52 protein-coding genes and 1 pseudogene (2 of these 53 running past the window's edge) are annotated in these 57058 nt (G+C 70.1%); 26 read left to right on the top strand and 27 right to left on the bottom strand.

What is annotated here, in order from left to right; genetic code table 11:
- Positions 1-624: the 3' portion of a S8 family serine peptidase gene (locus ACIA1L_RS15005; protein WP_396073256.1), read on the top strand. 468 nt of this gene lie to the left of the window's left edge; the window shows 624 of its 1092 coding nt (coding positions 469-1092); its start codon lies off the left edge, out of view; its stop codon occupies positions 622-624.
- Between the two features lie 265 nt (positions 625-889).
- On the opposite strand, the gene ACIA1L_RS15000 is transcribed toward ACIA1L_RS15005, so the two are convergent.
- From ACIA1L_RS15000 to iolC, 12 genes are all read right to left on the bottom strand, one after another.
- On the bottom strand, positions 890-1453 hold the full coding sequence (locus ACIA1L_RS15000) for an HAD domain-containing protein (protein ID WP_396073255.1): 564 nt from the start codon (positions 1451-1453) through the stop codon (positions 890-892).
- A 128-nt stretch (positions 1454-1581) separates the two neighbouring features.
- Entirely contained in the window at positions 1582-2442 is an 861-nt protein-coding gene (locus ACIA1L_RS14995; protein WP_396073254.1) for a sugar phosphate isomerase/epimerase family protein, read from the bottom strand.
- The gene (locus tag ACIA1L_RS14990) at positions 2439-3452 is read right to left on the bottom strand and encodes a Gfo/Idh/MocA family oxidoreductase (protein ID WP_396073253.1); all 1014 of its coding nucleotides are present in this window, start codon (positions 3450-3452) and stop codon (positions 2439-2441) included. Before ACIA1L_RS14990 ends, ACIA1L_RS14995 begins: the two co-directional genes overlap by 4 nt.
- A gap of 184 nt (positions 3453-3636) precedes the next feature.
- Positions 3637-4452 (bottom strand): ATP-binding cassette domain-containing protein, encoded by an 816-nt coding sequence (locus ACIA1L_RS14985; protein ID WP_396073252.1) that lies wholly within the window; start codon positions 4450-4452, stop codon positions 3637-3639.
- A 3-nt stretch (positions 4453-4455) separates the two neighbouring features.
- Complete coding sequence (locus tag ACIA1L_RS14980) at positions 4456-5508, bottom strand: ABC transporter permease (protein ID WP_396073251.1); 1053 nt, start codon at positions 5506-5508, stop codon at positions 4456-4458.
- Positions 5509-5565: 57 nt separating this feature from the next.
- The gene (locus ACIA1L_RS14975; RefSeq protein ID WP_396073250.1) at positions 5566-6549 is read right to left on the bottom strand and encodes a substrate-binding domain-containing protein; all 984 of its coding nucleotides are present in this window, start codon (positions 6547-6549) and stop codon (positions 5566-5568) included.
- Positions 6546-7469 carry a TIM barrel protein gene (locus ACIA1L_RS14970; RefSeq protein ID WP_396073249.1) on the bottom strand — a complete coding sequence of 308 codons (924 nt, stop codon included), beginning with the start codon at positions 7467-7469 and terminating at the stop codon, positions 6546-6548. The genes ACIA1L_RS14975 and ACIA1L_RS14970 overlap by 4 nt, the downstream gene beginning before the upstream one ends.
- 10 nt (positions 7470-7479) lie before the next feature.
- A complete protein-coding gene (locus ACIA1L_RS14965) occupies positions 7480-8976 on the bottom strand; it encodes a CoA-acylating methylmalonate-semialdehyde dehydrogenase (protein ID WP_396073248.1) in 1497 nt (498 codons plus the stop codon).
- Between the two features lie 14 nt (positions 8977-8990).
- Positions 8991-10844: a 3D-(3,5/4)-trihydroxycyclohexane-1,2-dione acylhydrolase (decyclizing) gene (iolD, locus tag ACIA1L_RS14960; RefSeq protein ID WP_396073247.1), complete on the bottom strand. Its 1854-nt coding sequence runs from the start codon at positions 10842-10844 to the stop codon at positions 8991-8993.
- Entirely contained in the window at positions 10841-11719 is an 879-nt protein-coding gene (gene iolB, locus ACIA1L_RS14955) for a 5-deoxy-glucuronate isomerase (protein ID WP_396073246.1), read from the bottom strand. Before iolB ends, iolD begins: the two co-directional genes overlap by 4 nt.
- On the bottom strand, positions 11716-12585 hold the full coding sequence (locus ACIA1L_RS14950) for an aldolase (RefSeq protein ID WP_396073245.1): 870 nt from the start codon (positions 12583-12585) through the stop codon (positions 11716-11718). The genes iolB and ACIA1L_RS14950 overlap by 4 nt, the downstream gene beginning before the upstream one ends.
- On the bottom strand, positions 12578-13531 hold the full coding sequence (gene iolC / locus ACIA1L_RS14945) for a 5-dehydro-2-deoxygluconokinase (protein WP_396073244.1): 954 nt from the start codon (positions 13529-13531) through the stop codon (positions 12578-12580). Before iolC ends, ACIA1L_RS14950 begins: the two co-directional genes overlap by 8 nt.
- 215 nt (positions 13532-13746) lie before the next feature.
- On the opposite strand from iolC, the gene ACIA1L_RS14940 reads away from it, so the two are divergent.
- Complete coding sequence (locus tag ACIA1L_RS14940) at positions 13747-14511, top strand: GntR family transcriptional regulator (protein WP_396073243.1); 765 nt, start codon at positions 13747-13749, stop codon at positions 14509-14511.
- 56 nt (positions 14512-14567) lie between these two features.
- Here ACIA1L_RS14940 and ACIA1L_RS14935 read toward each other — a convergent pair whose 3' ends face one another.
- The 3 genes from ACIA1L_RS14935 to ACIA1L_RS14925 form a co-directional block, all read right to left on the bottom strand.
- Positions 14568-15149: a GNAT family N-acetyltransferase gene (locus ACIA1L_RS14935; RefSeq protein ID WP_396073242.1), complete on the bottom strand. Its 582-nt coding sequence runs from the start codon at positions 15147-15149 to the stop codon at positions 14568-14570.
- Positions 15150-15201: 52 nt separating this feature from the next.
- A complete protein-coding gene (locus ACIA1L_RS14930; protein ID WP_396073618.1) occupies positions 15202-16602 on the bottom strand; it encodes an APC family permease in 1401 nt (466 codons plus the stop codon).
- Between the two features lie 136 nt (positions 16603-16738).
- Positions 16739-17386, bottom strand: coding sequence for a GPP34 family phosphoprotein (locus ACIA1L_RS14925; protein ID WP_396073241.1), 648 nt, complete (start codon positions 17384-17386; stop codon positions 16739-16741).
- A gap of 248 nt (positions 17387-17634) precedes the next feature.
- Between ACIA1L_RS14925 and ACIA1L_RS14920 the strand changes: the two genes are divergently transcribed.
- The 4 genes from ACIA1L_RS14920 (at position 17635) to ACIA1L_RS14905 (ending at position 22045) form a co-directional block, all read left to right on the top strand.
- A complete protein-coding gene (locus ACIA1L_RS14920; protein ID WP_396073240.1) occupies positions 17635-18885 on the top strand; it encodes a DUF1800 family protein in 1251 nt (416 codons plus the stop codon).
- Positions 18886-18898: 13 nt separating this feature from the next.
- Positions 18899-20110 (top strand): DUF1501 domain-containing protein, encoded by a 1212-nt coding sequence (locus ACIA1L_RS14915; protein ID WP_396073239.1) that lies wholly within the window; start codon positions 18899-18901, stop codon positions 20108-20110.
- Between the two features lie 64 nt (positions 20111-20174).
- Positions 20175-20942: a dioxygenase gene (locus ACIA1L_RS14910; protein WP_396073238.1), complete on the top strand. Its 768-nt coding sequence runs from the start codon at positions 20175-20177 to the stop codon at positions 20940-20942.
- A 95-nt stretch (positions 20943-21037) separates the two neighbouring features.
- Complete coding sequence (locus ACIA1L_RS14905) at positions 21038-22045, top strand: TerC/Alx family metal homeostasis membrane protein (protein ID WP_396073237.1); 1008 nt, start codon at positions 21038-21040, stop codon at positions 22043-22045.
- 64 nt (positions 22046-22109) lie between these two features.
- Here the strand turns inward: ACIA1L_RS14905 and ACIA1L_RS14900 are convergent, their stop codons facing one another.
- Complete coding sequence (locus tag ACIA1L_RS14900) at positions 22110-22355, bottom strand: hypothetical protein (protein ID WP_396073236.1); 246 nt, start codon at positions 22353-22355, stop codon at positions 22110-22112.
- 210 nt (positions 22356-22565) lie between these two features.
- A complete protein-coding gene (locus ACIA1L_RS14895; protein WP_396073235.1) occupies positions 22566-23018 on the bottom strand; it encodes a hypothetical protein in 453 nt (150 codons plus the stop codon).
- Between the two features lie 209 nt (positions 23019-23227).
- Here ACIA1L_RS14895 and pgi point away from each other — a divergent pair, with 209 nt between their 5' ends.
- The 5 genes and pseudogenes from pgi to ACIA1L_RS14870 all read left to right on the top strand — a co-directional run bounded on the left by pgi (position 23228) and on the right by ACIA1L_RS14870 (position 28454).
- On the top strand, positions 23228-24859 hold the full coding sequence (gene pgi / locus ACIA1L_RS14890; RefSeq protein ID WP_396073234.1) for a glucose-6-phosphate isomerase: 1632 nt from the start codon (positions 23228-23230) through the stop codon (positions 24857-24859).
- Positions 24860-24950: 91 nt separating this feature from the next.
- Positions 24951-26012, top strand: a pseudogene (locus tag ACIA1L_RS14885) (winged helix DNA-binding domain-containing protein).
- A gap of 111 nt (positions 26013-26123) precedes the next feature.
- A complete protein-coding gene (locus ACIA1L_RS14880; protein WP_396073232.1) occupies positions 26124-27251 on the top strand; it encodes an LLM class flavin-dependent oxidoreductase in 1128 nt (375 codons plus the stop codon).
- Positions 27248-27859 (top strand): FMN reductase, encoded by a 612-nt coding sequence (locus ACIA1L_RS14875; RefSeq protein ID WP_396073231.1) that lies wholly within the window; start codon positions 27248-27250, stop codon positions 27857-27859. The genes ACIA1L_RS14880 and ACIA1L_RS14875 overlap by 4 nt, the downstream gene beginning before the upstream one ends.
- Positions 27860-27884: 25 nt before the next feature.
- On the top strand, positions 27885-28454 hold the full coding sequence (locus ACIA1L_RS14870) for a histidine phosphatase family protein (protein ID WP_396073230.1): 570 nt from the start codon (positions 27885-27887) through the stop codon (positions 28452-28454).
- Positions 28455-28472: 18 nt separating this feature from the next.
- Here the strand turns inward: ACIA1L_RS14870 and ACIA1L_RS14865 are convergent, their stop codons facing one another.
- From ACIA1L_RS14865 to ACIA1L_RS14855, 3 genes are read right to left on the bottom strand one after another with little or no spacing between them, the layout of a single operon-like run.
- The gene (locus tag ACIA1L_RS14865) at positions 28473-28931 is read right to left on the bottom strand and encodes a hypothetical protein (RefSeq protein ID WP_396073229.1); all 459 of its coding nucleotides are present in this window, start codon (positions 28929-28931) and stop codon (positions 28473-28475) included.
- Positions 28932-28990: 59 nt separating this feature from the next.
- Positions 28991-29659: a GNAT family N-acetyltransferase gene (locus ACIA1L_RS14860; RefSeq protein WP_396073228.1), complete on the bottom strand. Its 669-nt coding sequence runs from the start codon at positions 29657-29659 to the stop codon at positions 28991-28993.
- A gap of 32 nt (positions 29660-29691) precedes the next feature.
- Positions 29692-31350 carry an FAD-binding dehydrogenase gene (locus tag ACIA1L_RS14855; protein WP_396073227.1) on the bottom strand — a complete coding sequence of 553 codons (1659 nt, stop codon included), beginning with the start codon at positions 31348-31350 and terminating at the stop codon, positions 29692-29694.
- An 82-nt stretch (positions 31351-31432) separates the two neighbouring features.
- Between ACIA1L_RS14855 and ACIA1L_RS14850 the strand changes: the two genes are divergently transcribed.
- Complete coding sequence (locus ACIA1L_RS14850; protein WP_396073617.1) at positions 31433-32566, top strand: PucR family transcriptional regulator; 1134 nt, start codon at positions 31433-31435, stop codon at positions 32564-32566.
- Here ACIA1L_RS14850 and ACIA1L_RS14845 read toward each other — a convergent pair.
- From ACIA1L_RS14845 to ACIA1L_RS14835, 3 genes are all read right to left on the bottom strand, one after another.
- Positions 32538-35249: a putative bifunctional diguanylate cyclase/phosphodiesterase gene (locus ACIA1L_RS14845; RefSeq protein ID WP_396073226.1), complete on the bottom strand. Its 2712-nt coding sequence runs from the start codon at positions 35247-35249 to the stop codon at positions 32538-32540. The genes ACIA1L_RS14850 and ACIA1L_RS14845 overlap by 29 nt on opposite strands.
- Positions 35250-35338: 89 nt before the next feature.
- On the bottom strand, positions 35339-36538 hold the full coding sequence (locus ACIA1L_RS14840; protein WP_396073225.1) for an MFS transporter: 1200 nt from the start codon (positions 36536-36538) through the stop codon (positions 35339-35341).
- 107 nt (positions 36539-36645) lie between these two features.
- Positions 36646-38301, bottom strand: a complete 1656-nt coding sequence (locus tag ACIA1L_RS14835; RefSeq protein WP_396073224.1) for a DNRLRE domain-containing protein — start codon at positions 38299-38301, stop codon at positions 36646-36648.
- A 183-nt stretch (positions 38302-38484) separates the two neighbouring features.
- Here ACIA1L_RS14835 and ACIA1L_RS14830 point away from each other — a divergent pair, with 183 nt between their 5' ends.
- Positions 38485-39666, top strand: a complete 1182-nt coding sequence (locus ACIA1L_RS14830; protein ID WP_396073223.1) for a dipeptidase — start codon at positions 38485-38487, stop codon at positions 39664-39666.
- Here the strand turns inward: ACIA1L_RS14830 and ACIA1L_RS14825 are convergent.
- A complete protein-coding gene (locus tag ACIA1L_RS14825; protein WP_396073222.1) occupies positions 39656-40567 on the bottom strand; it encodes an AEC family transporter in 912 nt (303 codons plus the stop codon). The genes ACIA1L_RS14830 and ACIA1L_RS14825 overlap by 11 nt on opposite strands.
- Before the next feature lie 109 nt (positions 40568-40676).
- On the opposite strand from ACIA1L_RS14825, the gene ACIA1L_RS14820 reads away from it, so the two are divergent.
- The 6 genes from ACIA1L_RS14820 to ACIA1L_RS14795 are packed head-to-tail and all read left to right on the top strand — an operon-like array spanning position 40677 to position 45189.
- The gene (locus ACIA1L_RS14820; RefSeq protein WP_396073221.1) at positions 40677-40979 is read left to right on the top strand and encodes an urease subunit gamma; all 303 of its coding nucleotides are present in this window, start codon (positions 40677-40679) and stop codon (positions 40977-40979) included.
- The gene (locus ACIA1L_RS14815; protein ID WP_396073220.1) at positions 40976-41356 is read left to right on the top strand and encodes an urease subunit beta; all 381 of its coding nucleotides are present in this window, start codon (positions 40976-40978) and stop codon (positions 41354-41356) included. Before ACIA1L_RS14820 ends, ACIA1L_RS14815 begins: the two co-directional genes overlap by 4 nt.
- A complete protein-coding gene (locus tag ACIA1L_RS14810; RefSeq protein WP_396073219.1) occupies positions 41353-43071 on the top strand; it encodes an urease subunit alpha in 1719 nt (572 codons plus the stop codon). Before ACIA1L_RS14815 ends, ACIA1L_RS14810 begins: the two co-directional genes overlap by 4 nt.
- 10 nt (positions 43072-43081) lie before the next feature.
- Complete coding sequence (locus tag ACIA1L_RS14805; protein WP_396073218.1) at positions 43082-43726, top strand: urease accessory protein UreF; 645 nt, start codon at positions 43082-43084, stop codon at positions 43724-43726.
- Positions 43716-44441, top strand: a complete 726-nt coding sequence (gene ureG / locus ACIA1L_RS14800) for an urease accessory protein UreG (protein WP_396073217.1) — start codon at positions 43716-43718, stop codon at positions 44439-44441. Before ACIA1L_RS14805 ends, ureG begins: the two co-directional genes overlap by 11 nt.
- A gap of 4 nt (positions 44442-44445) precedes the next feature.
- Positions 44446-45189 (top strand): urease accessory protein UreD, encoded by a 744-nt coding sequence (locus ACIA1L_RS14795; protein ID WP_396073216.1) that lies wholly within the window; start codon positions 44446-44448, stop codon positions 45187-45189.
- On the opposite strand, the gene ACIA1L_RS14790 is transcribed toward ACIA1L_RS14795, so the two are convergent.
- A complete protein-coding gene (locus ACIA1L_RS14790) occupies positions 45182-45877 on the bottom strand; it encodes a response regulator (RefSeq protein ID WP_396073215.1) in 696 nt (231 codons plus the stop codon). The genes ACIA1L_RS14795 and ACIA1L_RS14790 overlap by 8 nt on opposite strands.
- 97 nt (positions 45878-45974) lie before the next feature.
- The gene (locus tag ACIA1L_RS14785; protein WP_396073214.1) at positions 45975-47216 is read right to left on the bottom strand and encodes a sensor histidine kinase; all 1242 of its coding nucleotides are present in this window, start codon (positions 47214-47216) and stop codon (positions 45975-45977) included.
- Positions 47217-47347: 131 nt separating this feature from the next.
- On the opposite strand from ACIA1L_RS14785, the gene ACIA1L_RS14780 reads away from it, so the two are divergent.
- The 4 genes from ACIA1L_RS14780 (at position 47348) to ACIA1L_RS14765 (ending at position 51524) form a co-directional block, all read left to right on the top strand.
- Complete coding sequence (locus tag ACIA1L_RS14780) at positions 47348-48247, top strand: ABC transporter ATP-binding protein (protein WP_396073213.1); 900 nt, start codon at positions 47348-47350, stop codon at positions 48245-48247.
- Positions 48244-49050, top strand: coding sequence for an ABC transporter permease (locus ACIA1L_RS14775; protein ID WP_396073212.1), 807 nt, complete (start codon positions 48244-48246; stop codon positions 49048-49050). The genes ACIA1L_RS14780 and ACIA1L_RS14775 overlap by 4 nt, the downstream gene beginning before the upstream one ends.
- 76 nt (positions 49051-49126) lie before the next feature.
- On the top strand, positions 49127-49393 hold the full coding sequence (locus ACIA1L_RS14770) for a hypothetical protein (protein ID WP_396073211.1): 267 nt from the start codon (positions 49127-49129) through the stop codon (positions 49391-49393).
- 46 nt (positions 49394-49439) lie between these two features.
- Positions 49440-51524 (top strand): peptidase M6 immune inhibitor A, encoded by a 2085-nt coding sequence (locus tag ACIA1L_RS14765; protein WP_396073210.1) that lies wholly within the window; start codon positions 49440-49442, stop codon positions 51522-51524.
- Between the two features lie 108 nt (positions 51525-51632).
- On the opposite strand, the gene ACIA1L_RS14760 is transcribed toward ACIA1L_RS14765, so the two are convergent.
- Positions 51633-52334 (bottom strand): cyclase family protein, encoded by a 702-nt coding sequence (locus tag ACIA1L_RS14760; protein ID WP_396073209.1) that lies wholly within the window; start codon positions 52332-52334, stop codon positions 51633-51635.
- A 66-nt stretch (positions 52335-52400) separates the two neighbouring features.
- On the opposite strand from ACIA1L_RS14760, the gene ACIA1L_RS14755 reads away from it, so the two are divergent.
- From ACIA1L_RS14755 to ACIA1L_RS14745, 3 genes are all read left to right on the top strand, one after another.
- Complete coding sequence (locus ACIA1L_RS14755) at positions 52401-53027, top strand: MerR family transcriptional regulator (RefSeq protein ID WP_396073208.1); 627 nt, start codon at positions 52401-52403, stop codon at positions 53025-53027.
- On the top strand, positions 53024-55408 hold the full coding sequence (locus ACIA1L_RS14750) for a VIT domain-containing protein (protein ID WP_396073207.1): 2385 nt from the start codon (positions 53024-53026) through the stop codon (positions 55406-55408). Before ACIA1L_RS14755 ends, ACIA1L_RS14750 begins: the two co-directional genes overlap by 4 nt.
- Before the next feature lie 108 nt (positions 55409-55516).
- Positions 55517-57058 carry the 5' portion of a phosphodiester glycosidase family protein gene (locus tag ACIA1L_RS14745; RefSeq protein ID WP_396073206.1) on the top strand. The gene runs 225 nt beyond the window's last position, so the window shows 1542 of its 1767 coding nt (coding positions 1-1542); the start codon lies at positions 55517-55519; the stop codon falls past the right edge of the window.

The raw sequence follows: 57058 nt of genomic DNA, 5'->3' as shown, positions 1-57058 counted from the left end.
GCTGATGCGGTGGCGGCAGCGCAGGCGGCGGACCTCGTCCTCGTTGCCGCTTCGGGCAACGCTCCGGATGACAAGACCATCGGTTATCCGGCTTCATACCCAGGCGTGATCACAGTCGGGGCTGTCGACCGCAAAGGCAACCATGCCGACTACTCACTGAGCGGTGAGCAGATCATGTTGACTGCGCCGGGCACGGACATCACGTCGACAGATATCAAGCGTAATAACGCCAGCGGCTACAGCGCAGGGCCGGGCACCAGCAATTCTGCAGCGATTGTCTCAGGCGCGGTGGCATTGGTGCGCGCGAAGTATCCACAGTTGACCGCCGCTCAGGTGGTGGAGCGGATCACGTCGACGGCCACGGACAAGGGGCCGAAGGGGCGCGATCCCGAGTACGGCTACGGCGTCATCGACGTCATGGCCGCGCTGACAGCCCCGCTGGAAGAAGCACCGGCGCCGGCAACCGCCGCACCCGTGCCGCCGGGTTCCGGTGCCGACGCTCCCTCGGATAAGGACGGGTTGCCGACGGCGGCCCTCGCCGCGATCGGTGGCGGCGCGCTCCTGCTAGTCGGCACCCTGGCTGTCCTCGTCGTGTTGATCAGGCGGCGCCGGATAGCGACTTAGATCGTCTCAACGGGCGTCAGGTATCGGCTTGGCGCGGGATTCGCTTCGACGTCAGGCTCAGCGAAGTGCCGGTCTGCCCTTCGCCGGGAGTGCGCTATCGGGACGACCGAGTGCAGCCGGAAATCCAGCGCAGCCTTGAGTCGCGCGGGAGGGACGGCTGCGGCCCTCCCGCGAGGGCTCACCTGACGGCGGACGAGGTGGCGATAGCATGCCGCTGATGCAGCCTCCTGACGGCTTCTGCCGAAACGGCCGGTGGTCAGCGTGACTACTGCGGACGGATACTGCTCAGCCATCGGTGCATTGTGGTGAAGTCGGATTCGGCGAGGGCCGTCAGCGGGTCGACGCGATGCACCAAAGCCGGCGCAGGATAGCCGTTGCGCACCCACCGCTGGTCAGCCCCTGTCGCCTCATCGTCGAGCCAGATGAAGGGGCGACCGGCCGCCCAGTTCATCAGATGTTGCGTCTTCCAGTGCACATCAGGAGGCAGCGAATCCTCGCCTGGCACCGACAACGGCTCGGGGAATCCGACGACGGGCAACTTTGGAAGGCCGAGTCGCGGAGAGATGACGGCGTTGGCGTCCGACATCCAGGTCGTCGCCCAGACGAGGGCGCAGCCGAGGTTGAGCAGCCTGCGTCCATCAGCCGGGTCGAGTCGATCGAGGAGCGGGTTGCCGGATTCGGGACACGGATCGGCAGGGCTGGTGCCGAAGGTGTGGCTAGCCGGCCGGGCACGGAAGGGAATGAGCGTCCCGTCCACATCGAGGAACACCAGTACGGCGTCGATTGCATAACCTGCTGCGCTGGCTGAGCATGGTGAGCCGTTGATCATCGCGGCGAATGTACCGCACACGCGGCGGGTCGGGGCGACAATTCGGCGAGTGGCGACTGGGCCGCCCTGGAGCATTCGGGGAGTCGAGCCGCGCGTCGACGGAACGACCGAAGTAAGTCAGCTCGGTTTCAGCCGAAGTGTTTCTGCACGTACTGGGTGACCTGGGCGAGGTTGTGTCGGCAGCTTTCTTCCGCTCGTTCTTCCCACGCGAACACGCAGACCGTAGCGATCCCGTCGAATTCGACTTCGTGCAGCGTACGGAAGAACAGGTCCCAGTCCACCTCGCCCTGACCGATGTCGAGGTGTTGGTGCACTCGGGCCGCTGATCCGGGTGGGTTCACGATGTAGCGCAAGCCGGACGAGCCGCGGTGGTCGAAGGAGTCGGCGAGGTGGACCTGGGTGAGCAGCGGCCCGGCGTGGCGCATGATCGCAGCCAGGTCGCCGCCTTGGTGGAAGGTGTGGGGGGCGCAGTAGAGGAAGGAGACGAGGTCGGAGTTGATGCCGCGGACCAGGTTGATGCCGGCGATGCCGTCTTCGACGAAGTCGTCGGGGTGGGGTTCGAGGACGAGGCGGATGCCTTCGCGGTCGAAGATGGGCAGGAGTTCTTCGAGGGAACGCCAGAATTGGGCTTCGCTGGCGTGGGCAGCCTCGGGCCGGCCGTTGAACTCGGAGTTCATCACGGGGACGCCCAGGTCGATAGTGATTTCGATGGCTCGCTTCCAGTACCGCACCGCGGCCTGGCGTTCGTCCTCGTCGGGGCCTGACCACTTGTAGAGGGGCAGGACCGAGGCGATCTCGACCTCGGCGGCGGCCAGCGAACGTTTGAAGGCCTTGACGGTGGCACTGTCGGCGCGGGGGTGGACGAAGAACGGCAGGAAGTCGTCGCGGGGGGACAGTTCGATGTGGTGGTAGCCGAGGTTGGCGACGGTGCGGGGCAGGTCGAGCAGGGGCACTTTGCGGAGCATGTACGGGTCGAGGGCGATCTTCATGACACCACCTCGTAGAGTGCGGGCCGCGGCATCAGCGAGACCTCGACCCGCTGGCCGGTGCGCAGGGCCGTGACGCCTGCGTCGGAGACCACTGCGGCGGCATAGCCGTCCCAGGCGCTGGGGCCGAGCGGGGGTCCGCCCGCGGCGATTGAGTCGATCCATTCTTGGATTTCGACGTCGTAGGCTTGCAGGAACCGTTGTCGCCAGTCGGTGGGGATCGGGACGGCGAGTGTGCCGTCGGAGCGGACTGTGACGGGGCTGAGGTCGCCGAGGGCTGCGGTGCCGTTCTCGCCGATGACTTCGCCGCGGATGTCGTACCCGTAGCGGATGTTGACCGAGATCTCGACGTCGATGAGGGCGCCGCCGGCCAGTTCCAGCAGGAAGAACAGCGGGTCTTGCAGGGTGTCGCCGTTGCGGCTTTTCTTGGGTACGAGGACCTGGACTGCCGTGACCTCTTCGCCGAACAGCCAGCGCACCATGTCGATTTCGTGGACTGCCGTGTCCGTGATGGCGCTTTCTTTTTCGTAGTAGGCGGGCACGCTGGGGTTGCGGTGGGCGCAGTGCATCATCAGGGGCGTACCGATGGTGCCGCTGCTGACCACCGCTTTGAGTGCGCGGTAGGCGGCGTCGTACCGTCGCATGTAGCCGACCTGGACCAGCCGGCGACCGTGCGCGACCTCCGCTTGGACGATTCGGCGGCAGGCTTCTTCCGTGGTGGCGAGGGGTTTTTCGCAGAAGACTTGCTTGCCGGCGGCGATGGCGGCGAGGACATACTGCTCGTGGGTGGGGCCCCAGGAGCAGATGGCGACGGCGTCGACGCCAGGGTCGGCGATCAGTTCCTCGCCGCTGCCGTGCACGACTGTGCCGGGCAGCCGGTCGGCGACGTTCTTGGCGGCCTCGACGTCGACGTCCGTGACGGCGGTGACGGCGACCCCGGCCAGGACCCGGGTCATCCGCCGAATATGGTCCCGGCCGATCATGCCGGTGCCGATGACTCCGACCTTGAGCATGCGCACGATTTCCTTTCGGGAGGCGACGCGGGAACGACGCAGAACGCGGCGCGGAAACGACACACAACGCGGCGCGGAAACGACACAGAACGCGGCGCGGGACGCCACAGAGCACGGCGCACAGCAGGACAGAGCATGCGAATGGGCCGGGTGCGCAGCGGGTGGGCCGTGCTGCAGGGATGGCTCAGCGGCCGAGTTCGTGGGAGAGCTCGGCCAGTTCGTCGCCGCCGGCCATCTGTGCGGTGAGTTCGTCGAGGCTCACCTGTTTGCGGGTTTTGTCGAGGACGGTGCCGCCGAGCTTGAGGATGATGAAGTGGTCGCCGACCAGGTAGGCGTGGTGCGGGTTGTGGGTGATGAAGACGACGCCGAGGCCGGCGTCGCGGGCCGCGGCGACGTATTTGAGGACCACGCCGGATTGTTTGACGCCGAGGGCGGCGGTCGGTTCGTCGAGGATGAGGACGCGGGCGCCGAAGTAGACGGCGCGGGCGATGGCGACGCATTGGCGTTGGCCGCCGGAGAGGGTGCCGATGGGCTGGTCGATGTCTTTGACGATGATGCCCATTTTGCGGAGTTCCTCGTCGGCGATCCGTTTCATGTCGCGGATTTTGAGGCCGGCGAGCGGGATGCGGGCCGCGGTGAGTTCGGAGCCGAGGAAGAAGTTGCGCCACACCTCCATGAGGGGCACGACGGCGAGGTCCTGGTAGACGGTGGCGATGCCGTGGTCGAGGGCTTCGCGCGGGGAGGCGGAGGTCAGTTCTTGGCCGTTGACGCGCAGGGTGCCTTCGTTGTGCGGGTGCAGGCCGGACATGATTTTGATCAGGGTGGATTTGCCGGCGCCGTTGTCGCCGAGGACGCAGGTGACCTCGCCGGCGTTGACCCGCAGGCTGATGCCGCGCAGGGCGCGGATGGCGCCGTACGACTTGCCGACGTCGGCCATCTCGATCAGCGGCTCGCCCTTTTCCAGTCCGCTGTCGGCGTGGTGTGCGAGGGTGTCGGTCATGGCTCAGCCCACCTTGATCATCGACATGCGTTTGATGTAGAGGTTCACCAGGACGGCAAGCAGCAGCATGATGCCGAGGAAGGCGCGGAACCAGTTGGGGTCCCACCCTGCGTAGACGATGCCGAGGCTGGTCATGCCGAAGATGAAGGCGCCGATGGCGACGCCGATCGCGTTGCCGAAGCCGCCGGTGAGCAGTGTGCCGCCGACGACCGCGGCGATGATGTAGAGGAACTCGTTGCCGACGCCGTTGCCGGCTTGCAGGGTGTTGAAGCGGTAGAGCGTGTGCATGCCGATGAACCAGCCGAGGAACGAGACGGCCATGAACAGGCCGATCTTGGTCTTGACGACGGGGACGCCGACCGCGCGGGCGCTGTCCGGGGCGCCGCCGACGGCGAAGGTCCAGTTGCCGATGCGGGTCCGCTGCAGGATCCAGGCGGCGAGCGCGACGAAGAAGGCCCACCAGATGACCGTGATCCACACGGTGACCGGGCCGATCTTGAAGCTGGACGCGAAGATCTTGTTCAGCGACCCGAATCCGTCGATCTGGCTGATGTCGGCGCTGGACACCGAGCCGGTGACGAGCTTGGTGAGGCCCAGGTTGGCGCCTTGCAGGATGAAGAACGTGCCCAGCGTGATGAGGAAGCTGGGGATGCCGGTCTTCATCACCAGGTAGCCGTTGAGGAAGCCGACGAGCAGGCAGAACGCCAGCGAGAGCAGCGCGCCGATCCACAGGTTGACGCCGAAATACCAGCAGAACATCGAGTTGACCAGGCCGGCCGAGGTGGTGATGACGCCCGCGGAGAGGTCGAACTCGCCGCCGATCATGAGCAGGCCCACCGCGACGGCGACGATGCCGATGGTGGACGACTGGTAGAGGACGGTGAAGAACGATTCGGCGGACCGGAAGGCCGGGGCGGCGGAGAGGAAGAAGACGAAGATGAGTACGGCGGCAACCAGCGCACCCACCTCGGGGCGGGCGAGCAGTCGTTGGGACAGGCTGCGGGTTATTCGCGACGGCACCTCCACGGGTGGCGCCGCCTGCACGCTGTGGCTCATGGCAGGGACTCCGTTCGAATCTTCCGCGGGGGCCGTGGCGGCGGCCCCGCGGACCGGTCAGCGCGTGTTGTTCTTGGTGAAGGGCAGGATGGTGGCGATGTTGTTCTTGTCGACGAAGGACGGGCCCGTGAGCACAGCCTTGCCGCCGCCGATGTCGTTGCCGTTCTTCAGGTAGAGGTAGAGCGAGGTCACGGCCAGGTAGCCCTGCACGTACGGCTGCTGGTCGATGGAGAACTCGATCTTGCCGTCCTGGATGTTCTGCGCGGTCTCGGCGTTGAGGTCGAAGGTGACCAGCTTCGCCGCGCTGCCGGAGGCGTCCTTCGCTTTGAGGGCGTCCTGGGCGATCGGCGCACCGAGCGTGATGATGTAGTCGATCGACTTGTCCTGGGACAGCTTGGCCTGCAGGGTCGACACCACGGACGCGTCGTCGGCGCCGTTGACCTGGATGTTCTCGGTGCCCGGGACGGCACTCTTCACACCAGCGCAGCGGGCTTCCAGGGCGACCGATCCGGCCGCCTGGATCACGCAGAGCGGGTGCTTGGCGCCGGCCTGACCGATCCGCTGTCCGGCCGACTGTCCGGCCAGGTTCTCGTCGGAGCCGAAGTACATCAGCGCGCCGAGCTGCTGGTACTGGTCGATGCCGGAGTTGAGGCCGACCACCGGGATCTTCGCGTCGGTGGCCGCCTTCACCGCGCCGGCAAGAGCGTTCGGGGTGACCAGCGTGGTCGCTATGCCGCTGACCTTGGAGTCGACGGCGTTCTGGATCAGCACGGCCTGCTTGTCGGCGGCCGGATCGTTGGAGTACTTCAGGGTGACGCCCTGGTCCTTGGCCGCCTGCTCGGCCCCCGCCTTGATCTTGTCCCAGAAGGTGTCACCGGGTGTCTCGTGGGTGACGAACGCGATGGTGTAACCGGAGCTGCCCGGCGCGTTGGCGCCGCCGCCCGTGGTGCTGTCGGTCTGCTCCCGGCCGCCGCCGCTGCAAGCGGTCAGCCCGAGGGCCACCACCGCAGTGAGCGCGAGCAAGGATCTGCGCGGGGTCATCTGTTCGACCTTTCCTCGAAGGTGGAGACGGAGTTCAGGTAGGCGCGGGTCCGGGTGGCGACCGGCAGTGGCACGTCGAAGTCGACCGGGTACATGTCCTGCTCGACGACCACGAACAGGTCCGCCTGCAGCTCACCGAGGGCTTCGAGCACTGAAGGCACATCCGGTGCTCCGGCGGGCGGCTCGACGCTCGCGCCCTGTGCCACGGCCTGGCCGAATGCCAGATCCTCCTTAACGGCGCGGGCGGCGATCGCCGGATCCATCTGCTTGATGTGGACGTAGCCGATCCGGTCCGGGTACTTGCGGATGACCGCCGGGACGTCGGCGCCCCGGTAGGCGAGATGCCCGGTGTCGAGGCACAGCGACACGAAGCGCGGGTCGGTGTCGGCGAGGAAGCGCTCGGTCTGCTCCTGGGTTTCCACGTGGTAGTCGGCGTGCGGGTGGAAACGCAGCTTGAGGCCGTACTCCTCGGCGAGCATCCGGCCGAGGGTGTTGCTGTTTTCCACCAGGGCTCGCCAGCGTTCGGGGCTCAGTTCGGCGGGCTCGTGGTAGGCGCCGGTGACGTCGTCGCGGTAGCCGGGCACCGGCACGAAGATCAAATTCTCGGCGCCGAGCGCCTGGGTCAAGGCCGCGACCCGGCGGGTCTCGGCGACCACTGCCGCGAAGTCCTTGTGGGGGCCGCCGGCGCCGGCGACAGTGCCGCCGGCACAGACGAGGTCACGCTTGGCGAGCTCGTCGCGCAGCTGGCCCGGGTCGGTCGGCAGATATCCGTACGGGCCCAGCTCCAGCCAGCGGTAGCCGGCACCGGACAGCTCGTCGAGGAACCGCGCCCAGGGCGTCTGCCGGGGATCGTCGGCGTACCAGACGCCCCACGAGTCGGGGCAGCTGCCCAGTTTCAGTCGGCGGATCGAGGTGGTCATCGCAACAGTCCTAACTGGAAGTGGGGAAGTGCAGGGAGGCACCGTGTGCGGCCTCGACGTGGGGCCAGCGGGAGGTGACGACCTTGCCGCGGGTGTAGAAGGAGACGCCTTCGGGGCCGTGCACGTGCTTGTCGCCGAAGAGCGAGTCCTTCCACCCGCCGAAGGAGTAGTAGGCCATTGGCACCGGGATCGGCACGTTGACGCCGATCATCCCGACCTGCACCTCGCGCTGGAAGCGCCGCGCGGCCTCGCCGCTGGAGGTGAAGATGGCCGTGCCGTTGCCGTACGGGTTGGCGTTGATCAGCGCGATCGCGGCCGCCACGGTGTCGGTGCGGACCACGGACAGCACCGGACCGAAGATCTCCTCGGTGTAGACGTCCATGCCGGTGCCGACCTGGTCGATGACGGTGGGGCCGACGAAGAAGCCGCGCTCGTTGCCGGGTACGGAATGGCCCCGGCCGTCGACGAGGATCTTCGCGCCTTGCTGTTCGCCCGTGTCGATGAGGTCCTCGATGCGGTCCTTGGCCGCGTGCGTGACGACCGGTCCCATGTCGCTCTTCGGGTCTCGGCCGGGACCGACGACCACCTCGGTGGCCTTTCGGGTGATGAGGTCGAGCAGGGGGTCGCCCGCACCGCCGACGGCGACCGCCGCGGAGATGGCCATGCAGCGTTCTCCGGCCGAGCCGAACGCGGCGGCGGTCAGATGGTTGGCGGCGTATTCCAGGTCGGCGTCGGGCAGGATCACCGCGTGGTTCTTGGCGCCGCCGAGCGCCTGGACCCGCTTGCCGGTGACCGTGGCGCGTTGGTGGATGTAGCGGGCGATCGGCGTCGAGCCGACGAACGAGATGGCGGCGACGTCGGGATGGTCGAGCAGCGCGTCGACCGCCACCTTGTCGCCGTGCACGACGTTGAAGACGCCGTCGGGCAGCCCGGCTTGGCGCCACAGCTCGGCGACGAAGTTCGCCGCGGAGGGGTCACGCTCGCTGGGCTTGAGCACGAAGGTGTTGCCGCAGGCGATGGCGACCGGGTACATCCACATCGGCACCATGACCGGGAAGTTGAACGGGGTGATTCCGGCGCACACGCCGAGCGGCTCACGGAAGCTGAACACGTCGACGCCGGTGGAGGCCTGATCGGAGTACTCGCCTTTGAGCAGCTGGGGGATGCCGCAGGCGAACTCGACCACTTCCAGGCCGCGCTGCACCTCCCCGGCGGCGTCGCTGAGGACCTTGCCGTGCTCGTCGGAGACGAGCTCGGCCAGCCGGCCGACGTGCGCGTTCACCAGCTCGCGGAAATTGAACATGATCTTCGTACGGGCGCTGAGCGACGCCTGGCTCCACGGCCCGAACGCCGCGCGCGCCGCAGCGACCGCGTCATCGACGTCGGCCCGCTCGGCCAGCACCACCTCGTGCTGCCGCTGTCCGGTCGCGGGATTGAACACCGCGCTGGTCCGGACGGCGGCGCCGGGGTGGCGACGGCCGCCGATCCAGTGCTCGATGGTTGCCACTTCGCAGGTCCCTTCTAAAGGTACGGCCGCTGGCCGCGCCGGGCAGCCTCGTAGGTGTCGCGGGCGGCGCGCGTACTGTCCAGGGTGGACACCTTGGCGACGGGGACGTCCCACCAGGACTCCGAGGACGGCACCGGAGACAGCGGGTCAGTTTCGATGTGCACGACGGTGAGCCGGTCCGCCTCGCGCGCCCGTTTCAGCCCCTCGGTGACGTCGGCGATCGTGCGGCACCGAATCACCGCGGCCCCGAGGCTTTCCGCGTTGGCCGCCAGGTCGACGGGCAGGTGCCCGCCGTCGTAGTCGTTGTCGGCGCCCCGATAGCGGTAGCTGGTCCCGAAGCGCTGCGAGCCGAGCGACTCCGACAGCGCACCGATGGACGCGAAGCCGTGGTTCTGCACCAGCACCACGACGAGCTTGATGCCCTCGGCCACGGCGGTGACGATCTCCTGCGCCATCATCAGGTACGAGCCGTCGCCGACCAAGGCGTACACCTCGCGCGACGGGTCGGCCAGCTTGATCCCGAGCGCCCCGGCGATCTCGAAGCCCATGCAGGAGTAGCCGTACTCGACCTGATATTGCTTCGGGTCGCGGGCGCGCCACAGCAGCTGCAGGTCGCCGGGCATGCTGCCGGCCGCCTGCACCACCACGTCGCGCTCGCCGCAGATGTCGTTGACCGCGCCGATCACTTCACTCTGCGCGGGTCGCGGCCCATGTCCGAGGTGGTACGCCCGGTCGACCCGTGCCTGCCATGCGGCCACGTCCCCGGCAAAATCCAGCGCGAAACTCGTGCCGTCCAGCGCCGCGGTCAGTGCGGCCAACCCCGCTTGGGCGTCCGCCACCAGCGCGACGGCGGACTGCTTGTGGGCGTCGAAGGCCGCGACGTTGAGGTTGACGAACCGGACGTCCGGGTTGGCGAACGCGGTCCGCGAAGCCGTGGTGAAGTCGCTGTAGCGGGTGCCGACGCCGATGATCACGTCGGCTTCGCGGGCGAGCCGGTTGGCGACCGGTGTGCCGGTCGACCCCACACCGCCGACCGAGTTCGGATGATCCCAGCTCACCGCGCCCTTGCCCGCGTGGGTGTCGGCGACCGGAATGCCGGTGGCCCGGGCGAACGCGTCCAGTTCGGCGGAAGCCTCGGCGTAGACCGCTCCCCCGCCGGCGATCAGCAGCGGACGTTCGGCGCGGCGAATCACCTCGGCGGCCCGGGCCACCGCGGCGGGTTCCGGCACCGGCCGGGCCACGTGCCACACGCGCTTCGCGAACAGCGCATCCGGGAAGTCGTACGCCTCGGCTTGCACGTCCTGGGGCAGGCAGAGGGTGACCGCGCCGGTCTCGGCGGGGTCGAACAGCACCCGCATCGCGGCCAGCAGCGCGGACGGCAGTTGCTCGGGCCGCCACACCCGGTCGAAGAAGCGCGAGAGCGGGCGGAAGGCATCGTTGACCGACACGTCGTAGGTTCGCGGATCTTCCAGCTCCTGCAGCACCGGCGCCGTGGCACGGGTGGCGAACACGTCGCTGGGCAGGAGCAGGACCGGGAGGCGGTTCGCCGTAGCCAGTGCGGCACTGGTGAGCATGTTCGTCGAACCCGGACCGATCGAGGCGGTGCAGGCCAGCGCGGACAACCGGTTCGACATCTTCGCGTATCCGGCGGCGGTGTGCACCATGGCCTGTTCGTTGCGGGCCAGGTGGTAGGGCAGGTCCGCGTCGCCGGTGCGCTGGGCCTGCAGCAGCGCCTGCCCGATGCCGGCGACGTTGCCGTGCCCGAAGATGCCGAACATGCCCGCGATCGCGCGCCGCTCGACACCGTCCCGCTCGGTCCACTGATTCGCCAGGAAGCGTACGACGGCCTGGGCGACGGTGAGCCTCACGATCGTCTCCTCTCCAGTGTGGAGGTCATCGGCAGCCGGGCGTCCATGACCTCGTGACCCCAGGTGCCCCGAATCCAGGCGTGCGCCGGATCGTCGGAGAACAGCCAGCGCCGCTCCCCCGGCCCGGCCATGACGTTGAGGTAGTAGAGGTCGTAGCCGGGTGCGGCCATCGAGGGGCCGTGCCAGCCGTACGGGATCAGCACCGCGTCGCCGCTGCGCACCTCGGCGCACACGTCGATGTCGTGGCCCGGGCTGCCGTACACCCGCTGGTAGGCCGCACCGGGCGTACCCGACGGTGACCCGGCGACCTCGTAGTAGTAGATCTCCTCCAGGGCGGTCTCGCCGGCGGCCGGATCGTCGTGCTTGTGCGGCGGGTACGACGACCAGTTACCACCCGGCGTCAGCACCTCGACGGCGATGAGCTTGTCCGCCTCGAACGACTCGGGTGTGCAGAAGTTGTTGACCTGGCGGCTGGCCTGACCGGACCCGCGTAGCTCGACCGGCACGTCCTCAGCCGCGGCATAGCGGAACGGCAACCGCCGGGTGGTGTGCGCGGCGGGCAGGGCGAACCGGCCACCGTTGCCTGCCCGGATCGTCACCGCGGAACCGACCGGCAGGTAGGCGAAATCGGTGACCCGGGAGAAGACGGAGCGCCGCCCGGTCAGGGTGATCCGCTCGTCGTCGCAGGTGACGTCGCAGCCACCCGCGAGTGGCAGCACCAGGGTTTCGTGGTCGCCGGTGGTGAAGCTGACCCGCTGCCCAATGGTCAGGTCCAGCACGCGCAGGCCGCTGAAGCCCCAGCCCGCGCTCTCCGGCGTGACGACCAGTTCGAAGGGGGCGGCTCCGGTTTCGCCGCGGCGCAGCAGCCGGCTCACAGCAGACTCACCGCCCGGTCCACTGCGGCGGCCACATCATCGCCGGGCGGGTAGAGCAGGCTGCGCCCGATGACCAGGCCCTGCACGGTGGGGAGGGCCAGTGCCTTGGCCCAGCGGGCGTACGCCGCGCTGGTGTCGGTCGTGACCTCGCCGCCCAGGATCAGCGCGGGCAGGGTGGTCGCCGCCATCACCCGCTCCATGTCGTCGACGACCGGCACCTTCAACCAGGTGTACGCCGAGGTGGTGCCGAGCCCTGCGGCGACGGTCATCGCCCGGATCATCGCCTCGGGGCTGAGATCGTTGCGGATCCGCCCGTCCACCCGGTGGGAGATGAACGGCTCGACCATGGCCATCAGCTTGCGCCCGGCCAGCTCGCCCACCGCCCGCGCACAGCCCTCCAATGTCGACACGGTGCCGGCATCGGCCGGGTCGATGCGCAGCAGCATCTTGCCGCCGTCGAACCCGCAGCCCGCGATGCTGCCCGCGTCGTACGCGGTGAACCGGTCGTCGATCTCGAAGGTGGTGCCGGCCAGGCCGCCGCGGTTCATCGAGCCGATCACGACCTTGTCGTCCAATGCGCCCAACAGCAACAGGTCTTCGAGAATGTCCGGGGTGCCGAGCACGCCGTTGACACCGGGTCGTTCCAGCGCGGCGCACAGCCGGCGCAACAGATCGGCCCGGTTCGCCATAGCCATTGCGTCGGCGCCGGCCCGCAACGCACCGCGGGCGGGGTGGTCAGCGGCGATGATCATCAGCCGGCCGTGCTCCCCGCGCCAGGACGGCGGCCGTCGGCGCCGTTTCGCGGCTGAGGCGATCGCGTACGGCCGGTCGACGCGGGCGGCGACGAGCTCGTGCAGGTCAGTCACGGCCGCCCCCGACGTTCAGCAGCTCGCGCACCTCGAACTCGGTGGGCATGGCATCGGCGCAGGCCAGCCGGGTGGCGACTACCGCGCCCGCCGCGTTGCAGAAGCGCATGACCTCGGCGAGGTCCCAGCCGGACAGCATGCCGTGACAGAGCGCCCCACCGAAGGCGTCCCCAGCGCCCAACCCGTTGACCACGTCGACGGGTATCGGCGCCGCCTGCACTTCCCGGCCGGCCCGGGAGGCGAGGACGCCGTCCGGGCCTTGTTTGACGACGGCCAGCTCCACGCCGGCGTCGTGCAGAGCGGCGGCGGCCTTGCGGGGCTCACGCGTGCCGACAGCGGTGTGGCACTCGTCGAGGTTGCCCACGGCGACACTCGCGTACGGAAGGGCTTCCTGGATCCACCGTCGTGCCTGATCGCGTGACTCCCAGAACATGGGCCGGTAGTCCAGGTCGAGCACGGTGATCCCGGCGCGATCTCGGGCATGCAGCGCGGTGAGTGTCGCGGTCCGCGACGGCTCCTGACACAGTCCGGTGCCGGTCACCCAGAAGACCTCAGCGGCGCGCACCGCGTCGAGATCCACGTCGGACTCGTCGATCTCGAGGTCCGGCGCCTTGGGATAGCGGTAGAAGTAGAGCGGGAAGTCATCCGGCGGGAAGATCTCGCAGAAGGTGATCGGGGTCGGCAGTCCCGGCACCGCAGCGACGAAGCTGTCGTCGACGCCGAACGCCCGCAGGGCATCGTGGACGTACGCACCGAACGGGTCGTCGCCGGTCCGCGTGATGACCGCGCTGCGCCGGCCGTAGCGGGCCGCAGCGACCGCGACGTTGGTGGGGCTGCCGCCGAGAAACTTCTCGAAGGTCCGAACCTCGCGCAACGATACGCCGACCTGCTGTGGATACAGGTCGACGCCGCAACGTCCCATCGTCAGTACCTCACATGCGGGCATGCGTCCCCCTTGCGGAAGCGATCGGAAGCCGGCGATAGCGGTGACCTGGGCGCCCAGCGATGCCCGTAGTGCCGTGCGAAATCCGGCGCGAGGAGAAGGAATGGGGCCGGGGCCGAAGCCTCGGATGGGTGTCTCGACTCGCTTCGATGTAATAACGTGAGGGCTTCCCCGTCAATACTTTGTTCTGACAAACTCACATAGTGAGGAGGACGCCGATGGCACGCGACCGTCGGGCAGCGCATGGCCCGATCCGCCCGGTCGAGGTGGACCGGAGCAGCCCCGTGCCGTTGTACTTCCAGGTCGCCAGCCGGCTGCAGGAGCTCATCGAGGCGGGCGAGATTGGCGTCGGCGACCGCATCGAAAACGAGGTCGACCTCGCTGACCGACTCGGCGTCTCCCGCCCGACCACCCGCCGCGCCATCCAATACCTGGTGGAGCGCGGCATGCTCGTCCGCAAGCGGGGTGTCGGCACCCAGGTGGTCCACCCCAAAGTCCGGCGCCCGGTCGAGCTGTCCAGCCTCTACGACGACCTGGTCAGCACCGACCGCAAACCCCGCACCGAGGTGCTGCGGTTGGAAACAGTTCGGGCTCCGGCCGAGGTCGCGGCCGCCCTCGAGCTGGCTCCCGGCACCGAGGTCACCTGGATCGAGCGGCTGCGCTACGCCGGCGGCGAGCCGCTCGCCCTCATGCACAACGCGATCCCGCTCGGCCTGCTCGACGTCGAGGCGGCAGACCTGGCCACCCACGGCCTGTACGAGCTGCTCCGCCGCGCGGGCTACCAGCCGCGCATCGCCACCCAGATCATCGGCGCCCGCACCGCGGGAACCACCGAGGCCCGCATCCTCACCGAGAAGCGCGGCGCCTCCCTGCTGACCATGACCCGGACCGCCTGGGACGCGGGCGGCCAGGCACTCGAGTACGGCTCCCACGTCTACCGGGCCAGCCGCTACAGCTTCGAGCTCCATCTTTCCGCGGGCTGACCAGGGCACGACAGAGTCGCACCCTGGTCGACGCATCAGGGTCGCCGGTCAACGCATCAGGGCCGCCACATGCGGAAGAACGGGGTGCCGTCCGGCAGGCGGATGTCGAACGGGTCGAGCTCGACAAAGCCGTGCCGGCGGTACAGCCGCACATTGTCGTCGTTTGTCGCCTCGAGATAGACCGGCACCGCCAGCTGGTCATGGGTGTGCTGCATCAGCGCGCTGCCCAGCCCCGCGCCCTGATGCACCGGGTCGACCGCCAGGAACGCCAGATGCCAGTGCGGCTCCTGCGGATGGTGCTTCTCGAACAGTTCGTCCAGTGCCTCGAAGTGCGGTAGCCAGCGGCCGGTGATCGCGGTCAGCCGGTCCTCGTAGCCGGGAATCTCGGGCAGTTCGCGCGTACGGTCGAACCACACCGCGACGGCCGCCGGCCGGCCTGACGCGTCCGAGACGACGTCGACCTTGCCGCCCTCGGCGGCCGACTCGGTCAGCAGGGTGAAGAAGGCGGTCATGACCGCCAGGCGAGCGTCGTCGTCCGGCACCAGCGAGTGGTTCTGCGGCAAGTGGTCGAACGAGCGGGCGATAAGGCGGCCCGCGGCCGGAATCTCGGCGGCGGTGGCGGGGCGGATCGGCGTCATGCGACGGCCTCCCAGAGCGGCGATGTGGCGGCGACGGCGAACGGGTTTGACCTCACTTGACGGCGTCCCGGAACGAGAACGAGCTGGTGGTGGCGCTGCGCGCGCCGAGGCCGATGCCGTCGTAGACCCGCGGCCGGGTACGGCGCAAAACCAACGCCCAGAGCGCGCCCGCGGCCACCAGACCGGTGTAGGCAAGCGGCACCGCCCAGGTCAGGGTGGACCCGGGCGCGATGCCGAAAAGCGTCGCGATGTTCGTGAGCGCCAGATAGGACATGGCCAGCAGCAGCACCGTGCCGAGAGCGGGGGCACCGACGCGAGTCCAGACGGTCTCCCCGGACGGGTGCCGCAGGAAGTAGCCGATCACCGCGACCGAGGTGACCGTGATGAGGAGCAGGACGCCGATGCCGCCGGTGCTGCCACCCCAGAAGAAGAGCTGGACGAGGGGGTCCCAGCCCATGATCGCGTACCCGAGGATCACGACCAGGCCGAGCGCTGACTGGGCGAGCGAGCCGTTCTTCGGTGCGCCGGTGCCGGGGACCGTACGCCCGAAGGCCCGCGGCAGCACGCCCTCGCGGCCCAGCGAGAAGGTGTAGCGGGCGATGATGTTGTGGAACGAGATCATCGCCGCGATCAGCGAGGTCAGGAACAGCGCGTGGCCGAGATGGATGGCGGTGCTCCCGAGCTGATCCGACGCGAGCAGGAAGAACATCTCGGGACCCTCGGTGCCGGCCCGGGCAACGGCCTGCCCGCCCGCCGCCGAGATCATGGCCCAGGCCGAGAAGGCATACAGCCCGGCGATGAGCGCGACGGCGATGTAGGTGGCGCGCGGTACGGTGCGCCGCGGGTCGCGCGATTCCTCGCTGAACACCACCGACTGTTCGAAGCCGACGAAGCCGGTGACCGCCATGACCAGCAGTGCGCCCGCGCCGGCACCGGTCAGCCCGGTGGGGTCGAGCGGGGCAGCCGACGCCTCGAAGGTGGGCGCGAACAGGTCGGCGAGGCTGAACACCGCGACGAGGACGATTTCGGCGACCAGCAGCGTCGCGAGCACCTTGCCGTTGACGGCGACGTCGCGGACGCCCAGCACGGCGACCAGCGCCCAGGCAGCCAATGCGATGACCCACCACTGCACGTCGGTGCCGAACCATTCGGCGAACAGCGGGGCGGCGATCGCACCGAATCCGCCGTACGCGGCGATCTGGAAGCTGTTGTAGGCCAGCAGCGCGACCCACGCGGCGCCGACCCCGACCGGCCGGCCGAGCCCCTGCGCGATGTACGCGTAGAACGCACCCGCGTTGGCGATGTGCCGGGCCATGGCGACGTAGCCGACGGCGAAGACGGCCAGCACGACACCGCAGGCCAGGAACGCGATGGAGATCGCGGTGAGTCCGGTGACCGACAGCCCGGTGGGTACGACTCCGGCGACCACAGTGAGGGGCGCGGCAGCCGACATGACAAAGAAGACGACGGCCGCGACGCCGAGGCGGTCGCGGGCCAGGGCGGTCGACAGCTGGCTGTGGCGGGCCGGCGCGGTGGTGGTTGCGGACACGAGGGTCTCCAGATCGGGGGGTGTGGAGGGGAGGGAGGAGTCAGGCCCGCCGGGCCATCACGGCGTCCCCCACGGCGGCCTCTGCGTGGCCGACGAGGTGCTGGAGCATGGCCGGGAGGCGCCGGCGGAGCTGGTCGAACAGGCGGTCCCGCTCGTCGGGTTCGAGCGTGACCAGCACGTGCTGGTCGAGGCCGGTGGCGAGCACCAGCCCGGTGAGGACGAGGTCGGAGGTGTCCAGGAGTTCGCCGCGGGTGGCCGCGATCCGGATCCGGGTGCCGGGCCAGCCCGACGTCGAGGGATCGACGGGGACGAAGCGAACCTTGGTGCCGAGCAGCCCGCGCTTCTCCTTGCGGTGCACCAGTCCGGCCCGGGCGAGCCGGCGCTCGACCAGGTCGGTGGCGACGCCGGTGGCGAGGAACGAGATCCAGTCGCGAATCCGGCGGTGGCCGGGCTCGCGCAGGAGCTGGCCGAGGACGGCGGCGGTGGCCGGGTCCCGGGTCGGCTGATCATCGATCACCACGATGTGGTCGTCGCGCAGATCGAGCCGCCGCCACAGGACCAGCTCGGCCAGCAGGGCGGCGGCGAGGCCGAGCCCGAGGGTGGCGCCGGTCAGGAGCGGGCGGCCGCGGGTCGAGTCATGCGCAGCGAGGTACAGGTCATCGGCGAGCGGAAGCTGCGCTGACGGCACGAATAACCCCTCGGCAGAACGGAACAGCCGCCTCGGTCACGCTGAGCGGCCCGGAAACAACAGGGGGTAGCTTGCCAGCGTCCATCGATCGGGCGCAATGTCTAGCGCGGGTAAACCTTCGATGCATCCTGAGCAAGGCCACCGACCGTCCATCACACCACAGTGGAGTCCTCGACCGGCCGGGAGCTCACACAGCTCTCGAACAGCGTCTTTACCTCCCGCTGACCCGCCCGTCCTAGGTTCGGGTCATGACGGACCGCGACACCGTTTCCCATCTCCTGCGCCGGCTGACGTTCGGGCCGACCGCCGCGGAGGTCGACGCGGCGGTTGCTGCCGGTGTGGCGGCGACGCTCGACCGGGTCCTCGCCGCGCCGAGCCGGCCGGTGGCCCTCCCCGACGTCGACGCGTACCGGCCCGGCCCCCAGGGTCGCGCGGATGCCCGGCGGCAAACCACCGAGGCGACCGGCTGGTGGCTCTCCCGGATGGTCACCGAGCCGGGCGCCGCGGAGAAACTCACCTTCTTCTGGCACGGACACTGGGCGACTTCGATCCGCAAGGTGCGCTCGGCAGCCCTGATGCTCGGCCAGCAGGCGACACTGCGGCGCTACGGCATGGATGGCACCGGGCCGCTCATCCGGGCGATGCTGCGCGATCCCGCCCTGATCATCTGGCTCGACGCCCAGCGCAACACCCGCACCGCGCCCAACGAGAACCTGGCGCGGGAGCTGATGGAGCTGTTCACGCTCGGCGTCGGTGCGGGCTACACGGAGGCTGACGTGAAGGCGGGCGCACGGGTGCTCACTGGCTGGCGGGCGGACCGCACGGGCGGGTCCGCGACCTTCTCGCCGCGGCGCCACGACCCCGCGCCGGTCACGCTGCTCGGCCGCACCGGCACGTGGGACCTTGACGCGTACGCGGACCTGCTGGTCAACCACCCTGCCCACCGGCCGTTCCTGACCCGCCGCCTCTGGGCCCGGTACGGCTCCGGCGCCGCGCTCGACGAGGCCACGACCGCCCGGCTGGCCGCTCAGGGCGCCTCGACGCGAGACCTGCTGCGTGCCTTGGTGACCGACCCCTCGTTCGCGGACACCCGCGGCCGTCTGGTGAAGCAGCCAGTGGAGTGGCTGATCGGCGCTGCCCGGCAGCTCAGCGTCGACCCCCAACGAGGCCGGGCCCGGCTCCTCGGGGGACTACGCGCCCTGGGCCAGGTCCCGTTCCGACCACCCAGCGTCGGTGGCTGGCCGGCCGGAACGGCCTGGCTGACCACGTCGTCGGCCCGGGCCCGGCTCACCTCCGGGCGGGCGTTGACCGCGCTCGCCCCCGAGGCGGTTGCCGCTCTGGACGGCACGGCCCGCGCCGACCGGCCCGATGCGCTGGCCCGCCTCCTTGTCGTCGACGCCTGGACGGCGCGGACCAGGACCGTGCTCGCAACGGCAGCCGGCGATCCGCGTCAGCTGCTGACCCTGGGCCTGGCGAGCCCGGAATACGCCGTCCACTGAGGAGGAACGCGACATGGACACCATCACCCGGCGCCGGTTCCTGACCGCGAGCGGCGTGGTCGCGGCCGGTGCGCTGGCCGCAGGCGCTACCGCGTACGCCTTGCCGGACGTGCTGAACTTCCGCACCGACGAGCCGGGCGGGCGGATCCTGGTCCTGGTCACGCTCTACGGCGGCAACGACGGACTGAACACCGTCATCCCGTACGCGGATCCCGCCTACGCTGCCAACCGCCCATCGCTGGCCTACCGGGCCGACCAGGTCTTGCCGCTCAACGACAGCCTGGCACTGAACCCGGCACTGAAGGGACTGCACGGGCTCTTCGGGGACGGACGGCTCGCGATCGTGCAGGGTGTCGGCTATCCCCGGCCGGATCGCAGCCATTTCCGCTCGATGGACATCTGGCAGACCGCGAGTCCGGAGCGACCCGACACGACGGGCTGGGTGGGCCGCTGGCTGGATGCCACCGGCGGGGATCCTCGCTCGGCAGTGTCCTTCGAGCCGGTGTTGCCGCCGCTGCTGGCGGGGGCGCACAGCGCGGGTGCCACCGTCCCGGGTGGGACCTTGGCCTTGCCCGCGGGTATGACGACTGACATCCTCGCCGGACTCGGCAGTGCGTCAGCCGGGGATACCCCCGAGCAGGCGCGCGCCGCAGCCTGTTTCGCCGACCTGGTGCGGGTGCGTGACCTGGTCGCCGAGACCGTCCCGGACGACGACGAGGAGTCGGACGCGGAGCAGCCGGCCACCGGCACGGGCGGCCAGGCACCGGCACTCGACCGGCAACTAGCTCTCGTGACCCGCTGCATCGAGGCGGGCGCGGCGACCCGGGTCTACTCCGTCTCGCTCGGCGGTTTTGACCTGCACGCCGACGAGAAGGGCGCCCAGGAGGCGATCCTGACCAGCCTGGACGGCCCGCTCACCGCGTTCGCCCAGCGGATGGCGGACCGGGATGTGGTGATGGCCGTCTATTCGGAGTTCGGCCGTCGGGTCCGGGCCAACGCCTCGGACGGCACCGACCACGGCACCGCCTCGCCGGTCCTGCTCTTCGGCTCCGGCATCCGGGGCGGCCTGTACGGCACAGCGCCGAGCCTCACCGATCTGGACGACGGGGACCTGCACCACACCACCGATTTCCGGGATGTGTACGCGACACTGCTCGCCGATGTCCTGGGCGCGGATCCGGAACCCCTGCTGGGCGGCTGGGGCGGTCGCCTGACTTTTAGTTGACAGCTCAAGTAAATGGCCGTACCGTTCCGAAAGTAGGTTGAAGCTTCAACTCCGGAGGTCGGCCATGTCCATGCCCGCGCTCTTCCTCAGCCACGGCGCCCCGCCCCTGGTCGACGACGCGGCCTGGGTGACGCAGCTGCAAGAGCTGGCCGCGGGGCTTCCCCGGCCCCGAGCGATCCTCATGGCCTCCGCCCACTGGGAATCCGCGCCACTCATGCTCGGTGCCACCGAGACCGTGCCGCTCGTCTACGACTTCGGCGGCTTCCCGCAGCGGTTCTACGAGACGCAGTACGCCGCCCCCGGCGCACCCGAACTGGCCGTTCGCGTCGAGAAACTCATGCCCGACAGCGAACAGGTCGCCCGCACCTCCCGCGGCCTGGACCACGGCGCGTACGTGCCGTTGAGCGTCATGTATCCCGACGCCAACATCCCGGTGCTGCAGATGTCCCTGCCGACCCTCGAGCCGGACCGCCTGCTCGACCTGGGTCGTCGGCTCGCCCCGCTCCGCGACGAGGGCGTGCTGATCATCGGCTCCGGCTTCACCACGCACGGATTACCGTTCCTGCGCGACTTCCGGACCGACGCTCCCGCCCCCGGCTGGTCCCGCGAGTTCGACGCCTGGACCGCCGAGACCCTGGCCCGGGGCGCCGTCGACGAGCTGGCCGACTTCCGCTCCGCCGCGCCGGGCATGCCGTACGCGCATCCGACGATCGAGCACTTCGCCCCGATGTTCCTGACGTTGGGCGCCTCCGGCGACCCCGGCCAGCGGCCCGAGCAGCGCATCGACGGCTTCTGGATGGGACTGTCCAAGCGATCGTTCCAAACGGTCTGACCTCTACTTTTCAGGATTCTCCCAGTCTGAGCAGGGATTCTGGTGGGTACAACCCACCTGCCACCCTGTTCTGACATGCCGGAGGTTTCCCCCTGATGCTGGAGGTCACCGCGCTCGGCTGGACGCTGACCATCGGAGTCATCGTCGCCCTGCTCGCCCTCGATCTGACCCTCGGCGTGCTGCGCCCGCACGCCGTAGGGTTCCGTGAAGCCACCGCCTGGTCGGTTTTCTATATCGCTGTCGCCCTCGCCTTCGGCGTCGTCTTCGCCCAGGTCGCGGGCTGGGACTACGGCACCGAGTACTTCGCCGGCTACATCGTCGAGAAGAGCCTGTCGGTCGACAACCTCTTCGTCTTCGTGATCATCATGAGCACCTTCGCGGTGCCCGAGAAATACCAGCAGGAGGTGCTGACCTTCGGCATCATCATCGCGCTGGTCCTGCGGGTCATCTTCATCGCGCTGGGTGCGACGCTGCTGTCGTTGTTCTCGTTCATGTTCCTGATCTTCGGCCTGCTGCTGATCTACACCGCGGTGCAGCTCTTCCGGCACCGCGACGAAGATCCGAGCGTTGATGACAACATGCTGGTCAAGGCCAGCAAGAAGCTGTTCCCGGTCACCAACGAGTACTCCGGCGGCAAGCTCTTCGCCAAGGTCGACGGCCGCCGGATGGCTACACCGTTGTTCATCACGTTGATCGCCATCGGCAGCACCGACCTGCTGTTCGCCCTCGACTCGATTCCCGCGGTGTTCGGCGTGACCGAGGAGGCGTACATCGTCTTCGTCGCCAACGCCTTCGCTCTGCTGGGCTTGCGGGCTTTGTTCTTCCTCGTGAAGGGCCTGCTGGACCGGCTGGTCTACCTGTCCACCGGACTGTCGCTCATCCTGGCCTTCATCGGCGCCAAGTTGGTGCTGCACTGGCTGCACGAGGACATCTGGAAGGACGCGCCGGAGATCAGCACGCCGGTCTCGCTGGTGGTCATCCTGGTGATTCTGGTGATCACGACGGTGGCGAGCCTGGTGAAGACCCGCAACGATCCGTCCGCCAAGGCCCACGCCGGCAGCCTGCGCGCCAAGGCGCCGCAGGAGGACCACGCGGAGCACTGAGGACGCGAACACAAAACAGCCCCGGCACCATTGCCGGGGCTGTTTTCGTCCACGGATGAACCCGTCAGGCCCGATAGCCGCCGGCGACGAGGCGCGTGCGCTGCCGTTCGTAGTCCTGCTGGTTGAGGATCGCGCGGATCTCCGCGGTCTCCTCCTCGCTGTGCCGGCCGAGGATGAAGTCCAACTCCGCGCGCTCCGCAGGCGTGCGGAAAGCGGCGAGCTCAGCGCTCAGCCGCCGGTGCGCCCGGCGCTCGATGCGGCGGCGGGTCAGTGTGGTGCGAGCTTCGCGAATCCTGGTCGTGAGTGGCATCGTCCGTCTCCTTACGGAAAGTGATGGCGAAAGCCTCATCGCTTCCGCCTACCAGCTTCCGGACGTCGCACTACGACGGCAAATCGCGCAGGTAAAACCTGCGATACGCGAGTGACCCGGGCCACGGAAATCCTGTAGCCCGGGTCACTCTCCGTTGCCGCATGCCTGGTCACGCGGTTCCGGTGTTTTGCACCACAGCAGAGCAAAATCTCAGCCCCTGGACACGTTGCACCACCGCTCGGCTAGCTGCCGACGCCGGCAGGCAACGAGATGACTCGCCAGCACCGCCGGCTGCCCGCCCCGGACGCACGCGTCCGCACCGGCGGCCAACACCGCGGTCACGACCTCAGCCCCGGCATCCGCGTCGACCAACGCAACGATTCGGGTACGCCCGGAGACCAGCGCCCGCGCAGCCCCCACGGCCTCGGCGCAGGCGCCACTCATCAGCACGATCTCGCCAGCCCGTACCGCGTCGGCCGAGCCTTCGAACCGCACCGACCAGCCGGCCGGCAGATGAGTCGCGAGAGCAGCAACCCGGCCCGTCTGCCCCAACACCACCACCACGGCGTCGGTGCGCTGTCGATCCGACCCGGACAGCGGCACCGCCGTTGAATTCGGCGCGAACACCACATTGCGATCGCCGCGGTTGAGCTGCACCAGCATGTCGGACCCCCTGCACGTTCATCTCCGGTCGGTGTCCACCTTGCCCTCGGAGCCTGAACAGGCCTTGTGGTGCACCTGTGCGTCAGATGACAGTTCCGCAGCCAGTCCCCCCGCCCCGGCGAGCCGCGCGCCGAGCGATTCACGGCGGGGGGCGGGTATCCGTGCCACGATGGCACGGATAGTTCGGTTCAGGCGGGAGTCAAGAACACATGAGTGCACACGTTTCCGACAGCGCCGAATGGCAGGCGGTGCAGGGCCACGCCGAGAAGATCGCGGGCGTGCATCTGCGCGACCTGTTCGACAGCGACCCCCGGCGCGGCGAGCGGCTTACCGCCCAGGTCGCGGACCTCTACGTCGACTACAGCAAGAACCTCGTCACCGACGAGGTGATCACCGCGCTGGTCGCGCTGGCCGAGCGGGCGAAACTGCGCGAGCGCACGGCGGCCATGTTCGCCGGGGAACACATCAACGTCACCGAGGACCGGGCGGTGCTGCACACCGCGTTGCGGCTGCCCCGGGACGCCTCACTCGTCGTCGACGGCCAGGACGTCGTTCACGACGTGCATGAGGTCCTCGACCGGATGGGCGCCTTCAGCGAGCGCGTGCGCTCCGGCGAGTGGCAGGGCGCGACCGGTCAGCGGATCAAGACCGTCGTCAACATCGGCATCGGCGGGTCGGACCTCGGGCCGGTCATGGCGTACGAGGCGTTGAAGGCGTACGCCGATCCGGGCATCGAGTGCCGGTTCGTGTCCAACATCGACCCCACGGACCTGCACGAGAAGACCAAGGACCTGGATCCCGCCTCGACCCTGTTCGTGGTGGTGTCGAAGACGTTCGGCACCCAGGAGACGCTGACCAACGCCACCGAGGCGCGCAACTGGCTGCTCGCCGGGTTGGGCAATGACCAGTCCGCCGTGGCCAAGCACTTCGTGGCCGTGAGCACCAACGCGCAGCGGGTCGCCGACTTCGGCATCGACACCGCGAACATGTTCGGCTTCTGGGACTGGGTCGGGGGGCGCTACTCGCTGCCGTCCGCGGTCGGCCTGTCCGTCATGATCGCCGTCGGCAAAGAGCAGTTCGGCGAGCTGCTGGCCGGGTACCACGCCGTTGACCAGCACTTCCTCACCACGCCGCTGGACCGCAACGTGCCGGCGCTGCTCGGACTGCTCAACGTCTGGTACGACACGTTCCTCGGCGCACAGTCGCACGCGGTCCTGCCGTACTCGCAGTACCTGCACCGGTTCGCGGCGTACCTGCAGCAGCTCACCATGGAGAGCAACGGCAAGCGAGTACGCCTCGACGGCACGCCCGCGGAGTACCAGACCGGTGAGGTGTTCTGGGGCGAGCCCGGCACCAACGGCCAGCACGCCTTCTACCAGCTGATCCACCAGGGCACCAAGCTCATCCCGGCGGACTACATCGGGTTCAGCGTGCCCAACCACGACACCGGCGAGATGCACGACCTGTTCATGTCGAACTTCCTCGCCCAGACCGGCGCGCTGGCCTTCGGGCGTACGGCGGAGCAGATCGAGGCCGAGGGCGTCGCGGCGCAGATCGTGCCGCACAAGGTCATGCCGGGCAACCACCCGACGACGACGATCCTGGCGGAGAAGCTGACCCCGGCGACGCTGGGCCAGCTCATCGCCCTCTACGAGCACATCACCTTCACCCAGGGCGTGATCTGGGAGGTCAACTCGTTCGACCAGTGGGGCGTCGAGCTGGGCAAGGTCATGGCGAACCAGCTGGCGCCACTGCTGACCGACGGGTCGACCGCGGACAGTGGCGTCGACTCGTCCACTGCGGCGCTGATCGCGCGGTACCGCTCGCAGCGCGGCCGCTGACCCACCTCGCGCGGGGCGGCCCTTCTTGTCGGAGGGTCGCCCTACGCTGCTTCTCGTGAACCTGACGACCACGCAGGCCCTGGCCCTGCGGATGCACAGCCTGCTGCTCACGCCCGACTTCCGGCCCGATTCGGTGGCCGGGATTGTGGAATGGTTCGGCGCCATGCAGGCCCAGGACATGGCCAGCGGCCTGTGGTCGCTCGGCGCCCGCCTGCCCGGCGCCTCGGTGGGTGAGGTCGAGGCAGCCCTCGAACGCCGGGAAGCGATCCGCACGTGGCCGATGCGCGGGACCGTACATCTGGTGCCCCCGGCCGACGCCCGCTGGATGCTGGAGCTCATGGGCGTGCGCGCCCTCGCCGGCGCGGCGAAGCGCCGCGAAACGATCGGCTTGTCCGAGGAGATGGCCGATCGCGGGGTCGAGGTGCTCGGCGAGGCGCTCGCCGGCGGCAAGCGCCTGACGCGGGCCGGGTGCCTGGCCGCGCTCGCCGACGGCGGCGTCACGCTCAGCGGTCAGATGGGCTACCACCTCCTCTGGTACGCGAGCCAGCGCGGCGTCACTTGCATCGCCCCGCACATCGGCAAGGAGCAGTCGTTCGCGTTGCTGGACGACTGAGCGCCGAAGCCGAACACCCCGTCGCGCGAGGAAGCGCTCGGCATCATCGCGGTGCGCTACTTCCGCAGCCACGGCCCGGCTACCCGCGCTGACCTGGCCCGCTGGACCGGGCTCACCATGACCGACGTGAAGACCGGCATCGCCGCGGCGGGCGATGCGCTGACGGCGGTCACGGTGGACGGCACCGAGATGTGGGCCGACCCGGCAGTCTGCGCGGCCGCGGCCGACACCCGCGACGAGTGGGCGGCGCTGCCGGGCTTCGACGAGTACATGCTCGGCTACAAGGACCGCGAGCTCATGGTCGAGAAACACCACCTGGATGCGATCGTGCCGGGTGGCAACGGCATCTTCCAGTCGACGCTGGTCGAGTCCGGCCGTGCGGTCGCCACCTGGAAACGCACCCTCGGCAAGAAGGCCGTGACCGTCGACATCTTTCCGCTGGCGCCGCTCAAGAAAGACGCCCGTGCCCGAGCCGAGGCGGCGTTGGAGCCGTTCGGTCAGTTCGTCGGGCTGCCGCTGAAAGTGCGCTGGCCGGTGTGATCCACACCCCGCTTCCACCGGTTCTTTGACTGTGAAATAATTGCGCCGTCAAACAGGTTGTGCGGGGCAGTCCGGGACCGGTGGTCCCGACCGAGAGCTCAGGAGCGGGTCATGCAGTTCGGGATCTTCACCGTCGGCGACGTCACGCCCGACCCCACGAACGGGCGGACGCCGACCGAGCACGAGCGGATCAAGGCGATGGTCACGATCGCCAAGAAGGCGGAGGAAGTCGGCCTCGACGTCTTCGCCACCGGCGAGCACCACAACGAGCCCTTCGTGCCCTCCTCCCCCACCACCATGCTCGGCTACATCGCCGCGCAAACCTCCACGCTGCTCCTCAGCACGGCCACCACGCTGATCACGACGAACGACCCGGTCAAGATCGCCGAGGACTACGCCATGCTGCAGCACCTCAGCGACGGCCGGGTCGACCTGATGATGGGCCGCGGCAACACCGGCCCCGTCTACCCGTGGTTCGGCAAGGACATCCGGGCCGGCATCCCGCTCGCCGTCGAAAACTACGCACTCCTGCACCGGCTCTGGCGCGAGCACGTCGTCGACTGGAACGGCAAGTACCGCACCCCGTTGCAGTCGTTCACCTCGACACCGCGCCCGCTCGACGGCATCCCGCCGTTCGTCTGGCACGGCTCGATCCGCAGCCCGGAAATCGCGGAACAGGCCGCTTACTACGGCGACGGATTCTTCGCCAACCACATCTTCTGGCCGGCCTCGCACACCCAGCGGATGGTCGCCCTCTACCGGGAACGGTTCGCGCACCACGGCCACGGCGACCCCGACCAGGCCATCGTCGGCCTCGGCGGCCAGGTCTTTCTGCGCCGCAACAGCCAGGACGCGGTACGGGAGTTCCGGCCGTACTTCGACAACGCCCCGGTCTACGGCCGCGGGCCGTCACTGGAGGACTTCACCCGGGAGACGCCGCTGACCGTGGGCAGTCCGCAACAGGTCATCGACCGCACGCTCGGCTTCCGGGACTACGTCGGCGACTACCAGCGGCAGCTGTTTCTGCTCGACCACGCCGGGTTGCCGCTCAAGACGGTGCTGGAACAGCTTGACCTGCTCGGCGAAGAGGTCGTCCCCGTGCTGCGTAAGGAGTTCGCCTCGCTCAAGCCCGCCCACGTCCCCGACGCGCCCACCCACGCCGCGCTGAAGCTGGCGCGCAGCTCCGACACGCCCACCCATTCGCCGACAACCGCCGCTTCGGAAGGGGGCGCCGCATGACGCCACGCACGCTCGTCGTCATCACGGCCGGCCTCAGTCAGCCCTCTTCTACCAGGCTGCTCGCCGACCGGCTGTCCACCGCAACGGTGGCCCACGCTGCCGCCCTGGACCTCGACGTGCAGGTCCGGGTGGTCGAGCTCCGGGACCTGGCCCACGACCTCATGAACCACATGCTCACCGGCTTCCCACCCGAGTCGCTGCGCCAGGTCCTCGAAGCGGTCGAATCCTCGGACGGCCTGATCGCCGTCACGCCGATGTTCCACGCGTCGTACAGCGGGCTGTTCAAATCGTTCTTCGATGTGCTCGACAAGGACGCCCTGGCCGGAAAGCCCGTGCTGCTCGCCGCGACGGGTGGCACGGCCCGGCACTCGCTGGCGCTGGAACACGCGGTCCGGCCGATGTTCGCCTACCTGCGGGCGGCAACCGTGCCAACGCCGGTCTTCGCGGCGCCCGAAGACTGGGGCGGGGCCGAGGCCGACGGCCACCTGCGCCAACGCATCGACCAGGCGGCGGCCGAGCTGGCCGCCGAGCTCGCCAGCCGCGAACCAGCCCAGCTCAGCGACCCGTTCGCGCTGACCACCTCGTTCGAGGACCTGCTGGCGGGGTAGAAAGGGCAAGACGACAGGGGGACGCATGGCGGAGATCGTGCTGGTCCGACACGGGCAGACCGAGTGGAGTGCGGCGCGACGGCATACCTCGTACACGGACCTGGAATTGACGGCCACCGGCGAGCAGGAGGCGCGGCGGGCGGGTGAGCGGCTGCAGGGTCGCGAGTTCGCAGCGGTCTTCGCCAGCCCGCGGCGGCGGGCGACGCGGACCGCCGAGCTGGCGGGGCTGACCGTCACCGAGACGACCGACGATCTTGCCGAGTGGAACTACGGCGACTACGAGGGCATCACCACCGCGACCATCCGGGAGACCCGGCCCTCGTGGTCGCTGTGGAGCGACGGCTGCCCTGGCGGCGAATCACCCGCCGAGGTGGGTGCCCGGCTGGACCGGGTGCTCCACCGCGCGCGCGAGCTGCTCGACCAGGGGGACGTCGCGCTGGTCGCGCACGGACACAGCCTGCGCGTGGCCGGAGCGCGCTGGATCGGTCTGCCCGCAAGCGGCGGCGGCCTGCTCCGGCTCGACACGGCCACGTTGTCGTCGCTGACCTTCGAGCACGGCAACCCCGTTATCGGGTCCTGGAACGCGGCTGCCTAAAAGCGGCCGGACCCGACGTCAGGCGCAGCGCTGACTGCCGGACTGCGTCTCGTCGGAGATGTAGAGGTCGACGGAAGAGTCCGTTCCGGCGGACACGGTGAGATACGCGGTGGTGCCGTCGACGTCTCGGCTGGCGCACAGCAGGGCCGTCGACGGAATCCCCACGGCGACCGTCCAGCCGTCTTGCTCGACCGCCGTGCGGTAGTACGCCGTCACGCCGCCCGGGTCGGGAATGCCGTTGAAGCGTCTCGCGGCGTACGGGGCGATGCCGTCCGACGAGTCGCAGCCAGCCGTGGGGCTGACCGGTTGCAGGGTGCTCGGCCAGCGGTCGAGCAGGTCGAGTTGGCTCAGCCGGGCGGCCCGCTGCTCGCAGCTGTCGATGCGCGCCTCCTGCCAGCGCTCGATCTGCGGCTGGCCGATGACCAGGCCGCTGACCAGGGCAATTGCGGTGGTGGCGAAGACAGCTCCGGTACGCATGGGTGGCAACCTAACAAGATCAGGCAAGGGCCTCCAAGGTCCGAAGGGACCCCGGTGGGTCAGCCGGTCGCCCAGCCGAACACCATCCGGGTCCGCGGCGTGAAGCCCAGCCGTTCGTAGAGCCGGATCGCGCCGGTGTTGGTTTCGGCGACGTGCAGGAAGGGCACCTCGCCGCGGGCCCGAATGCCGGCGGCCACGGCCCCGACCAGCCGGGTAGCCAGACCGGTCCCCCGGTAGGTGTCGTCGGTGCAGACCGCGCTGATCTCGGTGTGACCGGGCAGGCGCATCCGCTCACCGGCCAGGGCCACCAGCGCGCCGCCGCGACGGATGCCCAGGTAGGTGCCGAGGTCGACAGTTCGGTCCCGGAACGGGCCAGGACGGGTGCGGGCGACGAGGTCGAGCACTTCGGGCAGGTCTGCCGCCGTCAGCTCGACCGCCTCCGGGTCCGCCGCGCCCCGATAGTCGGCGCCGATGAGCTGGATTCCCGGCACGCCGAGGCGCAGGTCGAAACCCGGCGGGACGGTCAACTGCGGCCCGGCGACCAGGGCGCCGCCGCCGGGGCCGAGCAGTTCGCCGAGGTCCAGCCACGCCTCGGGATCCGCCGGGTCGTCAAGGCCGCCGAACGGGCTGATGTCCGGGGCGTAGCGGGCGGCCCGGCCGCGCCGCTCGGCGAGGCGCTGCTGTGGTCCGGTCAGCGCGGCCCAGACCGGATTGTCGAGGGGATGCACGGTCGACGATCATTCCAGGCCGTCGCGTGCGGTCAGCTCACTGCCTTCGCCGCGGCGCGGCCGGCGGTGCGGCCGGAGAAGAGACAGCCGCCGAGGAAGGTGCCCTCGAGGGAGTTGTAGCCGTGCATGCCGCCCCCGCCGAAACCGGCTGCTTCGCCGGCGGCGTAGACGCCCGGAAGGGGGGTGCCGTCGGGGCGCAGGACGCGGGCCTGGAGGTCGGTGTGCAGGCCACCGAGGGTTTTCCGGGTGAGGATGTTGAGTCGGACGGCGATCAGCGGGCCGGCGGCGGGGTCCAGGAGGCGGTGCGGGGTCGCTACCCGGATCAGCCGGTCGCCGCGATAGCGGCGGGCGCCGTGAATGGCGGTGACCTGGGCGTCCTTGCTGAACGGGTTGGTGATCTCGCGGTCTCGGGCCTCGATGGTGCGGCGGATGGTGTCCAGGTCGAGCGCGGGGCCGCCCTCGGTCGCCGCGAGCTTGTTCATGCCATCGACGAGTTGTGCGAGGTCGGCGGCGACCACAAAGTCCTCGCCGTACTTCTTGAACGCTTCCACCGGTGGGGTGGCGCCCGGGCGGACCCGGCTGAGCACCTGGCGGATGCTGCGACCGGTCAGGTCCGGGTTCTGTTCCGAGCCGGAGAGCGCGAACTCCTTCTCGATGATCTTCTGAGTGAGGATGAACCAGCTGTAGCCGTGGCCGGTGCCCATCAGGTGCTTCAGGGTGCCGAGGGTGTCGAAGCCGGGAAACAACGGCGCGGGCAGGCGGGCGCCGGTGGCGTCGAGCCACAGCGACGACGGGCCGGGCAGGATGCGGATGCCGTGGCCGGGCCAGATCGGATCCCAGTTGCGCAGGCCCTCGGTGTAATGCCACATCCGGTCCGGGTTGATGATCTGCGCGCCGGCGGCCTCGGTGATGCCGAGCATGCGTCCGTCGACGTGCGCGGGGACGCCGGTCACCATGCGCTCCGGCGCCTTCCCGAGTCGCGCGGGCCAGGCTTTGCGGACCAGGTCGTGGTCGCCGCCGATACCGCCGGACGTGACGATGACGGCCTGGGCGGCGTACTCGAAGTCGTCGATTTCGGTGCGGGAGCTGCTCTGACCACGGGCAACGCTGCTGGGTTCCAGGATGCGTCCACGCACGCCGGTGACGACGCCGGCTGTGCGGACCAGGTCGTCGACGCGGTGCCGAAAACCGAACGTCACGAGGCCGCGCGCGGCGGCGTCGCGTACCCGTCGCTCGAAGGGCTCGATCACGCCCGGGCCGGTCCCCCAGGTGATGTGGAATCGCGGCACCGAGTTGCCGTGGCCGTCCGCGGCGGCGCCGCCACGCTCGGCCCAGCCGACCACCGGGAACAGCCGGTGACCCATCGCGCGCAGCCAGGACCGCTTCTCGCCGGCGGCGAAGCTGACGTACGCCCGCGCCCACTCCCGCGGCCAGTGGTCCTCCGGGCGGTCGAAGGCGGCGCTGCCCAGCCAGTCCTGCCAGGCGAGATCCGCACTGTCGCGGATGCCCATCCGGCGCTGCTCGGGTGAGTCGACGAGGAAGAGGCCGCCGAACGACCAGAAGGCCTGCCCGCCGAGGCTCTGCTCGGGTTCCTGGTCGAGCAGCAGCACGCGGCGGCCGGCATCGGCCAGCTCGGCAGTGGCTACGAGCCCGGCCAGGCCGGCACCCACGACGATCACATCAACGGTCATGCGTTCACCGTAGGAACAAGCGGTGGCATGATGATGCGTCTGTGGCACACAATTTCGCGGCGCTTTTATCACCGAGGTGACAATGTTCGAGGATTTGCCCGACGGTGTCGCCGCCCGCCTGCGCGCGCTGCGACCCCAGCTGCACGATCGGCTGTTGCGCACGATGCGGGCAGAGATGAGCGCCCAGGGTCGGTCGCTGACCGGCGGGCAGGGCCGTGGTCTGGTCCTCGGTGTGCGCACCGCGGTCGACGCGTTCGTGGCCGCCGCACGGGACCTGGCACCCACCCGGGAGGTCTTCGTCCGGCTGGGCCGCACCGAGTTCCGCGAGGGGCACCGGGTCGATGCGCTCCGCGCGATGCTGGCGCTCGGGGGCCGAGACATGTGGGCCTTCCTGGTCGCCCAGGACCTACCACCGGCCGCGCTCTACGGCCTGGCCTCGGCGCTGTTCGGGTACGTGGACGAGCTTGCCGGCGCGGCAGTCGAGGGCTACCTGGACGAGCAGGAGAAAAGCGCCCGGGACTGGGACACTGTCCGGCGTCGACTGATCACGCTGCTGGTGCAGTCCGATCCGCCCGCGCCCGCCGCGCTGCACGCCGCTGCCGACGCCGCCCGGTGGCCGCTGCCGACCACCGTCGCGGTGGTGAGCGTCGAAGGCACCGACGCCGAGCAGCTGGCCCGGACGGCGGGGAACGGCGTCGTCGCCACGGTCATCGCCGACGCCGTACGCATGGTGGTGCCGGCACCCGCCACCCCGGGCCGGCTGGCCCACCTCACCCGAGTTCTCACAGCGCGGCGGGCGGCACTGGGCCCGACCGTGCCGCTGGGCTCGGCGCGGATGTCTTACCGGATCTCCCGGCAAGCGCTGCGGGTCCTGCCCGGCGACGGGCTGATCCGCTGCGAGGAGCGGCTGCTGGACCTGGTCACCGAGTGGGAGCCCGGACTCATGGGACGGCTGTGCGAGCATGAACTGGCCGTCGCCGCCGACCTGCGCGAACCGGAACTGGAGACGCTGTACGCCTGGCTGCGCGAGCAGGGGCAAGTGGTGGCGGTTGCCGCGGCACTGCACGCACACCCGCAGACGGTGCGGTACCGGATGCGCAAGATCCGGCAGGTGTTCGGTGCGGCACTGGACGACCCGGACGCACGGCTGCGGTTACAACTCGCCCTGCGTCACCGACTGGTGGGCATCAACCCGCCGACGGCACCGGCTCGTTGATTCCGGTGGCGAGCCCATCGGCCAGCACCCGACCGGCCTCCGCAGCAGGCAGCGGCCGCGACAGGAAGTAGCCCTGCGCGAAGTCACACCGCAGATCCCGCAACACGGACAGCTGCACCGAGTCCTCGATGCCCTCGGCCACCGTGGTCATGCCCAGGCTGCGGCCCAGGCGCACGATGGTGCTGACCAGTGCCTCGTCCTCGTGCTCGCCACCGAGCCGGTCGACGAACGAGCGGTCGATCTTCAGGATGTCCATCGGGAAGCGGCGCAGGTACGCCAGCGACGAGTAGCCCGTACCGAAGTCGTCCATCGCCAGGGTGACGCCCAGCTCCTTGAGCCGGTGCAGCTGGGCGAGGTTCTCCTCGGTGTCGGTGAGCAGCACGCTCTCGGTCATCTCGAGGCAGAGCTGGTCGACCGGCATCCCGGTCTCGGCCAGCACGTCGGCGACCATGGCGGCCAGGTCGCCGTGCTCGAACTGCCGAACCGAAACGTTGACGGCCATCTTGAGGCGGCGGGTGGTGCCGGCACCCCACTCGACCGCCTGGCGGCAGGCTTCCTTGAGCACCCACCGGCCCAGCGGGACGATCAGACCGGTGGCCTCGGCGGTCCCGATGAAGTCGAGCGGCGAGACCATGCCGCGGGTCGGGTGGTTCCAGCGAACCAGCGCCTCGAACCCGGTGATCTCCCCGGTCCGCAGGTCGACGGTCGGCTGGTAGTGCAGGGCCAGCTCGTCGCGGGTCAACGCCACGCGCAGGTCCGCCTCCAGCTCCAGGCGCTGCACCAGGCCCGCCAGCATCGCCGGGTCGTAGGCGGCCAGCCGGTCACCGCCGCCGGACTTGGCGCGGTACATGGCCAGGTCGGCGTTGCGCTGCAACTGCTCGACATCGTCGGCGTCCTCGGCGCAGGCCAGACCGATGCTCGCCGCCACGTGCAGCTCACGCGCACCGACCTCGAACGGTTCTTCGAGGGCGACGGCGATGCGAGCGGCGACCGCTTCCGCGTCGGACCGGGCGGTGATCGACTCGACGATCACGCCGAACTCGTCGCCGCCGAACCGGGCTACCGTGTCCTCTTCGCGGACCGCGGCCCGGATCCGCGCGGCCACCTGCACCAGCAGGCCGTCGCCCGCGGCGTGACCGAGGCTGTCGTTGACTTCCTTGAAGCCGTCCAGGTCGAGGAAGAGGACGGCGACCTGCTCGCGACCGCCGGCGATCGCCTCGACCAGCCGCTCGCGGAACAGGGCGCGGCTGGGCAGACCGGTCAGCTTGTCGTGGTACGCCTCGTACATGAGCCGCTCCTGCAGCTCCTTGGCGTCGTGGATGTCGCGGGTGTTGAGCACGAGGCCGTTCACCGCGGGGTCGTCGAGCAGGTTCGTGATGGTCATCTCGGCGAGCCGGAGCCGGCCGTCCTGGTGCTTCATCGGCACCTCGAGGACGGTGACCGTCTCCGGGCCGGCGATGACCGACTCGATGGCGGCGGCGATCCGCGGACCGGACTTCCCGGTGATCGCGACCAGCCGGTGACCCAGCAGCACCTGCGCGGGCCAGCCGAAGATGCGCTGCACCGACTCGCTCTGGTAACGGATGGTCGAGTCGGCGTCGATGACCGCCACCGACTCGGAGCTCTGCTGCACCAGAGCGCGGAACCGCTGCTCGCTGGCCTGCAGCTCGGCGGTGCGCTCGATGACGCGGGCCTCGAGGTGCCGGGTGAGGTGCCGGTTCTCCAGCAGCGTGAGCAGCTGGCGGGCGGTGATCAGCAGGATCAGGGCGGACCGGCCCCAGGCGACGAAGGCGTCAGCGGTGCCGGTCATCGCGTAGGAGAAGGCGCAGCAGAACAGGGCGGCGAGCACGGCGGCGTACGGCACCAGCATGGCGAACGCCCGCGGCTCGGCCTGGTCGGTGGCAGCCTCGGGTGCGCTCACGGGCGCAGCCTTGGCAGGGTAGCGAGCGGCCAGGAACACCAGCGCGAAACCGCCGAACCAGCCGGCGTCGAGCAGTCCACCGGAGCCGTAGGTGCTGTGCAGGGAGAGGTAGGCGTACCCGCTGTCGCAGACGCCGACCAGCATCATCGCCACGCCGACCAGGGTCAGCTGCCCCGCGTCGAGGCTGTCGCGGCGTTGGACGGCGAGCATGTGCAGCACGACCGTGACCAGGATGACGCCGCTCAGCGGGTAGCCGAGCGAGACGGCGAGCCCGAGCCGGGTGTCCGCGCCGGCGCTGATCAGCGGGTCCAGCACGAGGATCCAGCAGACCAGCAGCAGAGCACAGGCGATCATCGCGACGTCGACCAGGCTGCGTACCCGGTTGGCCGTCGATCGGCGCGGGATCGGCACCAGGAACAGGGCGATCGCCAGGGTGGGCACCATGCCGAGGTAGCCGATGTCCGGCACGCCGGGGAACGGCACCTCTTCGCCGCGGAAGGTTTCGATCCAGGTCCAGGAGCCTTCGCCCCAGGCGTACGCCAGGGCACCGAGGCCGATGCCGGCCCAGGCGGCCCGCAGGCGGCCCCGGCGGGCGGCTGCTCGGATGAGGCAGGCGACCGCCGCGCTGACCACCACCACGACGGTGGTGACGTCGGAGATGTAGGCGGTCAGGGAACCACCGATGCTCATGCAGGCGGTGAAGGCCGCGATGAGGAGCGCGACGAGCGCAACGAGCACTCGCGGGCGGCGGCTGCCGACCATCGCACTTCCTCCCCACGCCGAGCCTGCTCCTGCCTTGACGAAGTCTTGAGATCGGGCGTCCGGCGGGGCACTTGAGGGATTCGGTGGGGTCAGGCGCGGTTGGCGAGCACGCGGGCGAGCACGGCGGTGACGATTCCGGCCACCACCACGCTGAGCAGGCCGATCCGCAGGCCGGCGAGGTCGGCTACGGCACCGACCAGCGGTGGGGAGAGCAGGAAGCCGCCGCGCAGCAACCAGCTGACGATGGTGAGGCCGGTGCCGGGCGGCAGGCCGGGCAGTTCGTCCGCGGTGTGCATGACCGCGGGCACGAGGGTGGCGACGCCGAGCCCGGCGAGGGCAAATCCGGCCAGCGCGGCCGGCAGCGACGGCACGGCCAGGGCGGCTCCCATGCCCGCTGCCGCGAGGAGGCCGCCGGCTCGGACGACGGTGCGCTGGCCGTACCGGTCGATGACCCGGTCGCCGGTGAGCCGGCCGAGCGTCATCGCGACCTGGAGGGCGACGAAGGCCAGGCCCGCTGTAGCCGCTCCGGTGTGCAGGTCACCGCTGAGGTAGAGGGCACCCCAGGAGGCCCCGGCGTCCTCGACCAGGGCGCCGCAGGCCGCGAGGACGCCGAGCGCGGCAAGCATCCGCAAGGCCGCGCCGGTGAAGACTTGTCGGCCGACCTGGCGAGCCGGTGGCGCAGCCGCGGCATCGCTGCCTAGGTCCCGCTCGGCGTCCTCCGGGCCGGGCAGCAGGAATCGCAGGGCCACCAGCGCCACCACGCTGAACAGAGCGGCGGAGCCGGCCAGGTGCACGCCTAGCGGCACCTGGAGCCCGGCCGCCGCGGACCCCATGAGGCCGCCCAGGACCGCCCCGATGCTCCACACGCCGTGGAACGAGTTGACGACCGACCGCCGGTAGAGCCGCTGCACCCGCAGGCCGTGCGCGTTCTGGGCGACGTCCACGACGGCGTCCAGGGCGCCGACCACCGCGAGAACCCCGGCCAGGACGGTCCAGTGCGGTGCGACTGCAATGAGCAGGGTCGAGGCGGCCAGGGCCACGATGCCCAGTGCCGCCACCCGGGCGGAGCCCCACCATCGGATCGCGGCGGCGGCGAAGAGGCCCGCCAGCAGCGCCCCCAGGGGCATGGCGGCCAGGGCCGTGCCGAGCACCGCGTTGCTGACGCCCAGATCGGACTTGAGCTGCGGATAACGCGGCACGACGTTGGCGAACAGCGCGCCGTTGGTGAGAAAGACCGCAGCGACTGCCGCGCGAGCCTGGCGGGCCTGGCGGCTGATGAGTGCGGACAAAAGTGATCTCCCGGTACGGTCGGCGCACGGTCGCACCCATCATCACCCGGAACACGGCGAGCCGCCCGGCAGTCTGCCGGGCGGCTCGTCGGTGGTACGGACCGGGTTCAGCCGATCGTGACGTCGAAGATCTTGTCGGCGGCCAGCGTGCGGAACGCGGCCAGGTTGGCCTTCGTGCTGTTCACGCTGATGTCGCGGTCACCCTCGTCGTCCTTGGCGGTGTCGAAGTAGACGATGGCCTTGATGTTCGGGCGCTTGCGCAGCTCGGGCAGCACGCTGTTGAAGCCGGGGGTCTTGTCGGTGACCTTGTTGACCCGGTGGTAGACGCCCCACTCGGCGACCATGATCGGCTTGCTGGGGTGCTGCTTGGTGGCCCAGTCGTAGAAGGTCGGCCCGTTCTTGGCCTTGCGGTCGAGCAGGTCGGCGAACATGCCGTAGTGGTAGTAGCCCTTCTCCGCGGACACGTAGGAGTCGAGGCCCATCCAGTCGACGACGTCGTCGCCCGGGTAGATGTCCTTCCACCACGGCTGGGCCATCCACTTCTCGTTACCCATGTACGCCATCACGTTGATCGCGTTGTCGACACCCTGCGCCCGCAGCCGCTTGATGGTGTGCCGGTACATCGCGGCGAAGTCCTTGGCCTCCCAGCCGGAACCCTTCTTCGCGATGACGTCGTTCTCCGGCTCGTGGTTGAGCACCAGGAAGAACTTCTCGGGGAAGTTGGCCTTCACACGGGCGGCGAACTTGTCGATCCGGGCATCCTGCTCACCCTTGGCGACCTTCGCCCAGGACGAGCCGTAGGCGATCTTCCAGTTCATCAACAGCACCCGCGGACGAGCCTTGTCCCGGGCCATCGCCATCTCCGACTTGGTCGGGAACGGCTCGTCACCCTTGTGGTAGGTGTGGAAGATGGTGGCCGTGCGGCCGGTGAGCTTCTCCCAGTCCTGCAACGCCTTGTCCCGCGGCGCGTCGGTGAAACCACCGGCGGCGGCACCCCAGAGCACGCCACACGACGGGACGAGCAGCTTGTCGGTCACGCACTCACCGGAGGTCGACGGCGGGGGCGGCGGCATGTCCTCCTCGCCCGGGGCGATCGGCGGGGTGTGGTCGGTGGGCTCGTCCACCGGCGGGGTGGTCACGTCGGTCGGCACGTTCACCGGCGGGGTGTCGGTCGTGGGCGTCTCGTCCACCGGCGCGGCCGGCGACTTCAGCGAGACCAGCAGCACCGGTCCGCCCTTGCCCTCGGACGAGCGGAAGCGGGTCACCGCGCCGGAGGACTGAATCGCGAAGGTGTACGAGCCCGGGCCGGAAACTGACGCACCGAGGTCGACCGTCACTTCGTCGGCGTTGGCCTTCGGAGTGGCCGAGCCGGCGACCGCGCCGAGCGCGGGGGCGGTCCGCGCGGTCAGCTTCGCCTCGGTCCACGTGGTGTCCGCGACCCGGTTGACGGTCAGCTTGCCGCTGACGTCGCCGACCGTGGTCAACTTCAGCTTGGCGCCGGTGACCTGGGCGCCCGCCGGGACCAGGAACTTCAGGAACGCGATCTTGGAGTCACGGTCGAGGCGGCCGACAGCGAGCTTGGCCTCGGCGCCGAAGCCGGCGTTCTGCCGCCCACTCGACACGTACGTGTCATCGGTGGCGGACAGCTGCAGGTCCGGAACGGCCGGGGCGGCGGTGGCCGGGCTGGCGGCCAGGGCGCTGCCGGCACCCGCGAACAGGGCGGCCAGGGCAGTCACGGACTTGAGCGACTTCGAGCGACGCAATTTCTTCTCCCCCGCGTTGTCCGGCCGGTGCTCGGCCGGGCATGGGAGCAACAATCCGGGCCGTTCGGTGCGCGAACCGGTCCCGGTCGGGTGCCGCCCGGTTGCGAACAGCCCGAACGGCGGCACTTGAGGATTTCGTCGGTGGAAGTCCTATGCTTTTCGATCATCGGCAGCGGAGGTTCCATGATCGACATCGGTGCCGTCTGCGCGGCCTCGCCCGTGATCGACGGGCACAACGACCTGCCCTGGGCCCTACGCTCCCGAGCCGGATATCGCGTCACCGGACTCGCCGCAGATCGGCCGGAGTTCCACACGGACATCGCCCGGCTCCGCGCTGGCGGGGTGGGCGGTCAGTTCTGGTCCGTGTACGTGCCTTCCGACCTGCCCGAGCCCGAGGCAGTGGTGGCGACGATGGAACAGGTCGACGCTGTCTACCGGCTCGTCGCCGCGTACCCGGCGGACCTCGCGCTCGCATTCTCGGCCGACGACGTGTCGACTGCGCTCGCCGCCGGGCGAATCGCGTCGCTGATCGGCATCGAGGGCGGCCACAGCCTCGCCTCGTCGCTCGGTGTGCTGCGTGCCTTCGCCCGGCTCGGCGTCCGGTACGTGACGTTGACCCACAACAACAACACCAGCTGGGCGGACTCAGCCGCCGACGTGCCGCAGTCCGGCGGGCTGAGCGACGTAGGGCGGGCGGTGGTCGCCGAAATGCAGCGCCTCGGCGTCCTGGTCGACCTGTCGCACGTCGCTGTGTCGACGATGCACGCCGCCCTCGACGTCGCCGCCGCACCCGTGATCTTCAGCCATTCGTCCGCCCGGGCGGTCTGCGACCACCGCCGCAACGTCCCGGACGACGTGCTGGTGAAGCTGCGCGCGAACGACGGTGTGTGCATGGCGACGTTCGTTCCCGCGTTCATCTCCGCCGAGGTCGCCGCGTGGGAGGCAGCGGAGGACGCGGAACGCGACCGGCTGGGTATCGCGCCGGAGCCGTATCCACGCGCACCCCGGCCGGGCGAGGAGATCCCCGACCGGGGAGTCGGGGAACCGCCCGCTGAGCTGCAGCCTTGGCTCGCTGCGCACCCCCGACCCCGGGCAACCGTCGCCCAGGTCGCCGATCATGTCGAGCATCTGCGCGAGGTGGTGGGCGCCGACCACGTCGGGCTCGGCGGCGACTACGACGGCTGCGGCCTGCTGCCCGACGGTCTGGACGACGTGGCGGGCTATCCGCGGCTGCTCGCCGAGCTCGCGTCACGTCGCTGGACGCAGCCGGAGCTGGAAAAGCTGACCGGCCGCAACATCCTGCGCGTCCTGCGGGCCGCCGAAGCGCACGCCACCGAGCCGATGTGGCCCGGCGTCACCTCGTAAACAGCACGGCGATCAGCAGGAGCACCGGGATCGCCGCGAGCGTCGACAGGAAGATGGTGTCGCGGACCAGCAACTCGGCGGTGCGGAAACGCTGGGCGTACAGAAAGATGTGCTGCGCGGTGGGCAAGGCCGCCAGGACGACCACCGCGTAGGTTTCGCTCCGGGGCAGACCGAACAAGATCGCTGTTCCGTACGCGAGCAGCGGCATCACCACCGTCTTGAGCGCGACCGCGGCAACCGTGGCAACCCGATCGGTGCCCGGTTCGAGGACCCGCCGGCCCACCAGTGACATGCCGAAGGCGATCAGGACGACCGGCACCGCCGCCGAACCGATCGTCGCCACCGGCTCGGCGAGCACCGCGGGCAGCTCAACGCCGGTCGTGTTCCCGAGGAGCCCGAGCAGCACGGCGACGATCAGCGGATTTCGCAACGGCGTCGTCAGCGTGGTCCGTACCGAAGACCGTCCGGTGGTCGTGATCTCCAGCAGCGTGAGCGCGACCGGGGTGACCAGCAGGAGTTGCAGCATGACGATGGGCACGACGAGCGCGGCGTCGCCGAGGACATAGGTCGCCACCGGGATGCCGATGTAGTTGGCGTTGACATAGCCGCCGGACAGCGCGCCCAGCACGGTGGTGCCCCGGTCGAGGCGACGGAAGATCAGCGCGAACAGGCCGAAGCAGGTGAACGCGGCGGCGGCCGAGGCGAGCAGCGGTTCGCTGAGCAGGACGTGCAGGTCCGCGTCCGCGACCACGGTGAACAACAGGCACGGGGTCAGTACGGCATAGACCAGCCGGCCGAGCACCGGCTCCGCGCCTCCGGGCAGGACCCGCCACCTGCCCACGCACCACCCGGCGAGGACGATCGCGCCGATCAGCGCGAACCCGGAAAGCGCGGAGATCATCCGGGCACCCTAACGCTTGATGTTTTTGTCCTTATTCAGGATCTGACGCCCGGTAACACGGCGGAAACGTCATGCTGCGAGCATCGCTTCGCGATCAGGGGGAGGTCCTGTGTTCCTCAGCCAGCACGAGCAGGAACGCCTGCTCATCCACGTGGCGGCGGACGTCGCCCGGCGCCGGCGGGACCGTGGCCTGCGGCTCAACCACCCGGAGGCCACTGCGATCATCACCGCGTTCCTGCTGGAAGGGGCCCGCGACGGTCGCACCGTGGTCGACCTGATGGATGCGGGCCGACGGGTGCTCACTCGCGACGACGTCATGGACGGCGTGGCGGAGCTGCTGGCCGAGGTACAGGTCGAGGCCACCTTCCCGGACGGCACCAAGCTGGTCACCGTGCACGGACCAATCTCATGATCCCCGGCGAGATCCTCGCCGGCGACGGCGACATCACCCTGAACCCGGGGCGTACGGAACGACACCTGACGGTCCGCAACACCGGCGACCGCCCGGTGCAGGTCGGCTCGCACTACCATTTCGCCGAGTCCAACGCCGCCCTCGACTTCGACCGCGACGCCGCGTGGGGACACCGGCTCGCCGTGCCCGCGGGCACCTCGGTGCGTTTCGAACCCGGCATGCCGCGCGACATCGTGCTGGTGCCCCTCACCGGCCGGCGCATCGTGCCCGGCCTGCGCGGTGTGGCCGCCGGTCCGCTCGACCCGTCGCCGCGGGAAGACATCGAACCCGCCGGCGCACTCGACGAAGACCTCCCCGAAAACGGGAGTCATCGGTGACCGCGCTGGACCGAGGCCGGTACACCGCCCTCTACGGACCCACCGTCGGGGACCGGATCCGGCTCGCCGACACCAACCTGCTCATTGAGGTCGACGAGGACCGCAGCGCCGGACCAGCACCCGGCGACGAGGTGGTCTTCGGCGGCGGCAAGGTCATCCGTGAGTCGATGGGCCAGTCCCGGGCCACCCGCGCCGAGGGCAGCCCCGACACCGTGATCACCGGCGCGGTCGTCCTCGACCACTGGGGCATCGTCAAGGCCGACATCGGCATCCGTGACGGCCGGATCACCGCGCTGGGCAAGGCCGGAAACCCCGACACGATGGACGGCGTCCACCCGGACCTGGTCATCGGGCCGGGCACCGAGATCATCGCGGGCAACGGCAAGATCCTCACCGCGGGCGCCGTCGACAGCCATGTCCACCTGATCAGTCCCACCATTCTGGACACCGCCCTGTCCAGCGGCATCACCACCATCGTCGGCGGTGGCACCGGGCCCGCCGAAGGCACCAAGGCCACCACGGTCACCCCCAACGCTTGGCACCTGGCCCGCATGCTCGAAGCCCTCGACACCTGGCCGATCAACGTGCTGTTGCTCGGCAAGGGCAACACCACCAGCGAGGAATCCCTCTGGGAGCAACTGCGCGGCGGCGCGGGCGGCTTCAAACTGCACGAGGACTGGGGCACCACACCGGCGGTCATCGACGCCGCGCTCAAAGTCGCGGACGTGTCCGGGGTCCAAGTCGCGATCCACACCGACACCCTCAACGAGGCCGGGTTCGTCGAGGAGACCGTCCGGGCCATCGCCGGCCGGTCGATCCACGCGTACCACACCGAGGGGGCCGGGGGCGGGCACGCGCCGGACATCATCACGGTTGCCGCGCTGCCCCACGTGCTGCCCTCGTCGACCAACCCGACCCGGCCGTACACGCGCAACACCCTCGGCGAGCACCTCGACATGCTGATGGTCTGCCACCACCTGAACTCGGCCGTACCCGAGGATCTGGCCTTCGCCGAGAGCCGCATCCGGCCGTCCACCATGGCCGCCGAGGATCTGCTGCACGACCTCGGCGCGATCTCCATGATCGGCTCCGACTCGCAGGCCATGGGCCGGATCGGCGAGGTCGTCATGCGCACCTGGCAGACCGCCCACGTGATGAAAGCCCGCCGCGGTGCCCTGCCCGGCGACGGCGCCGCCGACAACCTGCGCGCCCGCCGCTACGTCGCCAAATACACGATCAACCCGGCCATCGCGCACGGCATGGCCGCACAGGTCGGCTCGGTCGAGCCGGGCAAGCTCGCCGACCTGGTGCTCTGGGACCCCGCCTTCTTCGCCGTGCGGCCCGCGCTGGTCCTCAAGGGCGGCATGATCGCGTACGCGCAAATGGGCGACGCCAACGCCTCCATTCCCACCCCCCAGCCGGTGCTCCCCCGCCCGATGTTCGGCGCGTACGGGGTCGTGCCCGCCGTGACCTCGGTGGCGTTCGTCGCCCCTGCCGCAATCGACGCGCTGCTCGGCGACCGGATCGGGGTGAAGCGTGGGCTGGTGCCGGTGGCGAACACCCGGTCGGTGGGCAAGGCCGACCTGCCGCTCAACGGCGCGCTGCCCCGGATCGAGGTGGAGCCGGACACCTTCACGGTCCGCATCGACGGCGAGGTCGTCGAGCCGGACCCGGTCACCGAACTCCCCCTCGCCCAGCGTTATCACCTCTTCTGATGGCCGCCGCATGAGTCTGACCACGTTGTTGGTGCTCGCCGATGGCCGTTTGCCGTCCGGCGGCCACGCGCACTCCGGCGGGCTGGAAGCGGCAGTGGCCGCCGGGCGGGTCACGGACGTCGCCGACGTCGGCGCGTTCCTGCACGGACGGCTGGTCACGGTGGGGCTGGTGGCCGCTGCCTTCGCCGCGGCAGCCTGCGCCCGGCCGGGCCGGTGGCACACGCTGGATGAGGGGTTGGATGCCCGTACCCCGTCGCCGGCACTGCGCCGAGCCTCCCGGGCGCAGGGACGCGCCCTGCTGCGCGCTGGCCGAGCGATGTGGACACTGCCCTTGACGGGTCGCGAGCCGCATCATCCCGTCGCGCTCGGGGTGGTCGCGGCGGCGGCCGGAGCTGGTCCGCTCGAAGCGGCGGTCGCGGCGGCGCACGGCAGCATCGCCGGGCCGGCCAGTGCGGCGGTACGGCTGCTCGGCCTCAACCCGTACGCGGTGCACGCCGAGCTCGCCCGCCTCGCCGGCGCCTGTGACGAGGTCGCCGCCGACGCAGCCGCGCGGATCGACGACTTGGCCGACGACCTGCCGGCCGCCGGAGCGCCCCTGCTCGACATCGGCGCCGAGCTGCACGCCACCTGGGAGGTGCGTCTCTTTGCATCCTGATGACCACACGCATGACCTCGACGAGGTGCCGCACTCGCATCCGGATCCGGCGGTGGACCCGCACGCGCCGCTGGCCGTGGGTCAGCGGGCCCTGCGGATCGGCATCGGCGGCCCGGTCGGCTCCGGCAAGACCGCACTGGTCGCAGCCCTCTGCCGCGCCCTCGGCGCTCAGCTGCGGCTCGCCGTCGTCACCAATGACATCTACACCACCGAGGACGCCGACTTCCTGCTGCGTAACGGCGTCCTCCCGGCCGAGCGAATCCGCGCGGTCGAAACCGGCTGCTGCCCGCACACGGCGATCCGCGACGACATTTCCGCCAATCTCGATGCGGTCGAGGATCTCGAGGCGGCGCTGGGACCACTCGACCTCGTACTCGTGGAGAGCGGCGGCGACAACCTGACCGCCACCTTCAGCAAGGGCTTGATCGACCGGCAGATCTTCGTGGTCGACGTGGCGGGCGGCGACAAGGTCCCGCGCAAGGGCGGTCCGGGCGTGACGGCCGCCGACCTGCTGGTCATCAACAAGACCGATCTGGCGCCCCTGGTCGGCGCCGACCTGTCGGTGATGGAGCGCGATGCCCGGGCCCGCCGCGGCGACCTGCCGACTGTCTTCCTCTCGCTGACCGAAGACCGGGCCGCCACCCCGGTCGCGGCGTGGATCCGCTCGCTCCGGGCCGCCGACCAAGCCAGCCGCGCCGGCACAGCGGCACGCTGATTCCGTGCGCGCTTCGGCGTCGATCGTCGCGGAGGCGAACGGTACGGGCGGCACCCGCCTGACCACCCTGCGGGGCGAGTCACCCCTGCTCCTGCGCCGAACCGGCGTACGTGGCGATGCGACCGGCGTGGTCACCGTGCACCTGGTCGGCGGCGCGGCTGGCCCGTTGCGTGGCGACGACGTGGCGCTGTCGATCACGGTCGGCCCCGGAGCGCGGCTCGCGGTGCGCAGCGTGGCAGCGCAGCTGGCCCTACCCGGCCGACCGGATCTGCCGCCGTCGCGTTTTGTTGTCACGGCGTCGGTGGCGGCCGGTGCGGCGCTGCTCTGGGCGCCGGAGCCGCTGATCGCCGCGGCAGGATGTCACCACCTCGCGGTGGCGGACGTGTCGGTCGCCGAGGGCGGCTTCCTGGCCTGGCGCGACGATCTGGTGTGCGGGCGACACGCCGAACGGCCCGGCGACGTGCGCACGGCCGTGACCATTCGATACGCCGAGCGCACGCTCTATCGGCACGAGCTCGCGGTCGGTCCGGGCGCTCCGGGGTGGTCGGGCGCCGCCGTGCTCGGCGACGCGGGCGCGCTCGGCATGCTGGTCCTGGCCTGCGCCGACGCCGCGGAGGTGCCCGTGACCCGCCCCACCGGGGAGGCTGCGGTGTTGCCGTTGGCCGGCCCGGGTCTGCTAGCGACCGCTGCGGCCCGGGACATCCGGGACGTTCGGGCTGCCCTCGATCCGCTGACCGTCCTCAGGTGAGGCCCGCGTCGTGGACCAGCAGGGCGACCTGCACCCGGTTGTCGAGGTCCAGCTTGGTGAGCAGCCGCGACACATGCGCTTTGACCGTCGCCAGGCTCATGAACAGCTCGACCGAGATCTCGGCGTTCGACTTGCCCCGTCCCACGGCCAACGCCACCTCCCGCTCCCGCTCGCTCAAGGCTTCCAGCTGTTGCAGGGCCTTTCTGTTGCTGCCGGAGTTGCCCTCCGGGGCAGCAACGTGGGCGATCAGCCGTCGGGTCACCGTCGGTGACAGCATCGCCTCCCCGCCAGCGACCCTGCGTACCGCTTCCAGGATGTCGATCGGCGGGGTGTCCTTGAGCAGGAAGCCGCTCGCTCCCGCCCGCAACGCCCGCAGCACATCCGCATCGGCGTCGAACGTGGTCAGCACGATCACTTCGGGAGCACCGCTGCGCGACCGCAGTTCCTCCGTCGCCGCCAGGCCGTCCACGCGCGGCATGCGGATGTCCATCAGAACGACATCTGGACGGTGCTCCGCCACTGCCTGCGGCACCTGGGAACCGTCCGCTGCCTCGGCCACGACCTGGAGATCGGCAGCTCCCGACAGGATCATGGTGAGTCCGGCCCGGACCAGGGCGTCGTCGTCCACGATCAACACCCGAATCGGCCGGCCTCCCGGGTCTGGAACCGTCTCGCCCTGGTCCGGCATGTCGCCGCCTCCCCCGTTCACTGCTGTGTCCACCACCCGATCGGCGCGGCGACCGTCACCATAGTGCGGTAGCCGACAGGTCCGGGTCCCGCCGTCATCAGACCGGCCACGGCAACCAGGCATCGAGGAAGAAGTCGCCGTCGGGCCGGCGTCCATGCGAGAGTCGGCCGCCGGCCAGGGTCGCGCGTTCGGCGAGGCCGATCAGACCGGTGCCGGTGCCGGGAATGGCCGGCTTGCCACGGCCCACCGGCGACGGGTTGCGGATGTCGACGGTGAGGCCCTGGCCTGCTGCGCCACCGACAGCCACCCAGACGGTCGTGCCGGGCGCATGTTTGCGGGCGTTCGTCAGGCCTTCCTGGACGATGCGATATGCGGTCCGGCCGATGCCTGCCGGTGTCTCGCCGAGCTGGTCCACGTTCAGTGACAGGTGCACCTTCACGCCGGCGGCACGGGACTCGCCCACCAGGGCGGGTAATTCGTCCAGGGTCGGCTGGGGCCGTTCGGGGGAGGACTCGGCAGCGGGCGCCTCGCGAAGCACGCCGATGACGGCTCGCAAGTCCTCCAATGCCTGGTGGGCGCTGGCGCGAATGACGCCGGCGGCGCTGGCGACCTCGGTGGGTGACGCGTCCGGCCGGATCTCCAGCGCGCCGGCGTGCAGGCTGAGCAGGGAGATCCGATGGGCGAGCACGTCGTGCATCTCCCGGGCGATCCGGGTGCGCTCGAGCGTGCGGGCCTGATGAATCCGGAGCTGCTGCTCAGCCTCGGCGCGCTCGGCCCGCTCCCGCAGCGAGGCGACCAGCTCCCGACGGCCCCGGACGATCATGCCCCAGAACTGCACGATGATGAGAATCGCCACGCTCCACCCGAATGATTCCCCATAGGAGGAACCTTGCTCGGGCCGCAGAGTGCAGAAAACCGCACTGTTGATCATCGCGGCCGCAGTGACGGCAGCCGACACGGCGAAGCGGCGATGCAGCGCCACGGTGAACAGCAGCGCGAGCGCGGCACCGCCAATGGTCACCGACTGCACGCCGAGGACGCTGGCTGCCAAGGCCAGCTGCACCGGCCAACGTCGACGCCACCACAGCGCGACGGAGAACACCACCCCGACGCCCAAGTCGATCCAGAGCAACCAATGCGGGGTCCCCTGCCACTGCGGAAGAAACTCCGGTGTCGGCCGGAACAGGTCGGCCGTGGCCCACAGGGTCCAGGCGAGGCTCAGCGCGAAGCCGAAACAATCGATGATCCAGTCCCGCGTAGTACGGAGTTTCCGGTGCTCATGCCGCACGCTCGACGGGCGGAGCTGCCCGGACGGGCGTACGGGTGCCAGCTCTGCCATGCGGGCCATCGTAAAGGTGCGGCGCCGCTTGGTGGCACCGACCAAGGTCTAGCGCAGCCGTAGACCAAAGTCAGCCACCGCCGACCGATGGCCGACGCGGCCGACCACCCGACACCGGCAAGCTCAGTCGCATGATCACGGTCCAGAACCTCAGCAAACGGTACGGTCCGCACCCGGCCGTCGACGACGTGTCGTTCCACTGCGCACCCGGCACGGTGACCGGCTTCCTCGGGCCGAACGGGGCAGGGAAGAGCACCACCATGCGGATGATCTGCGGACTTACTCCGCCGACGGCCGGCACCGCCACTGTGGCTGGGGTGCCATACCGACACTTGGGCAACCCGGGGCGGCACGTGGGCGTCCTGCTGGATGCGTCGGCGCAGCACGCTGGGCGTACCGGTCGCGAGGTGCTGAGGTTGGCCGCGCTCACCATGGGCATCGACAAGCGGCGAGTCGACGAGAGCCTGGAGCGGGTCGGCCTGCAGCACAAAGCGGCCAAGCGACGGGTCAAGGCGTACTCGCTGGGCATGCGGCAACGGCTCGGCCTCGCGTATGCGCTGCTCGGCGACCCGACGATCCTCATCCTTGACGAGCCGGCCAACGGGCTCGACCCGGAGGGCATCTTTTGGATGCGGGGACTGCTGCGCGACTTCGCCGATCGGGGCGGCACGGTGCTGCTGTCCTCGCATCTGCTGCGCGAGGTGGAGGCGGTGGCGGACCAGTTGGTCGTCATCGGCGGCGGACGCATCGTGGCGCAAGGTGACAAGGCCGACCTGCTCGCCGCATCGGGCACGGTGGTGCGCGCGGTCGATGCGCAGGCACTGGAGCAAGCGCTGCGCCAGGCTCGGCTCACGGGCACGACGACGACAGACGGGGGCGTCGTGGTGGATGCGGATGCCGAAACCGTGGGCCGCGCGGCCGCCGCAGCGGGACTTGTCCTGCTGGAGCTGCGGCCTGCCGGCAGCAGCGGACTCGAGAACCTGTTCCTGACGCTCACCGCCGACAATCCGGCGAAGGAGGAAGTGCGATGACCACCGTCCAAGATGCGCCCGCCTCGACGGCGGGGACTGTGCCTGCCGAGCCGGGCAGCCGTACGGGAGGCGGGGCTTCGCTGGCCCGGCTCACCACGGTCGAGTTGCGCAAGTTGGCCGACACCCGGGCGGGCTTGTGGTTGCTCATCGTGATCGGGCTGGCCGCCGCCGCCACCGCGGTCATCATGATCACGGCTGCACCGGACGCCGAGCAGACGTACTACGGACTGCTCGCGTTCGGCCTCTTGCCGGCTAGCGTGCTGTTGCCTGTGCTCGGCATCCTGTCGATGACCAGCGAATGGTCGCAGCGGACGGCGCTCGGCACGTTCACGTTGACCCCGGCCCGCGGACGGGTCGTCGCGGCGAAGCTGGTCGCGGTGGCGCTCATCGCCGTCGCGGCGACCGTCGCGGCAGCGGCGTTGTCGGCGGTAGCCAACCTGATCGCGATCGGCACGGGTGGCGCGGGCGACTGGGAGATCACCGTGGGTCAGCTAGCCCGGCTCCTGCTCAACCAGGTCGTCTTCGTCCTGATGGGCTCGGCCTTCGGTGCCCTGCTGATGAACTCGCCGGTGGCGATCGTGCTGTACTTCGCGATCCCGGCGGTCTGGTCCGCGCTCGGCGCGATGGTCACGTGGCTGGGCCGGGCGGCGGAGTGGCTGGACATCAACCGGACGGCGATCCCGCTCAGTGAGGCGTCGATGACCGCGAGCCAGTGGGGCCATCTCGCTGTGTCCTGTGCGTTCTGGGTCGGCCTGCCGCTGGTGCTCGGGACCGTTCGGATGCTGCGCCGCGAGGTGTCCTGATTCGGGTGAACCGTGGGCCGAAGTGACGCACCTGGGCGCTTCGGCCCACGGGGCTGAGCAAGCCTAAGCTGGAGGCATGCCGATCGGTGCGCAACCTCCGGGGCGGCGAGGAACCGTCGATGAGCCGTACAGCGCGCTCAATCTGCGGCTGTGCCTGGCTCTGTTCGGGATAGTCGTGTGCTCGGTCCTGGCTGTCGTGCTCTTCCGGCGTGGGTGGACGGTGCCGGGCTGGCTGCTGGTGGGTTGGGCCGTGGTAGCCGCCGGCGATGCCATCGTCGTACAGCTGCGGCGCCGGGCACGCTCGCGGGCAGAGGGCGGCCGGCGGCACTCACTCTTCGAGTAGCCGCGTCCAGCGCTTTTGCCCACAATAAAGCGGTAATGTCCCATAAGTGCGTGCCTCCTTCCGCCTCACCGCCGTCGTCCTGCTCACCGCGCCCGCCCTGCTGGCGCCGACCTCCCCCGCGGCCACCGCGGCACCGGCGCCCGCCACACCAGGCGCCCCAGCCGACACCCGAGGGCTGTCGCACAAGACGTACTCCATCGCCGGACTCGCCACCCGGACACCCGGCCTGGCCCGTCGCACGGCGGGACCCACACCACCCACCGGGACGGTCCGGGAATGGTTGGCGCTCGACGACGTCGACGCCCGCTACTACCGCAAGAACTACACCCTGCGCGGCGTCGGCACGCGCATCGAAGTGTGGGTAGCCAACGATCTGGCGTTCCCCGCCGGCGACTGCCGCCCCGCCGCCTCCACTCAGGTCAGCGATGCGCAGGTCGCCGACCTGATCCGGGAATTCGACCAGACCATCTACCCGCGGGAGACCACCGCCTTCAGCACCCCGCCCGACCGGGACGGCGCTGACGCGGCGCTCACCGGCGACTTCACCGGCGACGGCACCAGGACGGTGACGCTCGTCGACAACATCCGCGACGACAACTACTTCACGTTCCCCGAAAACTCCACGTACATCGCGGGATTCTTCTCCTCGCAGCTGACCGAGTTGCTCGACCGCAACGTGATGACCATCGACGCGTACGACTGGAAGCACCGCACCGGAGCCACGCCGGTCGACGAGGCCACCGACGACCTGTGCACCAGCCGTCCGGCGCGCCCCAGGATGTACGAGGGAACGTTCGCCCACGAGTGGCAGCATCTGCTGCAGTACTACACGGATCCGAATGAGGACCTGTGGGTCAACGAAGGTCTGTCCGATTACGCGCAGACCCTGGCGGGCTACGTCGACGGCACAGCAACGGTGTACCGCCGCGGCGCGGACTCTCACCTGACGTGCTTTCAGGGGTTTGCCACCGTCAAGACGGCGTACAACCCAAACCCGCGGGATTGTGGCGGCCCGCAGGGCTCGCTGAACCTCTGGGACGAGGGAGCGAGCGAGGAGGTCCTCTCCGACTACGGGCACGCCTACCAGTTCCTGCTGTACCTGAAGGACCGGTTCGGGCCGGGCGTGCTGGAACGGCTGCACACGGACCGCGCCCATCAGGGCCTGGCCGGAGTCGAGGCGGCCCTCGGGACCGATCTCTCCGACGTGCTGCACGACTTCCAGACGATGACGCTGGTGGACAAGATCGCCGAGGAGGGGTCCGTGCTGGGCACATCGCGGGAGCGGGTGGTGGCGCCCAGCCTGCGGTCGACGGTCAACCTGGCGAACCCCGCGGCTTACGCCAAGCCGGGGGCGGCGCCGAACGGCGCCGACTATGTGCGGCTGCGGGACGCCAAAGGGAAGTCGCTGAGCGGCGCCGATCTGCGGTCCGTACGGTTCCAGGGCGGCCGGACGCTCAACCCGCTGCCGCTGGCCTGGACCGTCCGGGACGGCGCGCTGTTCTCCGGCGACGCCAGCGACACCGACGCGATGGCGGTCATCGGTCTGCAGGTGCCGGCCGGCGAGTCGGCGCTGACGCTGCGCGCCAAGTACGGCGCCGAACAGGGCTTCGACTACGGCTACGTGACCATCTCGACGGACGGCGGTCAGACGTACCATCCGATCATCGGCGACCGGACCAGTCCCGGACCGCTCGGGCACGGCGTCACCGGGACCACCGACGGGTTTGCACCACACCGCTATGACCTCTCCGGGTTCGCCGGGCGCAATGTGCTGCTCGGTTTTCAGTACGTCAGCGACGGCGCCGTGAATGAAGGCGGCTGGTACCTCGACGACATCGCGGTCAATGGCCGGCAGCTCAGCGACGGTTCCAGCGTGCGGGGCTTCCGGTCACCGTCCGAGGTCGCGCCGGTGCCGGTCCACGCGTGGCACGTACGGCTGGTGGGGCTGGACGAGGCGGGCAAGCGGGTGCGGCAGGTGACGCTGAGCCAGTTCGCGGAGCTGCGGGCGTACCCGAAGGTGGTGGCGATCGTGGCTTATGACGAGCCGACCGGGCGCATCACTCAGTACGCGCCCTACACGTTGACCGTGAACGGCGCTCAGCAGCCGGGCGGGGAGAAGCCGGTGGGCTGAGCCAACCGGCCAAGCCCTCCTGGCCCTTGCTTCGCTGCGGTGCAGTCGGTCATGGCAGAGCCAACCGGCCAAGCCCTCCTGGCCCTTGCTTCGCTGCGGTGCAGTCGGTCATGGCAGAACTCCGTAGATCAGCGCGGGCGAGCCCGTGCCGCCCGCCACGATCTGGCCGCCGCACAGCAGGGCCGCTCCGGTCGGGGGCAGGGCGGCCAGATTGGCGAGGACTTCCACGCTGATCCGGTGCTCGCGGTGGACCAGCTTGGACACTGCGTAGCTGGTGTCGGTCCCAGCGTCCGGCCCGAAGGTGTCCGTTCCCGTGCCGCCGCGCCGGCCGAGCCGTCCGGTGTCGATGAGCCACTCGACGGCGTCCACACTGAAGCCGGGCTGGTGGAGGACCCCGGCGTTATCGTAGCCGTAGTAGGCGTCCGTCCCCCATTTCGCGTCCCAGCCGGTCCAGAGCACGACGATCGATTCGGGTGGGATCGGGCCGTGGTCGTGCTCCCAGGCGAGCAGGTCGGCACGGGACAGGGTGAAATCGGGGTCGTCCGTGCACCGATCGCGAACGTCGATCTTGACGGCGGGGCGGCAGAGGTCCTGCAGCTCCAGTTCGTCGGCGAGTGCACCGCCCTCGGTGAAATGCCCGGGGGCGCTCCAGTGGGTGCCGGTGAGCTCGCCCTGCCGCAGGTAGTTCAGCCGGAAGCCGTGCTCGGCGATGGTCGTGACGGGTTCGACCACGAACGGCGGGTCGCCCGGGTAGACGCAGGTCGTCGCGGGGTCGGCGAGGTGCGAGAGGTTGACCAGGTCGAGCCGCATTTCGCTGATTGTGCCCAAGGATCGTCCGCGCCGCATCATTGACACTGTCATTGTGACAGTGTCAGGATGGTCGGCGTGTGGACGATGGACGAGCTGGTCGAGCAGGTGCACCGCGCGCTCGCCGCGGAATACCCGGGCGCGCCCAACGGCCGCGTCCGCGACGTGCCCGACCGCCGGGCAATCCGGTGGTACACGACGACCGGCCTGGTCGACCGGCCCAGCAGCATGCGGGGCCGCACCGCGCTCTATGAGCGGCGACACCTGCTGCAGATCGTCGCGCTCAAACGCCGCCAGGCCCAAGGCCACTCCCTCGCCGCCATCCAGGCCGAACTAGCCGGCGCCACCGACGCCGTCCTCGCCGAGGTGGCCCTCCTGCCCGCCGACGCCCCCATGCCGGCCGCTGCGGCAGGCGCGCCGCCCCACTCCCGCTTCTGGGCCACCCCGCCGGCGCCGCCAGCGCCGCCACTCCCGCCGGCCCCGCCAGCGCCGACAACCCGGGAAGTCGGCGGCGTTGCGCTGGGTGGTGGCGTGCTCCTGATTCTTCCCGTACGCCCGCAGTCGGCCGACCACGCCGCCATCGCCGCAGCCGCCGCACCCCTGCTGGACCTGCTCGCCGCCCGCGGCCTGCTGTCCACCCCCGACAGTCACCGTCCGCTCGATCAGCAGCACACCGATGATGGGAGCCCGTCATGACCCTGTCCGTCACCCCGATGGAGCCGGCGGAGCTCGGCCGCATCCGCATCCTGCCCGACGCCGGCCTCGGCGCGCTGCACACCGACCGCGGCAACCTGCCGTTGGACCGGCTCGACGTTCAAGCCCGGATCAGCGGACTCGTCGCCCACACCACCGTCACCACCGAATTCGTCAACGCCCACGACACCACCCTCGAAGCCACATACGTGTTCCCGCTGCCCGACCGGGCCGCCGTCACCGGCATGACGATGACCGCCGACGGGCGCACGGTCGACGCCGAACTTCAGGAGCGCGGCGCCGCACGGGAGGCCTACGACCAGGCAATCGAGGCGGGACAGCGGGCGTCCATCGCCGAGGAGGAACGCCCCGACGTCTTCACCATGCGGGTCGGCAACATCCCGGCGGGCGAGCGAGTCGTCGTCACGCTGACCCTGGTCGGCCCGCTGCCCTGGGAGGACGGCGCAGCGACATTCCGCTTCCCGCTCGTGGTCGCCCCGCGGTATGTGCCCGGCATTCCGCTGCCCGCCACCCCGGTCGGCGACGGGCAGGCCCGCGACACCGACGCCGTGCCGGACGCCTCCCGGATCACTCCCCCGGTGCTGCTGCCCGGTTTCCCCAACCCGCTGCGGCTGTCCCTCGGCGTCGACATCGACACCGCCGGACTGCCCCTCGACGAGGTCCGCTCCAGCCTGCACACGGTCACCACAACCGGCACCCGGATCGAGATCGCCGCCGGCGAACGTGCCGACCGCGACTTCGTGCTGCGGATCCCGTACGCGGGCAACGGTTCGGGGGCCGTGGTCGTGCCCGACCCCACGGCAGCGGCCGGTGGCACGTACCAGCTCGTGGTCCTGCCGCCGGACGGCGGCGAAACGCCCACCCGGCCCAAGGACGTGGTCCTGCTCCTCGACCGCTCCGGCAGCATGCGCGGCTGGAAGATGGTCGCAGCCCGGCGCGCGGCCGCCCGGGTCGTGGACACCCTCACCGCCGCTGATCGCTTCGCGGTGCTTACCTTCGACCACCAGATCGACCATCCCGACGACCTCGGCGCCGGCCTGTCCGAGGCCACCGACCGGCACCGGTTCCGCGCCGTCGAACACCTCGCCCGCGTCGACGCGCGCGGCGGCACCGAGCTGCTCGCTCCGCTGCGGGACGGCCTTTCGCTGCTGTCCCGAACGGAAGGACGCGACCGGGTCCTGGTCCTCGTCACCGACGGCCAGGTCGGCAACGAGGACCAGATCCTGGCTGAGGTGAACGCCGTCGTCGGCGCCACCCGAATCCACACGGTGGGCATCGACCGCGCGGTGAACGCCGGCTTCCTCGGCCGGCTCGCCACCCTCGGCGCCGGACGCTGCGAACTCGTGGAGAGCGAGGACCACCTGGACGAGGCGATGGACCGAATCCACCGCCGCATCGGCGCCCCGCTGGTCACCTCCGTCACGGTGGGTGGCGTCGCGCCCGTCCGCCCTCAGTCGATCTTCCCGGGGGTGCCGCTGGTCCTGTTCGGCCGGTACACCGGAACCGCTCCGACCGCGCTGACCGTGCACGGGCTCACCCGCGACGAATCGGCCTTCACCGTCGAAGTGCCGGTCGTGTCCCGGGACGAGCCGGCGATCACCGCGCAATGGGCGCGGACCCGGCTGCGGGAGCTCGAGGACCGCTACGCCGCCGGAGCCCACGAATTGGAGCAGGAGATCGTCGCCACCTCGCTGCAGTACGGCGTCCTGTGCCGGTTCACCGCGTTCGTCGCCGTCGACAGCCGAGTGGTCCACGAGGGCGGCGAGCGGCGCCGGGTCACCCAGCCCGTCGAGTCACCCTCCGGCTGGGACATGTTCGACCAGGCCGAGCCGCCGATGTTCCTCGCCGCGGGTGCCGCCCCGCCGTTCGCCGCAGCACCCGGCGCCATGCCGCCCGCACCCGGCGCGATGCCGCCTCCCCCGGCACCTGCGCCGTTCGCGCCCGGCGTTCCCGCGCCGCCGGCACCGCCGTCCGCGCCGGGATTCGCGCCGGCCCGCGCCAAGGCCATGCAGTCGTTCGCGGCCATGCCGTCACTGATGGCGCCCCGGGGCGGTGGGGCCCCCGCCGGGGCTTCGGGGGTCACCCTCGACAGCCTCACCGAGATCGTGGCGGTGGAGGCGGCCCGGCTCCGCGACGCCGCCGACCGTCCGGCGGCCGAGCGCAGGGATCTGCTGGCCGACCTGGGCACCCGACTGTCCGCCGTGCTCGAGGGCATGACCGGGCCGGAGGTCGCCAGCCTGCTCGAACTTGCCGAGCGCCTGCACAAGCCCGGTGATCTCGCCGCGGATTGGGCGTACGCAAGGGAGGTCCTGGAAGGTTTCACCCCGAACACCCCGGCTCGGAAGGCCTTCTGGAAGCGCTGACGACCGCGGGGGTCCGCACCCCGGACCCCCGCGGCCACCTGCCGGATGGCAGACTCCGTGCAGCCGCACGGGGGACTGCGGTATTTCGTCAGTGGTGGAGGTCTTCGCATGGTTCGGCATCATCGGATCCGGTCGATCGTTGTGGCGGTCGCCGCCCTGCCCGCGCTGGCGGCCCCGGCTGCCGGGATCGCGTCGCCGCGGCCCGCAGCCGCCGGGACGGGCGCGCCGACGGCTGTCGCTCCCTTGCCGGGCCCGGGCGATCGCCTACCCCTCGGGTCCGACAACCTGGTCACCACGGTCGGTGCGGTGCAGACGCCCGCGCCCGGTGTCACCTACCGCAAGTACACCCACGGAAAGGCAGCTTCTGCCTGGACCGTTGCGATGTACTTCGACTCTGACAACCCCAACGACAAGGTGGTTTTCACCCGCTGCAGGTCCTCCGCGGTATCCCTGCGCGACCGTGTCGCCGGCCACGGATACGACGCCTCCGTCATCACGTTCACGCCGCCGCCTCCCGCGGATCTGCCCTATCGTGAGCTAAACCCGAACTGCCGGGATGTGCCCGACGCCACCCACCTCTACGGCGTGCGTTCGGGGAAGTTCCCCGAGCGGGCAGGCGCGGCCGGCCACCTCCGGCAGCTCGAGGGCAGCGGTCTGAAAGGCGTCGTGGAACACGAGGCCTTCCGCGAGCAGAACAGCACGGGCCCGTGGGAGATCCGGGTCCTGGCCGTGGAGCCCACGGCGGCCGTGACGATCGGCGGCGCCCACGGACCTGAGCTACGCAGCGCTGACACCGTACGCGACATCGCCCGTCACGCCGGCGCCCTCGCCGCGGTGAACGGCAGCGATTTCGACATCCGTAACAATCCGGAGGCCAACAACAACCCGGACTTCAACGGATTCGACGGCGACCCGATCGGCATCTACGTCCAGGACAACAACCTGCTCAGCGAGGCGGTGAACGGACGCACGGCTCTGCTACTGAATGGAGCAAACGGCCGACAGCGGATCACCGAGCTGACCACGTCGACCACGGTGCAGGCCCCGGACGGCGAGAAATGGCAGATCGACGGCGTCCACCGGAAGCCGGGCCGCGTCGCCTCCTGCGGCGGTGTCGGCGGAGACCTGCGGCCTCCGTCGAAGCCCGGTGGCGTGCCGGGTGACCTGCCCGGCGCCGACAAGCCGTGGCGGTTCGAAGCCTGCACCGACCCCGACGAGATCGTGACCTTCCGTCCCGAGTGGGGACCGGCGACCCCGGCCCCCGACGACGGCGTCGACAGCGTCGACGTGGTAGTGGACGGCAATTGGGTTGCCAAGCAACTACGTAGCCCGGCCGGCGGTCCCATCCCCGCCGGGAGTCGTGTGCTGCAGGGCATCGGCGCCGGCGCGCAGTGGTTGAGGGACCACACCGTCCTCGACAAGGCGTTCCAGCCCTCCACCCAAATCCTCGACGCGCAGGGGCAGCGGGTCACCAGCTCGACCTTCGCCGCGATCTCCGGAGGGCCGGCCCTGGTGCGCGGCGGCGAAGTGTGGATCAACGTCGGCGCGAACGGGTACCGAGCCCGTGACGGCTACCACACCAGTGTCTTCGTGGACCGGCACCCGAGGACGATGGTCGGCATCACTGCTACCGGTCAACTGTTGTTGGTG

It is taken from the genome of Actinoplanes sp. NPDC051859 (assembly GCF_044452725.1).
GTDB lineage: Bacteria > Actinomycetota > Actinomycetes > Mycobacteriales > Micromonosporaceae > Actinoplanes.
Note: the sequence above shows the minus strand (reverse complement) of the source record. Positions and strands in the feature narration are given on the sequence as shown.

Bases quoted from the DNA above. Each gene is read 5' to 3' on its own strand.
- ACIA1L_RS14780 (WP_396073213.1), top strand. From the start codon at position 47,348: ATGATCACGGTCCAGAACCTCAGCAAACGGTACGGTCCGCACCCGGCC.
- ACIA1L_RS14910 (WP_396073238.1), top strand. From the start codon at position 20,175: ATGTCCATGCCCGCGCTCTTCCTCAGCCACGGCGCCCCGCCCCTGGTC.
- iolC (WP_396073244.1), bottom strand. From the start codon at position 13,531: ATGCCCGCATGTGAGGTACTGACGATGGGACGTTGCGGCGTCGACCTG.
- ACIA1L_RS14930 (WP_396073618.1), bottom strand. From the start codon at position 16,602: ATGTCGGCTGCCGCGCCCCTCACTGTGGTCGCCGGAGTCGTACCCACC.
- ACIA1L_RS14830 (WP_396073223.1), top strand. From the start codon at position 38,485: ATGATCGACATCGGTGCCGTCTGCGCGGCCTCGCCCGTGATCGACGGG.
- ACIA1L_RS14920 (WP_396073240.1), top strand. From the start codon at position 17,635: ATGACGGACCGCGACACCGTTTCCCATCTCCTGCGCCGGCTGACGTTC.
- ACIA1L_RS14970 (WP_396073249.1), bottom strand. From the start codon at position 7,469: ATGACCACCTCGATCCGCCGACTGAAACTGGGCAGCTGCCCCGACTCG.
- ACIA1L_RS14980 (WP_396073251.1), bottom strand. From the start codon at position 5,508: ATGAGCCACAGCGTGCAGGCGGCGCCACCCGTGGAGGTGCCGTCGCGA.
- ACIA1L_RS14790 (WP_396073215.1), bottom strand. From the start codon at position 45,877: ATGCCGGACCAGGGCGAGACGGTTCCAGACCCGGGAGGCCGGCCGATT.
- ACIA1L_RS14770 (WP_396073211.1), top strand. From the start codon at position 49,127: ATGCCGATCGGTGCGCAACCTCCGGGGCGGCGAGGAACCGTCGATGAG.
- ACIA1L_RS14760 (WP_396073209.1), bottom strand. From the start codon at position 52,334: ATGCGGCTCGACCTGGTCAACCTCTCGCACCTCGCCGACCCCGCGACG.
- ACIA1L_RS15000 (WP_396073255.1), bottom strand. From the start codon at position 1,453: ATGATCAACGGCTCACCATGCTCAGCCAGCGCAGCAGGTTATGCAATC.
- ACIA1L_RS14775 (WP_396073212.1), top strand. From the start codon at position 48,244: ATGACCACCGTCCAAGATGCGCCCGCCTCGACGGCGGGGACTGTGCCT.
- ACIA1L_RS14865 (WP_396073229.1), bottom strand. From the start codon at position 28,931: ATGCGTACCGGAGCTGTCTTCGCCACCACCGCAATTGCCCTGGTCAGC.
- ACIA1L_RS14985 (WP_396073252.1), bottom strand. From the start codon at position 4,452: ATGACCGACACCCTCGCACACCACGCCGACAGCGGACTGGAAAAGGGC.
- ACIA1L_RS14900 (WP_396073236.1), bottom strand. From the start codon at position 22,355: ATGCCACTCACGACCAGGATTCGCGAAGCTCGCACCACACTGACCCGC.
- ACIA1L_RS14915 (WP_396073239.1), top strand. From the start codon at position 18,899: ATGGACACCATCACCCGGCGCCGGTTCCTGACCGCGAGCGGCGTGGTC.
- ACIA1L_RS14875 (WP_396073231.1), top strand. From the start codon at position 27,248: ATGACGCCACGCACGCTCGTCGTCATCACGGCCGGCCTCAGTCAGCCC.
- ACIA1L_RS14845 (WP_396073226.1), bottom strand. From the start codon at position 35,249: ATGGTCGGCAGCCGCCGCCCGCGAGTGCTCGTTGCGCTCGTCGCGCTC.
- ACIA1L_RS14850 (WP_396073617.1), top strand. From the start codon at position 31,433: ATGTTCGAGGATTTGCCCGACGGTGTCGCCGCCCGCCTGCGCGCGCTG.
- ACIA1L_RS14755 (WP_396073208.1), top strand. From the start codon at position 52,401: ATGGTCGGCGTGTGGACGATGGACGAGCTGGTCGAGCAGGTGCACCGC.
- ACIA1L_RS14750 (WP_396073207.1), top strand. From the start codon at position 53,024: ATGACCCTGTCCGTCACCCCGATGGAGCCGGCGGAGCTCGGCCGCATC.
- ACIA1L_RS14895 (WP_396073235.1), bottom strand. From the start codon at position 23,018: ATGCTGGTGCAGCTCAACCGCGGCGATCGCAATGTGGTGTTCGCGCCG.
- ACIA1L_RS14905 (WP_396073237.1), top strand. From the start codon at position 21,038: ATGCTGGAGGTCACCGCGCTCGGCTGGACGCTGACCATCGGAGTCATC.
- ACIA1L_RS14855 (WP_396073227.1), bottom strand. From the start codon at position 31,350: ATGACCGTTGATGTGATCGTCGTGGGTGCCGGCCTGGCCGGGCTCGTA.
- pgi (WP_396073234.1), top strand. From the start codon at position 23,228: ATGAGTGCACACGTTTCCGACAGCGCCGAATGGCAGGCGGTGCAGGGC.
- ACIA1L_RS14825 (WP_396073222.1), bottom strand. From the start codon at position 40,567: ATGATCTCCGCGCTTTCCGGGTTCGCGCTGATCGGCGCGATCGTCCTC.
- ACIA1L_RS14995 (WP_396073254.1), bottom strand. From the start codon at position 2,442: ATGAAGATCGCCCTCGACCCGTACATGCTCCGCAAAGTGCCCCTGCTC.
- ACIA1L_RS14880 (WP_396073232.1), top strand. From the start codon at position 26,124: ATGCAGTTCGGGATCTTCACCGTCGGCGACGTCACGCCCGACCCCACG.
- ACIA1L_RS14805 (WP_396073218.1), top strand. From the start codon at position 43,082: ATGAGTCTGACCACGTTGTTGGTGCTCGCCGATGGCCGTTTGCCGTCC.
- ACIA1L_RS14975 (WP_396073250.1), bottom strand. From the start codon at position 6,549: ATGACCCCGCGCAGATCCTTGCTCGCGCTCACTGCGGTGGTGGCCCTC.
- ACIA1L_RS14870 (WP_396073230.1), top strand. From the start codon at position 27,885: ATGGCGGAGATCGTGCTGGTCCGACACGGGCAGACCGAGTGGAGTGCG.
- ACIA1L_RS14990 (WP_396073253.1), bottom strand. From the start codon at position 3,452: ATGCTCAAGGTCGGAGTCATCGGCACCGGCATGATCGGCCGGGACCAT.
- ACIA1L_RS14815 (WP_396073220.1), top strand. From the start codon at position 40,976: ATGATCCCCGGCGAGATCCTCGCCGGCGACGGCGACATCACCCTGAAC.
- ACIA1L_RS14935 (WP_396073242.1), bottom strand. From the start codon at position 15,149: ATGACGCCGATCCGCCCCGCCACCGCCGCCGAGATTCCGGCCGCGGGC.
- ACIA1L_RS14785 (WP_396073214.1), bottom strand. From the start codon at position 47,216: ATGGCAGAGCTGGCACCCGTACGCCCGTCCGGGCAGCTCCGCCCGTCG.
- ACIA1L_RS14940 (WP_396073243.1), top strand. From the start codon at position 13,747: ATGGCACGCGACCGTCGGGCAGCGCATGGCCCGATCCGCCCGGTCGAG.